52 protein-coding genes are annotated in these 56435 nt (G+C 55.4%); 22 read left to right on the forward strand and 30 right to left on the reverse strand.

From position 1 onward, the window contains the following. Positions 1-695 precede the first annotated feature (695 nt). Positions 696-1583 (reverse strand): alpha/beta hydrolase, encoded by an 888-nt coding sequence (locus PMI41_RS02595; protein WP_008121488.1) that lies wholly within the window; start codon positions 1581-1583, stop codon positions 696-698. A 109-nt stretch (positions 1584-1692) separates the two neighbouring features. Here PMI41_RS02595 and betI point away from each other — a divergent pair, with 109 nt between their 5' ends. Both betI and PMI41_RS02605 read left to right on the forward strand, forming a co-directional pair. Then, positions 1693-2286, forward strand: coding sequence for a transcriptional regulator BetI (gene betI / locus PMI41_RS02600; protein WP_008121489.1), 594 nt, complete (start codon positions 1693-1695; stop codon positions 2284-2286). 308 nt (positions 2287-2594) lie between these two features. Further along, a complete protein-coding gene (locus PMI41_RS02605; protein WP_157179287.1) occupies positions 2595-3140 on the forward strand; it encodes a TetR/AcrR family transcriptional regulator in 546 nt (181 codons plus the stop codon). 30 nt (positions 3141-3170) lie between these two features. On the opposite strand, the gene PMI41_RS02610 is transcribed toward PMI41_RS02605, so the two are convergent. Continuing rightward, positions 3171-3809: an NAD(P)H-dependent oxidoreductase gene (locus PMI41_RS02610; RefSeq protein WP_008121491.1), complete on the reverse strand. Its 639-nt coding sequence runs from the start codon at positions 3807-3809 to the stop codon at positions 3171-3173. Between the two features lie 439 nt (positions 3810-4248). On the opposite strand from PMI41_RS02610, the gene PMI41_RS02615 reads away from it, so the two are divergent. Continuing rightward, positions 4249-4734 (forward strand): HIT family protein, encoded by a 486-nt coding sequence (locus PMI41_RS02615; protein ID WP_040853570.1) that lies wholly within the window; start codon positions 4249-4251, stop codon positions 4732-4734. Positions 4735-4754: 20 nt separating this feature from the next. Here PMI41_RS02615 and PMI41_RS02620 read toward each other — a convergent pair whose 3' ends face one another. After that, positions 4755-5771 (reverse strand): LacI family DNA-binding transcriptional regulator, encoded by a 1017-nt coding sequence (locus tag PMI41_RS02620; RefSeq protein WP_040853571.1) that lies wholly within the window; start codon positions 5769-5771, stop codon positions 4755-4757. A gap of 210 nt (positions 5772-5981) precedes the next feature. Here PMI41_RS02620 and PMI41_RS02625 point away from each other — a divergent pair, with 210 nt between their 5' ends. The 8 genes from PMI41_RS02625 to PMI41_RS02655 all read left to right on the forward strand — a co-directional run bounded on the left by PMI41_RS02625 (position 5982) and on the right by PMI41_RS02655 (position 15862). Continuing rightward, positions 5982-8261 (forward strand): alpha-L-rhamnosidase, encoded by a 2280-nt coding sequence (locus tag PMI41_RS02625; protein ID WP_157179290.1) that lies wholly within the window; start codon positions 5982-5984, stop codon positions 8259-8261. Between the two features lie 29 nt (positions 8262-8290). Next, positions 8291-9568 (forward strand): extracellular solute-binding protein, encoded by a 1278-nt coding sequence (locus PMI41_RS02630; RefSeq protein ID WP_040853548.1) that lies wholly within the window; start codon positions 8291-8293, stop codon positions 9566-9568. Between the two features lie 51 nt (positions 9569-9619). After that, positions 9620-10483, forward strand: coding sequence for a sugar ABC transporter permease (locus tag PMI41_RS02635; RefSeq protein WP_008121496.1), 864 nt, complete (start codon positions 9620-9622; stop codon positions 10481-10483). Then, positions 10480-11304, forward strand: a complete 825-nt coding sequence (locus PMI41_RS02640) for a carbohydrate ABC transporter permease (protein ID WP_008121497.1) — start codon at positions 10480-10482, stop codon at positions 11302-11304. The genes PMI41_RS02635 and PMI41_RS02640 overlap by 4 nt, the downstream gene beginning before the upstream one ends. A 4-nt stretch (positions 11305-11308) precedes the next feature. Then, a complete protein-coding gene (locus PMI41_RS02645; protein WP_008121499.1) occupies positions 11309-12286 on the forward strand; it encodes an ATP-binding cassette domain-containing protein in 978 nt (325 codons plus the stop codon). Positions 12287-12587: 301 nt separating this feature from the next. Then, positions 12588-12734 (forward strand): hypothetical protein, encoded by a 147-nt coding sequence (locus PMI41_RS24925; protein WP_008121502.1) that lies wholly within the window; start codon positions 12588-12590, stop codon positions 12732-12734. A gap of 236 nt (positions 12735-12970) precedes the next feature. After that, a complete protein-coding gene (locus PMI41_RS02650; protein ID WP_040853551.1) occupies positions 12971-14392 on the forward strand; it encodes an ISNCY family transposase in 1422 nt (473 codons plus the stop codon). Positions 14393-15145: 753 nt separating this feature from the next. Then, positions 15146-15862 carry an autoinducer binding domain-containing protein gene (locus PMI41_RS02655; RefSeq protein WP_008121509.1) on the forward strand — a complete coding sequence of 239 codons (717 nt, stop codon included), beginning with the start codon at positions 15146-15148 and terminating at the stop codon, positions 15860-15862. Here the strand turns inward: PMI41_RS02655 and PMI41_RS02660 are convergent. Next, a complete protein-coding gene (locus PMI41_RS02660) occupies positions 15828-16211 on the reverse strand; it encodes a Prokaryotic Transcriptional repressor TraM (protein ID WP_008121511.1) in 384 nt (127 codons plus the stop codon). The genes PMI41_RS02655 and PMI41_RS02660 overlap by 35 nt on opposite strands. Positions 16212-16702: 491 nt before the next feature. Between PMI41_RS02660 and PMI41_RS24525 the strand changes: the two genes are divergently transcribed. Next, positions 16703-16966: an autoinducer binding domain-containing protein gene (locus PMI41_RS24525; protein ID WP_244423894.1), complete on the forward strand. Its 264-nt coding sequence runs from the start codon at positions 16703-16705 to the stop codon at positions 16964-16966. A 408-nt stretch (positions 16967-17374) separates the two neighbouring features. On the opposite strand, the gene PMI41_RS02665 is transcribed toward PMI41_RS24525, so the two are convergent. From PMI41_RS02665 to PMI41_RS02690, 6 genes are all read right to left on the reverse strand, one after another. Continuing rightward, positions 17375-17845: a DUF4189 domain-containing protein gene (locus tag PMI41_RS02665; RefSeq protein ID WP_008121515.1), complete on the reverse strand. Its 471-nt coding sequence runs from the start codon at positions 17843-17845 to the stop codon at positions 17375-17377. Further along, positions 17842-18528, reverse strand: a complete 687-nt coding sequence (locus tag PMI41_RS02670) for a hypothetical protein (RefSeq protein ID WP_008121518.1) — start codon at positions 18526-18528, stop codon at positions 17842-17844. The genes PMI41_RS02665 and PMI41_RS02670 overlap by 4 nt, the downstream gene beginning before the upstream one ends. 13 nt (positions 18529-18541) lie before the next feature. Continuing rightward, positions 18542-19114, reverse strand: a complete 573-nt coding sequence (locus PMI41_RS02675; protein ID WP_008121519.1) for an invasion associated locus B family protein — start codon at positions 19112-19114, stop codon at positions 18542-18544. 7 nt (positions 19115-19121) lie between these two features. Further along, on the reverse strand, positions 19122-23657 hold the full coding sequence (locus tag PMI41_RS02680) for a YadA-like family protein (RefSeq protein WP_008121521.1): 4536 nt from the start codon (positions 23655-23657) through the stop codon (positions 19122-19124). Further along, positions 23654-24076: a hypothetical protein gene (locus tag PMI41_RS02685; protein WP_040853578.1), complete on the reverse strand. Its 423-nt coding sequence runs from the start codon at positions 24074-24076 to the stop codon at positions 23654-23656. Before PMI41_RS02685 ends, PMI41_RS02680 begins: the two co-directional genes overlap by 4 nt. 224 nt (positions 24077-24300) lie before the next feature. Then, positions 24301-25032, reverse strand: coding sequence for an AraC family transcriptional regulator (locus PMI41_RS02690; protein ID WP_244423895.1), 732 nt, complete (start codon positions 25030-25032; stop codon positions 24301-24303). Here PMI41_RS02690 and PMI41_RS25370 point away from each other — a divergent pair. Then, positions 25031-25249, forward strand: coding sequence for a hypothetical protein (locus PMI41_RS25370; RefSeq protein ID WP_008121528.1), 219 nt, complete (start codon positions 25031-25033; stop codon positions 25247-25249). The two genes, PMI41_RS02690 and PMI41_RS25370, sit on opposite strands and share 2 nt — an antisense overlap. A gap of 538 nt (positions 25250-25787) precedes the next feature. On the opposite strand, the gene PMI41_RS02695 is transcribed toward PMI41_RS25370, so the two are convergent. Next, on the reverse strand, positions 25788-26177 hold the full coding sequence (locus tag PMI41_RS02695; protein WP_008121530.1) for a hypothetical protein: 390 nt from the start codon (positions 26175-26177) through the stop codon (positions 25788-25790). Positions 26178-26789: 612 nt separating this feature from the next. Here PMI41_RS02695 and PMI41_RS02700 point away from each other — a divergent pair. Then, complete coding sequence (locus tag PMI41_RS02700) at positions 26790-27047, forward strand: helix-turn-helix transcriptional regulator (RefSeq protein ID WP_008121532.1); 258 nt, start codon at positions 26790-26792, stop codon at positions 27045-27047. A gap of 60 nt (positions 27048-27107) precedes the next feature. On the opposite strand, the gene pepT is transcribed toward PMI41_RS02700, so the two are convergent. The 7 genes from pepT to PMI41_RS02735 all read right to left on the reverse strand — a co-directional run bounded on the left by pepT (position 27108) and on the right by PMI41_RS02735 (position 35881). Next, positions 27108-28361 carry a peptidase T gene (gene pepT / locus PMI41_RS02705; RefSeq protein ID WP_040853580.1) on the reverse strand — a complete coding sequence of 418 codons (1254 nt, stop codon included), beginning with the start codon at positions 28359-28361 and terminating at the stop codon, positions 27108-27110. A 162-nt stretch (positions 28362-28523) separates the two neighbouring features. After that, positions 28524-29759, reverse strand: a complete 1236-nt coding sequence (locus PMI41_RS02710; protein ID WP_008121536.1) for a CapA family protein — start codon at positions 29757-29759, stop codon at positions 28524-28526. Positions 29760-29860: 101 nt separating this feature from the next. Continuing rightward, positions 29861-31531, reverse strand: a complete 1671-nt coding sequence (locus PMI41_RS02715; protein ID WP_008121537.1) for an ABC transporter ATP-binding protein — start codon at positions 31529-31531, stop codon at positions 29861-29863. Then, the gene (locus PMI41_RS02720; protein ID WP_008121539.1) at positions 31528-32403 is read right to left on the reverse strand and encodes an ABC transporter permease; all 876 of its coding nucleotides are present in this window, start codon (positions 32401-32403) and stop codon (positions 31528-31530) included. Before PMI41_RS02720 ends, PMI41_RS02715 begins: the two co-directional genes overlap by 4 nt. A 12-nt stretch (positions 32404-32415) precedes the next feature. Next, positions 32416-33393 (reverse strand): ABC transporter permease, encoded by a 978-nt coding sequence (locus PMI41_RS02725; protein WP_008121540.1) that lies wholly within the window; start codon positions 33391-33393, stop codon positions 32416-32418. 6 nt (positions 33394-33399) lie between these two features. After that, positions 33400-34995 carry an ABC transporter substrate-binding protein gene (locus tag PMI41_RS02730; protein ID WP_040853556.1) on the reverse strand — a complete coding sequence of 532 codons (1596 nt, stop codon included), beginning with the start codon at positions 34993-34995 and terminating at the stop codon, positions 33400-33402. Between the two features lie 307 nt (positions 34996-35302). Next, positions 35303-35881, reverse strand: coding sequence for a hypothetical protein (locus tag PMI41_RS02735; protein ID WP_008121543.1), 579 nt, complete (start codon positions 35879-35881; stop codon positions 35303-35305). Between the two features lie 141 nt (positions 35882-36022). On the opposite strand from PMI41_RS02735, the gene PMI41_RS02740 reads away from it, so the two are divergent. Both PMI41_RS02740 and PMI41_RS24530 read left to right on the forward strand, forming a co-directional pair. Continuing rightward, entirely contained in the window at positions 36023-36295 is a 273-nt protein-coding gene (locus tag PMI41_RS02740; protein WP_008121544.1) for a helix-turn-helix domain-containing protein, read from the forward strand. A 37-nt stretch (positions 36296-36332) separates the two neighbouring features. After that, positions 36333-36551, forward strand: a complete 219-nt coding sequence (locus PMI41_RS24530) for a helix-turn-helix transcriptional regulator (protein ID WP_008121546.1) — start codon at positions 36333-36335, stop codon at positions 36549-36551. Positions 36552-36575: 24 nt separating this feature from the next. On the opposite strand, the gene hmpA is transcribed toward PMI41_RS24530, so the two are convergent. Both hmpA and PMI41_RS25375 read right to left on the reverse strand, forming a co-directional pair. After that, the gene (gene hmpA / locus PMI41_RS02750; protein WP_008121547.1) at positions 36576-37787 is read right to left on the reverse strand and encodes an NO-inducible flavohemoprotein; all 1212 of its coding nucleotides are present in this window, start codon (positions 37785-37787) and stop codon (positions 36576-36578) included. 29 nt (positions 37788-37816) lie between these two features. After that, positions 37817-38479 carry a DUF1971 domain-containing protein gene (locus tag PMI41_RS25375; RefSeq protein WP_008121549.1) on the reverse strand — a complete coding sequence of 221 codons (663 nt, stop codon included), beginning with the start codon at positions 38477-38479 and terminating at the stop codon, positions 37817-37819. A 109-nt stretch (positions 38480-38588) separates the two neighbouring features. Here PMI41_RS25375 and PMI41_RS02760 point away from each other — a divergent pair, with 109 nt between their 5' ends. After that, on the forward strand, positions 38589-39011 hold the full coding sequence (locus tag PMI41_RS02760) for an Rrf2 family transcriptional regulator (protein ID WP_008121551.1): 423 nt from the start codon (positions 38589-38591) through the stop codon (positions 39009-39011). A 679-nt stretch (positions 39012-39690) separates the two neighbouring features. After that, positions 39691-40914, forward strand: coding sequence for an ATP-binding protein (locus tag PMI41_RS02765; protein WP_008121555.1), 1224 nt, complete (start codon positions 39691-39693; stop codon positions 40912-40914). Between the two features lie 115 nt (positions 40915-41029). Here PMI41_RS02765 and PMI41_RS02770 read toward each other — a convergent pair whose 3' ends face one another. The 8 genes from PMI41_RS02770 to traA all read right to left on the reverse strand — a co-directional run bounded on the left by PMI41_RS02770 (position 41030) and on the right by traA (position 50827). Further along, entirely contained in the window at positions 41030-41536 is a 507-nt protein-coding gene (locus PMI41_RS02770) for a GNAT family N-acetyltransferase (RefSeq protein WP_008121558.1), read from the reverse strand. Between the two features lie 120 nt (positions 41537-41656). After that, positions 41657-43057: a hypothetical protein gene (locus tag PMI41_RS02775; protein WP_008121560.1), complete on the reverse strand. Its 1401-nt coding sequence runs from the start codon at positions 43055-43057 to the stop codon at positions 41657-41659. A gap of 31 nt (positions 43058-43088) precedes the next feature. Next, entirely contained in the window at positions 43089-44138 is a 1050-nt protein-coding gene (locus PMI41_RS02780) for a class I SAM-dependent methyltransferase (protein ID WP_008121562.1), read from the reverse strand. A gap of 213 nt (positions 44139-44351) precedes the next feature. Next, on the reverse strand, positions 44352-45089 hold the full coding sequence (locus PMI41_RS02785; protein ID WP_008121564.1) for a LuxR family transcriptional regulator: 738 nt from the start codon (positions 45087-45089) through the stop codon (positions 44352-44354). Between the two features lie 122 nt (positions 45090-45211). Then, on the reverse strand, positions 45212-45823 hold the full coding sequence (locus PMI41_RS02790) for a TraH family protein (protein ID WP_008121566.1): 612 nt from the start codon (positions 45821-45823) through the stop codon (positions 45212-45214). 18 nt (positions 45824-45841) lie between these two features. Then, positions 45842-47044, reverse strand: coding sequence for a conjugal transfer protein TraB (locus PMI41_RS02795; protein WP_008121567.1), 1203 nt, complete (start codon positions 47042-47044; stop codon positions 45842-45844). Beyond that, positions 46998-47528: a conjugative transfer signal peptidase TraF gene (gene traF / locus PMI41_RS02800; protein ID WP_008121568.1), complete on the reverse strand. Its 531-nt coding sequence runs from the start codon at positions 47526-47528 to the stop codon at positions 46998-47000. Before traF ends, PMI41_RS02795 begins: the two co-directional genes overlap by 47 nt. Next, positions 47525-50827 (reverse strand): Ti-type conjugative transfer relaxase TraA, encoded by a 3303-nt coding sequence (gene traA, locus PMI41_RS02805; RefSeq protein WP_040853559.1) that lies wholly within the window; start codon positions 50825-50827, stop codon positions 47525-47527. The genes traF and traA overlap by 4 nt, the downstream gene beginning before the upstream one ends. Before the next feature lie 245 nt (positions 50828-51072). Between traA and traC the strand changes: the two genes are divergently transcribed. The 4 genes from traC to PMI41_RS02830 all read left to right on the forward strand — a co-directional run bounded on the left by traC (position 51073) and on the right by PMI41_RS02830 (position 53838). After that, positions 51073-51369: a conjugal transfer protein TraC gene (gene traC / locus PMI41_RS02815; protein WP_008121570.1), complete on the forward strand. Its 297-nt coding sequence runs from the start codon at positions 51073-51075 to the stop codon at positions 51367-51369. 4 nt (positions 51370-51373) lie between these two features. Next, complete coding sequence (locus tag PMI41_RS02820) at positions 51374-51589, forward strand: type IV conjugative transfer system coupling protein TraD (RefSeq protein ID WP_008121571.1); 216 nt, start codon at positions 51374-51376, stop codon at positions 51587-51589. After that, the gene (traG, locus tag PMI41_RS02825) at positions 51576-53513 is read left to right on the forward strand and encodes a Ti-type conjugative transfer system protein TraG (protein ID WP_008121572.1); all 1938 of its coding nucleotides are present in this window, start codon (positions 51576-51578) and stop codon (positions 53511-53513) included. Before PMI41_RS02820 ends, traG begins: the two co-directional genes overlap by 14 nt. A gap of 61 nt (positions 53514-53574) precedes the next feature. Beyond that, positions 53575-53838 carry a WGR domain-containing protein gene (locus PMI41_RS02830; protein ID WP_008121574.1) on the forward strand — a complete coding sequence of 88 codons (264 nt, stop codon included), beginning with the start codon at positions 53575-53577 and terminating at the stop codon, positions 53836-53838. Positions 53839-54129: 291 nt separating this feature from the next. Here PMI41_RS02830 and PMI41_RS02835 read toward each other — a convergent pair whose 3' ends face one another. Then, entirely contained in the window at positions 54130-54438 is a 309-nt protein-coding gene (locus PMI41_RS02835; RefSeq protein ID WP_008121576.1) for a DUF736 domain-containing protein, read from the reverse strand. A gap of 938 nt (positions 54439-55376) precedes the next feature. Next, positions 55377-55964 (reverse strand): hypothetical protein, encoded by a 588-nt coding sequence (locus PMI41_RS02840; RefSeq protein WP_008121577.1) that lies wholly within the window; start codon positions 55962-55964, stop codon positions 55377-55379. Positions 55965-56435: the final 471 nt, after the last annotated feature.

A 56435-nucleotide genomic window follows, 5' to 3' on the forward strand; every position in this document is an offset into this window, starting at 1 on the left:
GGACCTTTACGGAAATGGCGATTCGTCTCTAATCCGGCGATGGAACAGATTCTCCACAAAGACGCATAGAGGATATCACTGGCAAGAAGCCGCAGCTTCGGCACCCTTGCCGGCCATCTTATTGAAGCGGTCTCCCCCAGTCGAAATCAATGATGACAAAGCGTAACCAGTGGCGTTTAGTTAGCGTTTAAGTCTGAGAAGCCGTAGTTGGGGGTGTCCAATGCTCCCTCTATCTACGATAGTAAATCGTGCTTCCTGCACAGGGCGGGTTACCTGTTTCGGATCGAGAGAAACCTCTGCGTTTCAAGAGTTCTTGCGTACAAGATTTATCATCATGGTGGCGCACAGACGTTTAAAATTATTGTGGGCGGCGGCCGAAGAATTCCCAAATATAAGGTGGGGAAAGCGAGATATAGCACTTCTTGATTGTCCATAGATGCCTGCCTCAAATCAGGAAACGTGGCCAACTCGCTACGTCTGTTTGCAGCGTTGCTTTGGCACTGAGGTGCATACAGAGAGTAATGCAGCTTGTTCTCCAAGCGACGAGTTGAAACCACTTCTGATCGTGAAGCACTCATTTAGAGCAGATATTATCCTAGTCCCCTGTCTCAAACATAAGCCGCGTAGAGCCGAGCTGCGAGCGGGATAAGTCAAAACGCTTCATCGATTGTGCAGCGTTTGACCCAAAGTATTTTTTACCTGAGAAAATCATTGATGAGTTTTGCAGCTTTTTCCGGCTGTTCCCAGAACATGTTGTGACCCGCCCCCTCGAAGATCTCATATCTTGCCGTGGGGTATGCGACCTTCAACGTCTTCTGATGGCTGGCGTCGAAGAGCTGGTCCTGGTCCCCCCATAAGATCATAATGGGAGCTTTGATTAACTGCGAAACTTTTGAGAGATCTCCCAGGGATGTTCCCCACAACACTCCCTTCCACACGTGCATAGGCACCTTCGCGCTTTCTTCACGCTCCAGCTTGATGAAGGTTCCATCGACTGGGTTGGGATTCCAATACCAATCCATCATGAATTTACCGTTTTGATCGATGGGAGGCGTGAGCGGCATGATGTTATCCCAAAGCCAAGTACCCGGCCCGCCGCCTGTATTCACTGTCGAGGAAATCAGTACGATGTTGTCAACAGTGTTTGGATGTTGGGCAGAGAGGACTTGGGTGGTGATTGACCCCAGCGAGTGACCGACGACATCAGCCTTCTCGATTTTCATTGCGTTGAGGAACAGATAAACGTCATTAGCCAGGTCCGTATAGGCGTAGCAGCACTCAGGCGCACTTGATTTGCCATGCCCGCGCAGATCGATGGCGTAGATGTGGTGCCCGACGAGATAGGGGGTTAACAGCGACCAGCTGCGGCTGTTGTCGGTGTAGCCATGGATGAGTAGGAGCGGTTTTCCATTGGTATCTCCCATCTCTGAATAAGCAATCGTTATCCCGTTTGGTAGACTGACAGACTTCTTGGCCGCCGACCACTCTGACTGGGTCGGCACTGCTATCTGGGCCGCCGACAATTGTACGGGAGAGGCCAGCAGCCCAAATGAGATTCCAGCGCTCATGAGATGATTCTTCATGTAATTTCCCCTCGCAAGTTGTTCTGTCCGTCCAGACATACTATTGACCACGTGGACAGTATTTTTACCACGGATCAAAATGTCAACGTGCATTTCAGAGGAGTACCGAATGGCACTTGCCAAAATTCGTGATATCAGAAGACAGGAATTAAGGCGTGCAGCCGTGGTGGTCATGCAGCGCGAAGGGGTTCCCGGAACGACCTTGGAGAAAGTTGCGCAAGAGGCTGGAGCATCAAAAGGAATCGTCCTGCATTATTTCCGTAATAAGAAGCATCTGTTCGAAGAAGCGATGCGCGAAGCGAATTCTGACCTTCGTGAGCATGTTGTAAAGAAGCTGAACGCAGCAAACACCCCATTTGAACGTGTCTGGGCGGTCATTGAAGCGAACTTGGGAGAGCATATCTACAAGCCACCCCAAGGGCATGCATGGCTATCTCTCTGTGCTGAAGTTCCCCGCGAACCGCAGTTGGCACGCCTTCAGAAAGTTTTCCATTCCCGAATGCATTCAAACCTGATGTCGGGACTGCTTTTGCTGTTGCCCAAGCAGGAAGCCCAGGAGGCTGCGCTTTCAATCTCGGCATTAATTGATGGGCTATGGGTGAGACTGGGTATCGGCGATCAAGCACTAAATTCGGCAATTGCTCTTAAATTGGCTCGTGACTTCTTAAAAGGGGCACTGCCTAATGAAACCTCTTTAACTTAAATACGAAGGAATAAAGCTGCTTCGATCATGTTGAACAGCTCGGAGGACATGGCGTAAGCGATGTCGGTACTGCAGCCGCCCGGAGATCTCATCGGATCCTGTTTCAATTAGTTACAATAACCGATGACTCTGCTTTGTTCATCCATGGAAGCTTAACGTAATCTTTCGCTTGTGCTAGGCCTGCTGGGTTGTAAAAGAGCGCTTCGCTGCTCAATTTGCGTGACTGATAGGGACAAAATAGCTCTCTTACGAAAGTAACTCTACTTATGAACAAGGCATCACCATTGCGAAAGCAGCAGCAACGCGGGTTGGACAGTGCGCGTAAATTGTTGGAAGCTGCCACATTCCTTTTTGTTGAAAAAGGCTTCGATGAAACCACTATTGATGAGATCGTTTTACGCGCAGGTAGCGCCAAGGGAACATTCTATCATCACTATGAATCCAAAGCCGCGCTGCTCGTGGCGCTGCGCGAGAAAGTTATCGACCATTTCCAGGAACATATAGATCAAGCCTTATCCAACTGCCCAGATGATGCTCTCGAACTTAAATTGGAAACTTGGGTGAGTGCAGCATGCGATGCCTACGCCCGCATCGGAACATTGCATGATATCGTATTCGGAAACTGTGGTTCACGCTGGACTGTAAGCGATGAAATCTTCATGAAAGGCCTTGCGGCCCTCTTGGAAGAGGGCCACCGTAAAAAGATCTGGACTGCGGAGGTTCCTGATGTGACTGCTACCTACATCTTCAGAGGAATGCTTGGCATAATCGATGATTTAATCGTAACATCCAAGACGGTTACCACAGTCGGAGAAGAAATGTCTGTATTGGCGCGTCGTACCGTTGGACTGTAGCAGTTTGACATTTTATTGTATATTTCCTGATCAGAAGTTTTGGCCAGCTTTACTGGCGTTTTCCATGCTCAACTTTTTCGCCCGGTCCAACTCATCTCCCTGCAGAACGTCCGCCCAGTCCATCAGAACTAGTTGAAAGTCAGTGATGCCAAGGAATTCAAACTGCTTTCTCACATAACGCTCAGCCATCTCAAAAGGCTCCCATTTCCCTTCAGAATAGCCTCCTCCTCTGGACGAAATCAAAACGGCTTTCTTTCCTTTGCCTCCGAGCATTCCAACAGCACCGGTAGCCGTATAATAGAATGTCAAACCTTGGACATTTGCATAATCGAGATACGCGCTAAGAATTGCCGGAACCGTCAAGTTCCACATTGGTGCCGCGATAATATATCTGTCAGCCTCCACAAACTGTTTTGTATAGTGGACAAAGTCTATCTTTTCAGGATCCTTCGAAAACATCTGGTTTAGATTATCAAGATCAAGAAATCGAATATTCTCTTCGTAGAGATTTAGAGTAGAAATCTCGTCATATGGATTAACCGACTTATAGTTTTCAATGAAATTGTGCGCCATTTGAAGTGTAATGGAATTTTCCATCGGCTTCGGCGTAGAATTTATGAATAGAACTTTTTTCATAGACTTTTTATCAACGTCACTATTCTCAGACATTTGGACTCCTGATTGCTTATTACGCGTGCGTTGTCTCGTAGTATTTGAACCATGCGATCAAGTCCGAGCCTCGATGTATCGATCCCTTACGTTGTCTTGCCTGACCCTCATGCGGCATTTTTCCGACTGTCAGTCGGTTTTGTCAAGACAGTTATAATGCTACAAAGCAAATTGCGCTTTCTCAGTTCTAATATAGGGGCGTGATAGGAGGGCCGATCGGTGCAGTATCGGATGCCATTTGGAGTTTCGAGAGCTTTTCGTCTCAGGATTTTCAATGAGCTTTTGGGGAGGTAGGCCTGACTTGCCAAACGAGTACTTCAAGCAATTTAAGGGGTGCAAGCATCGATCCCAAGAGAAGCGCGGGCTTGCGAAAGACATGATGTGATTGTTGAAAACGAGGTCACTTCAGATGCAAAGTGCGATAATGGGAGGCAGCAGTTTGAGAATTCCAGAAAAATTTCATGTCTTCGAAACAGACAACTGGTTCGTGAACCACAGAATTAACTCAGCCTTGCCAGGTTATCTTATGGTCAGCCCAAAGATCTTTACCAATGAACTTTCCAAGCTATCGGATACCGCCCTCGCAGAACTTGGTCCATTGTTGGCAAAATTGCAGAATGTGCTCGAACATTTATTGGGAGCGCAACGCGTGTATATCGGTCGATATGGCCACACCGAGGGTCATATGATCCACTTTCACGTCATACCCATTTGCGCGTGGGTCGAAGCGCTTTTTTGGCATGACGATCGATACCGTCTTCTTGAGAGTTTCGCACAGGGACCCGGAGAAACTGCAACGGACGGCGCCGAACTGACATTATTTGTTTGGCGAGAGTTTTGCGAGCGAACTATCCCACCACCTGTTGACGGTCCAACAGTTGAACAAACTATCAATGTCTTAAGGGAAGGCATGCGCGTCGCTTGACCGACGCGAATGCAGTCCGATCAATGGCTACTGCGAAGGATCAACGTGGGTTGAAGAACGATGTGTTCGGCATTTACGCGGCCAGCTATCCGGCTGAGGATGGTATGTGCAGACGCTTTGCCCTGTTCCACACCGAGTTGATCTACACTCGTCAAATCAAAGAGCGAGAGTGAGGCAAGGGAGGAGTTATCGTATCCGATCACGGCGAGGTCCTCCGGAACGGATATTTTGGCGTTTCGCACCGCGTCGATCATCGGAATAGCATCAAGATCCGACCAACAAAAGATAGCGCGCGGGCGTTCGTCGCCTGAAACGAATTTCTTAAGAGTACGCACACGATCCTGTTGTTCACTGGGCATATAAATGATGCGCGTGTATCGATTGAGGCCCAACCCTTCCATCGCGGCTTTGTAACCGATTTCTCGCATGGTTACGATGTTGGCATCATTCGTGTCAGGCTGAGGCATGCTGAGCATGGAAATGTCTCGGTATCCACGCTTGGCAAGCGCGAAGACCGCGAGTTCTGCGCCCTTGGCGTCGTCGCAGTTTACCGTGTCAAATGATCCTGCTGACGGCTGATGATGACCGATGACCACCATTGGAATTTGCTGCGCGAAATGGTCGAGAACTTCATCTGGCAATCTCGGTGCAATGAGAATGACACCGTCCAGACGGAGATCGATCATGGATTCGATCATTCCCGATTCGAGCGGCTGCTTGTAGCGACCCATTGCCATCACAACTTTATACCCGCCACTCTCGGCCACCGATGAGATGCCGCGGACGATTTCGGATACGAGGGGATTTTCGATGCCACCTAGAAGTACACCAAACGTAAAAGTCTTCCCACGCATGCCCCTTGCTGCAACCGAGGGGCGATAACCGAGCCGCGCGATCGAAGCTTCGACTTTTTGCCGCAGAGCGTCCGATACCCCATATGCATTGTTGAGGACTTTCGAAACAGCTGCTCGGGAAACACCAGCGTCGTCAGCAACGGCAGAGATTGTGGCTCGCTGTTTCAGTTTCTGTCTACTCATGTCGACCATCATTACAATTATTTGATCGTAGAAAAAAAAATGTTGCGGTGCAAATGGTTTTGTAGAATGATCTACGTAGATCGATACACACTATCGAGCTGCGACAGTGAAGACTGTCGCCCAAGGGAGGGCTCCATCGCTATGTCCATTTTAAAGGAGCGCTCTCCTTGCGCTCAAGCGCGCCCGATCGCGCGTCAGTTTTCAGCGAGCATGATTTCCCCACGCTGCGATCAGGGGCAGGGGACGCAGGCTTCTTTCGTTGCGAAGGAGTTCCATTTATATGCGGTTGGAAGATCCGCGCAGCTCTTCATATCTGCTCTGGGTCTTTACCGCGCTTTTGTGAACGGAGAACGTGTGGGGTCCGACCTCCTCACTCCAGGATGGACCTGTTATGATCATCGAATAGCGTATCAGGTGTACGACATCGGGTCGCTGCTGAAGGTTGGCCGAAATCGCGTTGAGATCTGGCTCGCGGATGGTTGGTTCAGAAGCCAGATGATGTGGGTCGAAAAGCCCATCTTCAATTGCTGGGGTGATCGGATCGGCGCGATTGCAGAGATCTCAATTGACGGTAAGACAATTGTTCAGACGGACTCTGACTGGGTCTCAGGGCTCTTGCCTGTCCTGAAGTCTGGAATCTATTGGGGCGAAGATTATGATGCTCGAGTCCATCCCGTCGATAGCGGTGGCGTCGACCTGATCGAATTTGATCGGGGATTGCTGGTCGCTCACGAGGCTGGCCCGGTCAAGGAGTTAGCACCGCTCCTGCCGATAAGGCGCTGGCACGACGATATCGCGCGGGAGATTGTTGATTTCGGCCAAAACGCGGCCGGATATGTGCGTTTCACAGTCGAGGGCGAGCAAGGTGCCTCGATTGTGGTCGAACACTCGGAGGTCTTGGGTCCGAACGATGTCTTCGACAATCGCAACTATCGCTCAGCACGGGCAAAAGTAAGCTACGTCCTGAGCGGTAAGGGGGCAGAGACGTTCGCGCCGATGTTCACTTTCATGGGTTTCCGATACGCGCGCATAAGCGTCGCCGGAAAAGCTAAGCTCAAATGCATCGAGATGGTTCCGATTTCGTCCTTGCCGGAGACCGCCGGGGGCGTCAGCACTAAGCTTGATGTCGTCAATCGTCTCGTGCTGAATACTATATGGTCTCAGCGGGCGAATTTCATCGAAATCCCGACCGACTGTCCGCAACGCGACGAGCGCATGGGGTGGACTGGAGATGCGCAGGTCTTTGCCAACACCGCATGCTGGCTCGCAGACTGCCAGGGCTTTTTTCGGAAATATCTTCGCGATGTCATGGCGGATCAACGGTCAAATGGAGCAATCGCGCATTTTTCACCTGATCCCACGAGGCTTCATCCCATACCGGGGCGGGGCGACTGGTCTGGCTCGACCGGCTGGGGTGATTGTATCACGGTAATTCCGTGGCAACTCTATCGCCATTATGGCGACGAACAGGTGCTGCGCGAAACCTTCCCCGCGATGGTCCGATGGCTCGACTATCTCTGGAGCATCTCAAACGGCCCAATCATTCGCCCGACAGCGGTTTGGGGCGGCCAGGGTTTCACGTTCGGAGATTGGCTTCAGCCGCTCGGTGACAATCGAAAGCCGCGTCCCACGATCAGTGATGACTGCGCCGCAACTCTCTATCATTTTATCTCGACGGACCTGGCTGCCAAAATCGCGGACGTGATCGGACAGCATGATGAAGCGGAACGTCTTGGAGCTCGTGCCACGACGATAAGGGGAGCCTTTCAATCTGAGTACTTCTCCGCGTCGGGCCGTATTGCTCACAACGATATGACGTCCTGGGCCCTGGCGTTCGAATACGGCCTCGTCCCTTTAGAACACATAGCCGCGGGCAAGGAATACTTCCGTAAGACCGTGGAAGACGCTGGCGGGGTGATCGGGACCGGTTTCATCGGAACGCCGGCGCTTTTGCCCGCTCTCACCAAGTTGGGGATGGGGGATCTGGCGGAGAAATTGTTCTTGAACCGCCGTGTCCCCGGTTGGCTCTATCAAGTGGAACGCGGCGCGACGTCGATCTGGGAGCGCTGGGATTCGATCGGTGCGGACGGAACGATCTACTCGCCTGAAATGAATAGCTACAACCACTACGCCTATGGCGCCGTCTGCCAGTGGTTGTTCGAGCAGGTAGGCGGTATCCAGCCGTCATCGGACCATCCGGGTTTCGAGGAGGTGATCATCGATCCTTTCGTAATGCCGGCGCTCGGTCCGTTCTCAATATGGCATGATTGCCGGTTTGGCCGGATCGAAGCCAAGTGGTCTGTCGAAGGGGGAAGGGTTCGATATGATCTTCGCCTGCCCGACGGAACACGCGGACGCTTTGTGAAAAGCCGCCAGCGAATGGACGTGGTTATCAATGGGAGGCGAACTGAACTCGAGCGGGAAGGACTGCTTCTTAACGCGGGAGATCACCGGATCGAGTTTTCGGTTCACGAAAACGCACTCGTCTGAAAGCACGATTTCAAACCACTAAGAGGAGGATGACAATGAACAGGATGATTTTCGGGGCATTCGCAGGCGTGGGTCTGCTGCTGGCTCCAACCGCAAACGCGGCCACACTCACCGTACTCGTTGATTCCAATACGGAATCCGTCAACGCCATGCAGGCCTTGACGGAAGCCTATTCTCAGGCGCATCCGGATGTCACGTTTGATTTGGAGACCCGTCCAGGAGGAAGTGAAGGCGACAACATCATCAAGACCCGCCTAGCGATCGGAGAGATGGCGGACATCTTCAACTACAATGCCGGTTCGCTCTTCCTGAATCTGAAGCCGATTCAGACCCTTGCCGATCTGAGTGACCTCCCGTCGCAGTCAACCATCAAACCCGTCTTCAAGCCCGGCGTTACCAGCGTCGACGGCAAGGTAAGAGGTGTCCCATTCGGCGCCGCTCGTGGCGGCGGCATCTTCTACAATAAGAAAATTTATGCGGATATTGGACTGCAAGTGCCTGTAACCTGGCAACAGTTCATGGAGAACAACAAGAAAATCAAAGAAGCGGGTTTCGTCCCTGTGGTGCAGACCTACGGGACGTCATGGACGTCGCAGGTGCTCTTTCTTGGTGACTTCTTCAATATTCAGGCCAAACAGCCCGATTTCGCGAAGCTCTATACCGAAAATAAGGCCAAGTACGCCACCGATCCAGTAGCCTTTAGAAGTTTTGAGAAGCTCGAGGAGATCGCAAAGGCCGATTATCTCAACAAGGACTACGGCGCGGCGACGATCGACGACGGTCTGCGGATGATCGCTGACGCCAAGGGAGCCCATTACCCGATGCTCTCGCATGGCATCCGGGCACTGTTGAAAGATGATCCGAAAGCGGCTGAATCAATCGGTTACTTCGCCGTTCCCGGAGACGACGATGAGCACAACGGTCTAACAGCTTGGCTTCCGCCCGCGCTTTATGTTCCGGCCGCCAGTCCCAACTTGGAGGCTGCGAAACAATTCGTAGATTGGGCGGCGAGCGTCAATGGCTGCGAAACAATGATCAAAGCGATCGGCGCATCGGGACCATACATGATCGATGGATGCGCTCTTCCCACAAATCTTCCGTCTCCAGTCGCGGACATGATCCCCTACTTCCAGACCGAGGGGCGGACGGCACCCGCGCTCGAATTTCTTTCGCCGGTGAAGGGGCCGGCACTTGAGCAGATCACCGTCGAGATCGGTTCGGGCATCAAGACCGCAAAGCAGGGCGCAGCACTCTACGATGCGGATGTGGGAAAACAGGCAAAACAGCTCGGCCTTCCCAACTGGTAAGCACTGATCCGAAGCCGCTCCCTGGGGGGCGGCTCCTCTATGGAGGCATATATGAGAAAACCGAAATCTGCATATCCCTACTGGTTCGTGCTGCCGGGCGCCGTGATCTTCACAGTACTATTTCTGGCTCCGACTGTGGCGTCCTTCTGGTTTGCGTTCACACGATGGGATTTGTACTCAGCGCAATTCATCGGACTCGATAACTTCGTGCAATTCTTCAAGGAGCCTTTTCTCGTACAAGGCCTCTGGAATACCCTGATCTACGCATTCTTGACGTCGGGAACGAAGAGCATATTTGGATTGCTGCTCGCAGTCTTGCTGACATCGGGAATCTGGGCCCAGGGCTTCCTCCGCACCGTGGTTTTCTTCCCGGTACTGGTCTCGACGATCGGCATCGGGATCACTTTCGCAGCCCTGATGCATCCTACAAAAGGCCTTATCAATGTCGGTCTGGATCAGATCGGAATTGCGGGACCAGGCTGGCTCACGAGTGCTTCACTTGCACTCTATTCGATCGCCTTCGTTGACCTCTGGAAAGGAGTCGGGCTGGCGACACTGATCTACATTGCTGGCCTTTCTGCAATCAGTCCGGATTACTACGAAGCGGCACGGATCGACGGAGCAACGAGACTACAGCAGTTCTGGCGCGTTACAGTGCCACTCGTGCGGCCTGCAACGGTGACCGTCCTGACGTTATCTTTGATCGGGGGACTTCGAAGCTTCGATCTGATTTGGGCGATGACCAAGGGGGGGCCCGGTTTTTCGTCCGACGTGCTCGCGAGCGTCGTCTACAAACAGTACCAATCGGGTTTCTACGGTCTGTCTACAGCCGGCAACGTCATCCTATTTGTGCTGATCGCAATCATTATTGTGCCAATGACCTACCTGTTTAGCCGCCGGGAGGTTCATCAATGACACGTCGCCAACTCATGACCGGCCTGTTAGCCACGGCTATCGCTTCGATTATCTTCCTCCTGCCATTCATATTCATCTTCGTCACCGCAACGAAGAGCAGCCAGGAGGCATCCCTCCTCAACTTCTCGTTGCCTGGCGGATGGCACCTATGGGACAACTTCATCAAAGTCCTGCAGGCACGTAATTATATGCTTCTGCTCGCTTACCTAAACTCCACGATCATCACTGTCTGCGCTGTGGCCATCATGGTCCTGTGTGGTGCGATGATCGGCTACCTGCTGCAGCGTCGTAGCTCAAGATGGAACAAGATCATCTATGCCATGGTAATGGTGGGGCTGATCGTGCCGCCAGCCGTCGTTCCAACAATCTGGGTCCTTCAGGGTATCGGTCTGTTCAAGACGATCCATGGAATGATCCTCATCCAAGTCGCCTACGGTCTACCATTCTCGGTTCTGATGTACCGAAACTTTGTAGCGGCCATACCCCAGGACCTTGATGAGGCAGCCATCATCGACGGCGCAAAACCATTGCAGGTTTTCTTCAAGGTGATCCTGCCACTTCTCAAGCCTGCGACTGTGACGCTCATCGTCGTAAAGTCGATTGCTGTCTTCAATGACTTTACCCATCCACTCTACTATTTACCGGGTCGAGAAAACGTAACGGTCCAATTGACCCTGTACAACTTTCAGAGCCAGTTCGAGACCCAGTACAATCTCCTGTTTATGAACATCTTGCTCGTCACTATCCCCCCCCTGATCGTTTTCATATTCTTCAACAGACAGATCGTAGCCGGCATGACAGCAGGTGCAGTTAAAGGATAACGCCATGTCCAGTGTGACGCTAACGCAAATCAAAAAAAGCTTCGGTTCTGTCGATGTGATGAACAATATCGATCTGAGTATAGAAAAGGGCGAATTCTGTGTCTTCGTCGGGCCATCGGGCTGCGGGAAGTCCACACTCCTTCGGCTGATCGCTGGTCTGGAACTGGTGACTTCGGGAAAGATAGTGATCGGCGACCGTGACGTTACCCACGCCGAACCTTCGGCCAGAGGTATCGCCATGGTGTTTCAGAGCTACGCGCTCTATCCCCATCTGACTGTTCGCGAGAATATCGGATTCGGCTTGAGCCTTGCCAAACGGCCAAAGGCTGAAATCAAGGCGAAGGTAGAAGCGGCGGCCGAGGCACTCCAGCTTGGCCATTTGCTCGATCGCAAACCAAAGGCCCTTTCGGGTGGACAGCGCCAACGGGTTGCCATCGGTCGCGCCATTGTACGCAATCCTGCCGTGTTTCTTTTCGACGAGCCCCTTTCGAATTTGGACGCGGCTCTGAGAACCCAGATGCGTATGGAGTTGACGGATCTTCACCGTAAACTCGGCGCGACCATGATCTACGTCACCCACGACCAGGTGGAGGCTATGACAATGGCTGACAAGATCGTCGTTTTGAACGGAGGGCGAATAGAGCAGGTGGGTACGCCTATGGAGCTGTACAACAAGCCTGCCTCCCCATTCGTTGCCGGCTTTATCGGCAGCCCGAAAATGAACCTTATCGAAGGCTCCGCCGCCGAAGCGCTTGGCTGCAAGGTCTACGGGATAAGGCCCGAGCACCTTTGCCTTTCAACTACAGAAGGTCAGTGGGAAGCAAATGTAAGACATATCGAGCGGCTTGGTGCTGAGACCATTTTACATCTCGATACTGTCGTCATCGGACCTTTGATCGCCCGCGTAGCGGGGGAGGAAGTTCCGCCGGTCGGAACAAAGATTTTCGCCTCCGCGATAGAAGGACGGGAATTCAGGTTTTAATTCTCGCCTATCATCTGTCGCCAGTAGCAATCCCTGGCAGGCCACCATCACCTTCAAGGACACTGAAATACCTTAGGGTTGATCAGCGAACGGAGGTCTTCGCCGAACAAAGGAGAAGTTCAATGTCAGGTGAATACAACGGTCCTAGCACAGCCGAACCGCATTTCGTACGACACAAGCCACACATCGTCTCAGTTCGGGCAACCGGACGCTACAGAGGGCGTCCGCGAGCTCACACGAGACAGTCTTCGAGCGCATCAGCGCAGGCTTCGGCATCCAACCTGTCTAGGCAGCCACGGCCATGTCGGCACTCGACCGCGGCGTAGAGCCGTTCCAGAGCGACAAGATGCTTTCGCCTAGGCTCGATGCTCGTCTTGAGGACGTCGGATCAGATCGCGTGGGAACCCGCGATGAACGACGAACGCGAACTTTCCACACTCAGCGTTAAAAGCAACGGTTACAAAACCGCCTATCTGTTCCATAATTCTCATTTGCCCCGATAGGATTGGAACCGAAATACTGGTTCCATAATTTCCATTATGCTGCAAAATCGTGTAGCAGCAATTTAGTAATGAGACATATGGGCAAATTAGAGGTGCGACAGCGCCTCTGCCCTCCGATCCACACAAACTTCAGGAAAGGAAGGTTTGGCGTTTCATCCATCTGATTGATTGTGGAGCTGCCCTGCCTTGTCTTGTTACGATGTCCCAGAAAGAGTTTCACCGCCTGGAGGCGGTTCTAAAAGTCAGAGACGATCGGTTGAGCGTCAGCAATGCAGCCAGGTTGCTGTCGATCAGCCGCAGCCATATGCACCGCCTGCTTGCTGCTTACGATCGTGATGGTGAGGATGGGCTTGTGTCGAAGAAGCGCGGCCGGCCGAGCAACCGGCGTTATCCGGAAGCTTTTCGCAATGCGGTTCTGGATATCGTACGTGAGCACTATCATGATTTTGGCCCGACGCTTGCCTGCGAGAAGCTGGCCGAGCGTCACCGGATCGGGCTCAGCAAGGAGACCTTGCGGCAATGGATGACGCAGGCTGGTCTGTGGACGTCACGCCGGGAACGCAAGAAGCGCTTGCATCAGCCGCGCAATCGCCGTGAGTGCTTTGGCGAGCTGGTGCAGATTGATGGCTCGCACCATTGGTGGTTTGAAGATCGCGGTCCCAAATGCGCGCTTTTGGTTTTCATTGATGATGCGACGGGCAAACTGCTGCACTTACGCTTTGCCCGGTCGGAGAACACATTTGACTATTTCCATGCGACCAAGGCCTATCTCAAGGAATGGCGCAAGCCGCTGGCCTTTTACAGTGACAAGCATGGCATCTTCCGCACGACCCATGCTTCTGACCTGGACCGGACGAGCGGCTTCACCCAGTTTGGGCGAGCGCTTGCCGAGCTCAACATCGACATTATCTGCGCCAACAGTCCGCAGGCCAAGGGCCGGGTCGAGCGTGCCAATCTGACGCTGCAGGATCGCCTGGTCAAGGAATTGCGCCTGCACGATATCAGCACGATCGAGGCGGCGAACGCCTTTGTGCCTGGGTTTATGGCCGATTTCAATCAACGGTTTGGCAAGGGGCCGCGCAATCCGAAGGACCTGCATCGCCTCCTCGCCGCGCACGAGAACCTCGACGGCGCCATGTGCCGCAAGGAAATGCGCAAGCTGTCGCAGACCCTGACACTGCGCTACGACAAGGTGCTGTTCATCCTTGAGCCAACGGATGTTGCCAGGCGCCTGGCGGGTGAGAAGGTTATCGTGTGCGACTACCCGGATGGCCGGCTCGAGGTCATGCACGACGGGATCACCCTGCCCTACAGGACCTTCGACAAACTGCGCTCGGTGCAGCGGTCGGACGTTGTCGAGAACAAGCGTCTGGACGAGGTGCTGGCTTTCGTTTCCGAGATGCAATCCGGCCGTGCGCTCCAGCGCAGCCAGCACGGGCCACGCCGCCCGGGCCAGACGAACCACATGTTCGCCCTTCCTGACGGCAGCCAGAGCAATGGCTATCAGAAGCGCGGGCGCAAACCACGGACGGATTATATGAATGATCCTGCTGTCATTGCCCGGCGCGCGCAAGCCAAAGCGCGCATGAAGGCGACGGAATGACGGATGGGATCCGGCTGTCAAGCTGACGGATTGCTCGCAGCGATCCTATCCGCCGCCGTCCGGGCTGCGCAACACGAACCGGCTGCGCCCGGTCGGCTGCTGGCGGGGCTGTATTGCGAGAAGACGTGCTAGAAGCATTACTGGTAATAGAATATACGCTTGTTGCATTTCTACATTTCTAACAATGTCTCTTCTTTAAATTGCTTTGACAAATCGTATAGCCGGGTCGGCTCTTTATCAAGCAACACCATTGCAATAGCGCAAACTACGGCGCTTGGAATTCATATACTGTATACATATCCCTTTCCAATTCGCGGTACAGGCGTTAGACAGGAAGCAAATGAGGTAGGTGGCATGGAAAATACAGATGGACGAGGAGTCAAATGTACCTTTGACATAATTCCCAAAAGTGGCGGCCCTAGGATAGCCGCCCTACGCAGCTGTGTCATATATATTCTGTTCGCGATTTCGGATCGCAGAATTTTGAAGAACTCCACCTGCCCCTATCGACTTAGAAAGTATATACTGTATACAGATACCCCTTTTCCAATTCGCGGCATAGGCGTTACACTTGCCCGACCGTATTTCAGATGAAGGCTGCTTAATTGACCCGCAAAGCAACTGAGGTCGGCGGTATGGACAATACGGATGCGGTTCTACCCACAAAAAAGGACGAGGAGTCAAATGTACCTTTGACATAATTCCCCAAAACGCTGGCGCTGGTGGCCCGCAACACCAAAGGAGGTTTCGAAGTTGGACGGACAGTTTCAGTCTCTCATTGACGCACTTGATGTTACAAATGACGAGCGCACGGTCAGAAGCGCATTAAAAAGCTTCACGATTGGGTGTGGGTTCGAGCGCTTTGCCTATCTCCAGACTGCCGGAGGCGAAATCAAGACATTTAACTCCTATTTGCCTGAGTGGCAGGATATCTACTTCGCAAACCGATATTCGCGGGTCGATCCAGTCGTAACGACTGCAAAACGGCGAAAAACGCTGTTTGTCTGGTCAGCCGATCAGTGGCTTGCCCGGAATCAAGCGAAGGAACAGAAGCTGTTTCAATCTCAGGCCATCGACTTCGGTGTCCGTTCAGGCATCACTGTTCCAGTTGAGGGTAGCTTCGGATCGATTCTCATGCTTACCGTCGCATCGTCGCGATCACAGGTCGATGCTTTCGCGCTCGGGGACCATGCTGTGGCGGCACGGGCTGTCTTATATGTCCATCATCGGCTGCGGATGCTGGCAGCTCGCTCCTTCAGCACCCCAAAGATCCTTCTCTCTCCAAGAGAGCTTGTTTGCCTCAAATGGTCGGCCAAGGGCAAATATATGCCGGAAATTGCCGAGCTGACTAATACGCGACATCGGACGGTTCAATACTATCTCGACAATGCGCGCGCAAAACTCGAAGCGACAAACCTTACCCACGCCGTTGCGATTATGAAAGATCGCGGTCTTCTTGAGCCCGATTGACTTCTTCGGAGCGATCCTCCAGCACCTTCGGAATGTATCCCAATAAATCGAGAAGATCAGACAAGGCATCCTGTTGAGCTGCCGTCTTCTCCTGCCGGGAAAGACATTCTGCCTCAAGTCTTTCGATCTGATCCAACGGGATGTCCGGATCCACGCTGGCGCTCTCCCATTCTTCATAGACGACCTGATCCGATTCCAGCAGGCGTCGATGTTCCCGGATAGCTTCGATAACATAGGGTTCCAGTTCGACCTTGCTCATTGAAGCAAAGCGCATACGGTCGATCTTATCGTTTGATTCATCCGGAATTTCGAATTCACACATATTCCACCCAGCTTTATTTCGTTTCAAGGTCCACTCCCGCAAACAACGTTGTATTGGCGGAGGACCTGTAGTCTCTGAAGCACGTTACCAAATTGACATGACGTTTTCTTGAGGCGCATAGCATTCCCCTACGGTTGGCATCAGCATGAATCTAAATCTTTTCAAAGAGTTGAGCATACCAATGTTGCATAGAAAATGATCTGCGTAGCTTACAACTCCGCCCTTTCTAACCCTGTCGAATTGATAGAAGCTGTGCCGCATTCCCCCTATGTTTTCAGGTTTTTAGCCATTCCTCACCGCCTGATGGTCCGCCGCCAGTTAAGTTGTTAACGTTTCCGTCCCCGTTAGGAACAAGTTTGCAATTTGCGGAAAGCTGATACTTAGACAGCGGGCGGACCACAACTATTGTAGAGTATGCTATGTAGATGAATACACTGCAACACGCCTAACTCCGAATTATAAACATTCAAGAGATCTTCGCGTGGAATCTCAGAACACTGCGAAACGCCGGGGCTTTCGTGAGAGGAACTCGCGCACCGCCCGAGTGGCACGATAGCTACTTCGCAAACCGATATTCGCGGGTCGATCCAGTCGTAACTGCAAAACGGCGAAGGGCGCTGTTTGTCCGTTCAGGCGTCACTGTTCCAGTGGAGGGAAGCTTCGGCTCAATTCTCATACTTACCCTCGCATCGATCACACGTCGATGCTTTCGCACTCGTGGACCAATGGCGGAGAACGGGCGGTCTCTTATAAGTCCATCATCGACTACGGCCGCTGGCTGAGCGCTCCTTCAGCACTCCAGAGATCCTTCTCTCACCAAGAGCTTGTTGGCCTCAAATGAGCTGCCAATGGCAATTACATGCCGGAAATTGCCGAGTTGACGAATACGCAACATTGGACAGTCCAACACTATCTCGATAATGCGCGTACAAAACTCACCCACGCTGTTGCGATTGTGAAGCACCGCCGCCTTCTCGAACCTGATTGGCCTCATCGGCGCTATCCTCAGGAACAAGACATCTGTTAAGGTGCGTTGACGGAGGCCAACATGGCAAAGGGCTTTTGGTTGTTCTTTGCCAAAGCGTTATAGTCGTCGCGAGAGAGAAGCCGTTCGGCAAAGCAGCGCGTCGCAGCCGAAACGCGAATGACAGCACGGCACTAGACCAACACAGATGTGCATCAAGGTTGTTTCACGTACAAACCCATTCGCGAATATTGCATTTGGTACCGCCAACCTCACAAGCACTGATCGCAGCATCCTCGGCTTCACCACGATTTAAAGCAGATTTCGCGCTCCAGTTCGAAATCTTGGAGGTTTTTTCCTTTGCGACCGCCAGTGCCCCACAGTGAAGATATGGAAAGCCGGTATTGTCATCGTCGTCCCAATGGCGATGATTACGGAAGACTTCGACGACGACACAATCTTTACCGCCATCATTCTCGCAGTGCTTTATGGCGAGATCAGTAGCTTCTTGTCGCTTGTCCGCGCCCCAGAAGAAGCCATGGACACCGTCGGCCTCGGAATAGGCGATCGCCGCCCAGATGCCGCGCTCCTCGACGTCCGGAACCGGCACGTCGGGCACGATCAGGTCCGCAGCGGCCAGATAGGCCGTCGACAGCAGCAGCGATCCAATGACGCCCATGGCAAAACGAAATCTCATTCCTTGCCTCCATTTGTTCCGGCCGCAGAGGCGACGGAAATTACAACGCAGCTGGTTCCGCTGGGCAGCAGCATGGCATTGCCGCCATTGTTCGGCAGCTCATAGACACTGACCTGAGCGAGATTGTTGGTGAGCTTGCTGCCCTTCGGCAGCCGGGTGGGCATGTCTGCGCATGGCACGGGGAAAGGCGCTACCCGCACAATCGAGCCTTCGCAAGCGGAACCGGTCGGCGCCGCGACGACGACACCCGCCGCTATGCCAGTATATCCTTCGGTGGCGTAATTCATGCCGACAAGAGCCTGGACCGCATGCTGGTCCGGCGTCTCACTGTTCCAGATCGACTGGACCCCATATTGCGACCCGCCCGTCAGCAGCGCTCCAAGACCGGGGAAGACATTCGAACAGGCGAGCAGACCCGCCTGTTTCGCATGTTGCCGGAACGGCGAATCCGCAGCATCGGCGCCGGCCTCCGGCGTGTCGGCGACTGCAGGTTGCGATAGAAGGCCACTGATGACCCCATAGCTCGTCGCGCCGTAACCGGTGGCACCGACTATCCCGATTCCGAGCAGCGACAGCGCTATCGTTTTCCACCAGTTGCGTGGCGACCCCACATTAACCTCGCTTGGCGTATCGTTATTGTGTTCCCGAGACATTATTCTGTCATGGATCGATTGCTGGCTCATTCTGGATACCTCTTCAATTGATCGCTTCTACAGCCGCGGACAGACCGCTCAAGGGAGCGACGATACTGATCGTTTTTCCAGTTTTGGTCGTATAGGAAATGGTTGGAGAAGAGCTTTTGGAAATTTGTTCACGCATAATTGGACCAACCGGCAACATGCCGATGCAGACGGCTTGATTGCAACCGTCCAACCGAATCTTGACTGGTTCTTTTCGGCCTTGGAAAGCAACCGCTATTGGACTGTCCGAGTCTGCGATTGGTGCAGTCCGTACGATCATATACGGACTGCCTTCTTTCGTTGCAGCAAGTGACCAACTGAATGCAATCTGTCCCAATTGATTCTCAATGGTTTGCGTGACGTTACAGACCCTTTGGCGCGCCTTGACTTTCTCATCACAAACTAACGTCCAGTTCTCAAAAGGGCGTACGGTTCGTTGATAGTCGCCGAGTTTTACATCCGATGGTGGCACCACCTCCGACCGCTTGACTCGAAACCCGGTATTCACCTCCTGTCCCTCCGCCAATGGGCAAGACAGGATCGAAAGGGCAACCGAATATAGGAGCCAAAATGACGTATGCCGCGACATCATGTTCTCAGTTCAGCGTGAAGCTGAGACCGGCTCCCACACCCCAATGGCCGCCAGCGGTTGTGCCTGAGAGATTTGCACGTATACGGCCGTTTTCGCTTGTGTAACCCGTACCAAAGGCAAGTGCACCAGCGTCCCGCCAGTAGCCACCACCAACGGCTACACTGACCTTCCCAGGTCGATCATCATAGCGCAATGAGGCAGCGGCCAGACCGATGGCGGCGGCCTGACGAGCCTCGTCACGGATCGAGTCGAACTCCTGATTGAGTTGTCCGAACTTTTGATCCGTGTAGTTATTGGCTTCATTCAGCGTAGTTGTTGCGACGCTGTCGGTGTAGTCGTTCGATGTCTTGACAGCGTGAGTTACACTCTCGTTCAACTGGGACACATTGACAGCATCATTATCAGCCACGCCTTTTCCGACGTTGGAAATTACAACCGGTGCATTAACGTCACCACCTTGCAGGGTAATGTTGTTTGTCTTGCTTCCATCAGTATTGCGATCGTAGAAGACAGCATTGTCATTGATATTTCCAATTCCGCCCTCCAGATCCTCAATCGCTGAGTTCGTTGCATGCAACTGCGATCCATTGATGGCGTCAGTACTATCAGCCGAAATGCGTCCAGCGGCTACGTTTGTAATCGTCCGTTCGGCACCGTCGGCACCGACACTGACCGTTCCGACAGGAGCTGTTCCAGCGAAATCATACTGCTCGCCACGGATGGTGGTTCCCGATGTCCCGACTGCGGCCTCGGTCACCGATCCGGATCCAAGAGCGACATCATTGGCATTGTTCGCCTGAGCCCCGTTGCCGAGGGCGACAGCGCCTTGGCCAACAGCCGATGATCCATGCCCGGCTGCCAAACTATCGGTGCCGCTTGCAACGCTCTCGGGTCCGATAGCGACGCTGTCCGTTCCCGTTGCCGATGAATCGGCCAATGTTGAGTTCGCGTGGAAATATTTGATACCCCCACCGTTGTTGATCTGGTTGTTGAGGGTTGTCAGGCTGGCATCTACAGCCGTGAAACCATCATAAACGGTGGTGTAGTTGCCGCCCTGGATATTGTAGGTCGGTCCAGTAATCGTGCCGTCGGGATTGACAACAGAGCCGCCTCCCAGATGGTTGGTGATCTGCGTTCCCAAACCTCTCAACTGGCTCACATTCACAGCATCCGTTTCGGCAGAACCAGCCGCAAGATTGGTCAGTTTGCGTTCCGTGCCCACCCCGCCGATGGAGACTTCACCGAACGACGTCTGCGGAGCCGCAAGCGCGAATGCCGTATAGCCGGTCTGTGCCCCGACCGTCGTCACCGACTGCGCGCCGAGAGCGACGCTGTTGATGTGGTTGCTCTCGGCACCGGCGCCAAGGGCCACCGACTGGATACCGGCCGCCGTGGCCTGGGTGCCGAGCGCAATGCCGTCAGCCAGGAGCACATGCGCGCCCTGACCGATCGCCGTGCCGCCGGGCGCTGTCTGATCGACAATCGCGCCATTGCCGATGCCGACGCCATTATCGCCATTGACGACGGTGGTCGGGCCGACGGCAATCGATTCCGCACCGACAGCTAAAGAATCCCCGGCCGTGGAATTGGCATGGAAATACATGGACGGCGTAGCGGCAACTGAAGCAATGGCACCCTGGAGCTGGCGTATCGTAACGGCATCCTGGGAATCGGTACCATCTGCAACATTGGTGATCTGCCGGTAGGATGTAGCGGTACCGACCGACACCGCGCCCAGCAGCGTCTTGTCCGTGGTGTTGTATTCAATGAAGTTGGTTGGACCCGCTGCAATCTGACCTGTTGCGGGCGCCAGCGCACGATCTGAGATCGATCCGGATCCGAGTGCTATACCGCCCAAAATTGTGGACTGGCTTTCTCTTCCAAGTGCCAGCGAACTGTCGGCAATGGCAGTGGCATTATATCCAACAGCAGTAGATCCCACACCTTGAGCAGACGAGTCGCTTACCGCCAGGGTTCGATCATTCGTGCGCACATAACGAATGCCGTCGCCATTCGCATCCGTATAGGCGGTGGAGGTATCGCCCGCGATATTGTTGATCGTATCGCCGATATCGCCGATGGAATCGCCGAGATTGGCGATGTCGGTCGTATTGGTCGTCACCTGCTGGTTGGTCGCGAAGAGCTGCGAACCATTGACCGCATCCGTGGACGCGCCGGAGAGCTGGCCCGCTGCAACGTTCTGCACCTGGCGCTCTGCCCCTGCGGATCCGACGGAGAGTGCACCGGCCGGAGCGTCGCCGGCAAAGGCGTAGTTCACGCCGCCGATGGTGGTACCGCCGACTGCGGTCGTCACGCCGCTTGCCGAATTCAGGCCTATCGCCACATCGCCGGCATTGTTGGCGACCGCGTTTGGACCGATCGCGACGGAATCCGTGCCGATGGCCTGCGAGTCAGGCAGCGTCGAATTGGCATGGAAATATTTGATGCCGCCGCCATTGTTGATGTTGGTGATGGTCGTTGCGATGCTGTCCACCGCCTGGTTCGTCGCGAAGAGCTGCGAACCGTTGATGCCATCGGTCGAGGCGGCACTGATGCGGCCGGCGGCCACATTGGTGATTGTCCGCTCCGCGCCGGCAGCGCCGATGCTGACGGTGGAGGTAGGCGTCGCGGTTCCGGCGAAATTATAGGTCGTGCCGGCGATCACCGTGCTGGCGGTGCCGACTGCGACGTCCGTGACCGAACCCGAACCCAATGCGACGTCGTCGGCATTGTTGGCAACGGCCGTATCGCCAAGGGCGACCGCACCCGCTGCGCCTGCGCGGCTCGTATTGCCAAGCGCAACCGAACCCTGGCCGATCGCGACATTGCTGTTGCCGATCGCCACGGCGCCATTGGCCATGTTGGCCGCCGTTGCGCTGGCCGTGCCATCCGCATTGGCGATGTTGTTCGCACCGCCGGTGAAGGCGCCTGTGCCGCTCGCATAGCTCGGATCACCGATCGAAACTGCGCCGTCGCCATAAGCGACATTGTCCGCGCCGATGGCCACAGCCTTGCCGCCGCCTGCATTGGCCCTGGTGCCGATCGCTACGGCATCGGCCGCATCAGCCACCGCGGCATTGCCCATTGCGATCGCGTTGTCGGCGCTCGCAGCGGTCGTTGCGCCGATGGCGATGGACCCGGTTGCGCTCGCAGTGCTGGTCGCGCCAATCACAATGGAGTAGTCGCCAGACGCGGCGGATCCTGCGCTACCTAACGCGGTAGCACCGGCGCCAGTGGCGTTGACGGAGACGCCGAGTGCGACGGCCTGCGTTGCCGTCGCGTTAGTCGATGAGCCCATGGCGATGGCGCCATCCGCCGTGGCATTGGCCAGCGTACCGAACGCCATCGCATTGTTCTTATCCGCAAGCGCATTGGTGCCGATCGCGATGCTGTTAGGTATGGCCGTGTCGGCCTGAACGCCTGCAATCGCGCCGAGGCCGAATGCGATCGACTGGTTGCCCCAGGCCTTGGCTGTGTTACCCATTGCCGTCGCGCTGGTGCCCGTTGCACTGGCCAGGACGCCGACGGCAATGGACCTTTCCTGAGATGCCAGCACATCGGTGCCAAGGGCGATGGCGCCCTGTGCCAGCGCACCCGTTCCCACGACAGTGCGCCCGCCAATATTGATGGAGTTGATCGCGGACGCGGTCGCCTGGAAGCCGATGGCGACGGCATTTTGCTGACTTGCGCTGGCGCTGTTGCCCTGGGCAAAGGCATCGATTCCCGACGCGGTTGCCTGAAATCCGAGCGCGGTGGCGCGCAGCCCGCTCGCATTGGCGTCCTGGCCGATGGCGACCGTAACGTCGCCGCTCGCCAGGGCCCTCACGCCGAACGCCATCGCTGCGGCACCGGTCGCATCGGCGGAGTTGCCGAGTGCGACGGAATTGACCCCCGACGCCACGGTGGCGGTGCCTAGAGCGTAAGCGCCATCGGCAGATGCGTTGGCATTGATACCTATCGACGCGGCATTGGTCCCGGTCGCCCGGCTTTGGGTACCTATCGCAACGGCGTTGGCCTGAGCCGTCACATCCGTGCCGATTCCGATGGCGCCGCCAGCCAATGCGCCTGTCCCGGCGCCGGTGCGAGCGCCCAGATAGATCGAGTTGATGCTTGAGGAATAAGCCCCGAAACCTATGGCGATGGCATTCAGTGCTTCGCTACGAGAGACAAGCCCTACTGCGATCCCCCCGCCGACAGTGGCGGCCGCACTAGCGCCCAGCGCGGTTGCCCCATGCCCCGTGGCCGTGGCCGACAAGCCCATGCATGAGGCAGTGGAGGAATATGCGTTGTAAGGCGCTGCAGCACAATTTACTGTCTGAGCTTGAGCTGACCCCGAGAAGCCACCGATCGCCACTGCGACGCCGCCTACACCTAACATCCCGAGCCCCAGACCCTTGCGCTGAACGCCAAGAACGCGATGTGCCAGGCGCAGGATCGCCATCAGCCGGCGCCGGTGTGAGGCGCTGTCTTTGCGGGTCTGGTCGCTGCACAGTCCAAGGCGGAACATACGCTGGACAGAACGTTGCATGTATTCAATCATTGCGTTTCCTCGCTTTTGACCAGGCGTTCCAGGGCACTGGAATTCGCATCTTCGCCTGCAGGTTCTTCGGTGACGTTTGCGCGTTGCGACAACGCGCTTCCTACTCTCTCGCCCTTACTCTCGATGAGCGTCCGGGCACTTTCGATCCATGGCTGCGACGCCGGCGGCACGCTGCGCAAAGCAGCCTCCGTCCGCTCCGGCGTCAGCTTGGCCGACACCAGCGCATGGCAGATTTCATAATGGGAACCCGGGTTTTCCTTGGCGAACTGCGGTGTCGTCAGCCCCAACACAAAACACGCGAAGAGATGATCGAGCTCCGCTGACGTCATGCGGCCCGCATATTGCTTGTCAATAACCGACCAGACCGCTTCGACTTTGAGAGCAAAAACTTCAATGTCAGGAGACTGCATCTGGCTCATATTTGGCGAACCCAATTCGAGCCATACAAAATGCAGAAATCTGTCATACGACCCCCATCGCAAAGCGAAATCTACGCGGTCCACTGGCCGCCCTGAACGCTATTGACAGGTCAATTTTTCAACAAAGTCATTACACAAAAAAACCGCATTTGTAGATTCGTGCTCAATAACGCAATCAAATGCGCCTTTTTCTAATTAATTCGATGTATGTCGTGGTAAAAACGTCACTCAGAGAAGCCAGAGTTGCAGGCGCTTCGAACTTGGCCTGGGGTAAGATTTTTGAGCCGCTTCATCGTATTTGTCAGATGGCTTTGGCTTGAAAAACCAGACCGATGTGCAATCTCAAATATTGGAAGGCTGGTTTGAGTTAGGAGCGTCTCCGCTTCCTCCAGTCGAACTTTGGTTAAATACTGATGTGGCGGCATCCCGAACGTGAGCGTAAAGGCTCGAATGAAATGGCTTGGCGAAGACTGGGCAATGCTCGCCATTGAAAGTATCGTCAGGTTCTCAGCCAAATTCTGGTGGATATACTCGCGGATACGTTTCTCATTATGCCCAGCCAAGCGCGTTTGTATCCGTTTTGTAAGTGTATGTGCCGAGTAATTTCTGATGATATGGACACCCAATACGGTAATCAAAGCGTCGAGATATATTGGATTGATTGCAGCGCTGGATAATTCTTTGGCCATCGCTGTCCCAATGCGTAATGCTCTAAGGTCAACGTGACCGAATTTTGCGGGGCGGAGGTTCCACGTATTCCCATCAAGTTCTGTGGCTGCCAGTGCTGCGTAAATATTCCGTCCGAACGCAACGGCAATATTTCTTTTCGTACCTGACCAGCGCAGAGTTCGATCAATATCGGCAGGGTTGACCACCAAAGCACCTACCGGTGCATTAAATTGGTGCATCCTGTCGCTCGCGAATGCAGCCTCCATTCCAGTCGATGGAGAAAGCATGATACTGGCAACGTCCACACTCGTGTGGAAACTCATCGAACCTGCAGGTCTGGTGGCCTTGATCACTGCACCGATGGCCGTCTCAAATCGCGGTCCAACGCTTTCGGGAATCGCGTTCAACAATCCCGAAGAATTCGAAAGATCAAGATGTACAAGCGAATGGGTTATCGGCGTATTCATATTTTATAACGCTGTGCCCCCGGGTTATATTCAATGATAGCCGTGACCCTTGCCGGAAAATAGGCAAGAGATACGCTACTCGTCATTGAGTAACGTTGATTTGCAATGTATTGGTTAAACACTCTGATAAGTTTCGCCACTCGTCAGCGTCGGGACGCCTGAAGTCGGTGACACTCTTCACGCCGAAAAAATCATATAAATCAAAAGTTGTAAATATTGGAAATTGTCATCTCCGGCTAGTGCGAAACAGAAGAAACAGCGGTGCCGGTTTCACGCACGGGGATAAATGCTTATAAAACATATGACTATCAACGGGTGATCTGCGAAGGCTGCGATCTATTCGTGGGCATCGTTTACGGCTTTTATAGCAATAATGTGTAACAGAAGAAATTTTATGCAAAGGCTGCGGCAAGGATTTAGACTACGCAGTCTAATTTCTTGAAACCTCTTTCTTCAATTTCTCTGTACTAATCTTGCTTTCCCGCTGACGATAATGAGAAGAATACATTGGGGCGACTCGCAGCATCGCAAGCGCCTTTGAGATCGTGTCCGTATTCAACGCCATGCTCGGGATCTTAGGACACCTCGTCCACAGCACGCCTTATAATTGCTGTAATCCTCTCAGGCTCGAAAGGTTTCGATAAAATTCTTGCGCTTGGTGGCAACGCTGCAAGGCAGAGAGTTTTATCAGTTGTTATGAACAGGGCCACGTGGGGAAATTGCTTAGCTATCATTTTTGCAAGAGTTGTATTGGTCGTTGCTCCTCCCTGAGCATACTCAACAATAACAGCATTTATATCGGTGCGAGTTTGTAGTGCTGCGTAGGCCTCTTCGGTAGTCGTCACATCGATGACCTTGAAACCGGCACCCTCGAGAGATTCGCTAATGAAGAAATTCAAGAATAGATCTTTCACTACAAGGAGCACAACAACGGAAGATATTGATTCTGGTTCGAGTTCGTTCATCTAATGCCCCACATAAATTCGACTATAAGCGTAAACGCTGAGATGAAACCACGAGCGCATACGGCAAAATCCAGCAGAAATTCGAATTAATTTCATAGTATCGTCTGCTGATGCTAAAAAACAGCCCTGTCATTTGAACCAGATTCAACTCGCAGCCCCTCGCCTCCATTATTTATACACGATTGCAAGTGACGGCCGACATTAGCCGTCGGTTAGGGCTTTCTACATTCCGTATAATGCCGCAAACGCTCTTTTAAAGGCGACCGGCGCGCACTACAGGACAAAAAGACGCAGAAAGTTGAAGGCTTTGTAGCCACGACGGAGAGAATTGCCTGATAGGCACGACATTCGGCTTGATCGCGAGCTCGTCAGATGGACTGTGATCGTGACTTACCTCGGCCAAGCTGCGACTACTAGTAAGTGCGATACGACAGCATCGTCAGGATAGCGTCATTATCCATTGATAAAAGTGGCGAAGCTCCCACTCAGCTACGAATCTTCAAATCGAACGAGAGGAATGCCTTTCTACAGCCTGTGTACGAAGCCGATATGCGTATGATTGTATCAAATACTCTGTAGATGAATGCACTGCAACGCGCATGACTCCGATTGATGGATATTCGAGAGATCTTTGCGTTGAATCTCAGGACATTGCGAAACGCCAGAGGGCTTTCGCAAGAGGAGCTCGCGCATCGCGCAAACATCCATCGGACCTATATCAGTTCTCTGGAAAGGTGCCTCTACAGCCCGACTATCGATATGGTCGACGGCATTGCTCAGATACTGGGTGTGGAAGCGTTCGAATTACTCATTTCAAAGTACGGCCCCAAAACGACCAAATCCGGTTCCGACGTCTCGTCAGATATTTAACTTCGACACAAAGGGCCTCCCCTTTTCCCATCTTGCAGTATTTGGAAGTGACCTGGCTCATCATTTGACGCCCATGCCCTCTTTGGCGTTTTTTGCTGCAAGGGTGCACAACATAAGAACGGTCTCGTAGGATTTTTCGAAAGCAGGAACGGGCAGAAATTCAAAGCGCGAATGGAAATTATAAGCGCCGGTGAAAAAATTCGGGGTGGGCAAACCCCGTGCCGACAGCACTGCTCCGTCAGTTCCTCCACGCATTGGAATGAGTTGTTTTTCGATCCCGAGCCGGTCCAAAGCGCTGAACAGCAGTTTGGTCGCGCGGTTGTCACGTTCCAGACAGTCGCCAATGTTATGATAGGTATCGACGATCTGGTATTGCACCGACCCGGCGGGGTGTTGCGATCTCACCAGGTCAGCGACATCGCCGATACACTGTTTTCGTTGCTCGAATTCCAGCCTGTCAAAATCACGGATCATGACCTTAAGCCGGGCTTCGTTCTCATTTGCAACAAGGTCCTTGAACCAGAAGTAGCCTTCGCGTTTGTGCGTGCATTCAGGTGTTTCGTTGCGGTCAAAATGAGAAATGAAGTCGAGCGCCATCAGGAGTGGGTTGACCAGCACACCCTTTGCCGACATCGGATGCGCACTGACGCCGGTAAAGACGATCTCGCCGGATGCGGCATTGAAATTCTCTATGGCCACTTCTCCGAGCGCGCAGCAATCGATGGTGTAGGCGAAATCGCACGGGAAGCGACCCAGATCGAGCGCCTTGGCGCCCCGTAGACCGATTTCCTCATCTGGAACAAAGGCGACGAAAATATCGCCATGGGGCCGCCCCGATGGCTCGAGCCGCGCCAACAACGTCATAATGACCGCGATGGCAGCCTTGTTATCTGCACCAAGGACGCTTGTGCCATCACTTAAAATAATGTCTTCACCCCTCCAAGCGAGAATTTCCGGATGTTCCGCTACGCGCAACCAGATGTCTTGTCCCGGATTGAGACACAGGTCCAATCCTTCGAAGCGTTTGATTTGCGGCCGGATGAGCGGGGAGAGGCCGACATCGACTGTATCGAGATGGGCGATGAAGCCAATACGCGGTGCGGTGGGGCAGTTGCCGCGTTTGACGCCGGTGACGATGGCGTGCGCATCGACGATGACGTTATCAACGCCGAGATCGCGTAATTCCTGTGCGAGCAACCTGGCGAGTTCAAGCTGTCCCGGCGACGAAGGCAGATGTGTTGATGCCGCATTGCTCTGGCTATCTATCGCAGCGTAGCGGAAGAACCGGCTGATAAGTTCGTCGCGAATGCCCAGGCCCTGTTCAATCGAAGACATTTAATTCTTTCTATAATTGTGAACGTGATAATGTTTTTAAGCACGCGTCCCGTGCGCATCCGGGACTCTGCTTCCTCCCTCACCTTGCCACTCCACGGAAATCTCCAGGTCTCCACAGGCAACCCACGATCGCGCCGGCTATCAGACACGGAGAATGCCTATTCCATCTTCCAGGCCGATGTGCGCGCCCAGATTTGCGGATTGGTCTCTGAACCGTTGCAGGATTCTTGTCGCGTTCCCGCCCGTTGCCAGGTGAGGAACCAACCGGCGTTCGAGCGAATGATTGTTCAAACCATCCTCGCCGCCGATCACAACCGGATAGAACCGGATGTCGATCAGCGTGTTGTCTTGTCCGTAGGAACACAGGCCGACAACACTCTCCCAGACCTCAGGGGCATGCCACGCCGACGTTTCCGACCGGACATGAAAGATGAAATTGCCTAGGCTGTAGAAAATCGGCCGGCGCCGATAGATTTCTACGGGTTGAAGCACGGGGGCGCCATGACTAACGAACATGGCAGCCCCGGCGTCAATAAATTGTCTTGCAACACCACTGACCCATTCCGGTACCTGGTACCAATTGGAAGACCAGTGATGATGATGCAGATAGGCAATGACGAGGCAACCATCCTTGGCAGCAGCAGCTATTGCTCCAAGGTTGCGGGCAATATCTTCTTCATCGATTTTGACGCTCCTGCCAAACCTTTTGGATCGTTTGAAGATTGCCCGGGCAATACCGATCTCCTGATGTGGATCGACAGAAGGTGGATCATCCGGCTGACTGTCATTGGTGAGGTCGATCGCCGTATAACCAACTTTTTCCCGGACAGATCGAATCTGATCGAATGCTGCCTCATCCAGCTCGATGACCTGTGACAGTCCAAGCCTGTTCACGCCGGGTCGTTCGGGCCTGCTGCTGGTTGCATTTGCGGCATACATGAAATCCGGACCGGGACCGCCATCCATGGCGACGATGGCTACACGCCGCCCACCCATCGTTGCAATACTCGCCTGCGACGCCTCGCTCTGGTTGCGGCCGAGCCCCGCATGGAGAAAACCTCGCTTCTCGACCTCCTCCAAGGTTGAGAGCACACCGGACGGGCCGAGGTCGAAAGCATGATTGTTCGAAAGCGAAAGTCCGCCAAACCCGATCGCCTGCAGTGCATCGAGGACGACGGGCTCGCTGCAGCCGAAGAATGATCCCTTGAGGGGCCACCCGCCATGGCTTCCAAGGATCGTCCCCTCGAAATTGGTAAACGAAAGATCGGCTTGATGGACCAGTGCCTGAAGCGCCTCAAATGCCGGCGTGCGGATATTGCGAATATCGTGTTTGATGAGCGATTGGCCGGTGACGGCCAGTGTGAAGCTGTCATTCATGTGTCACCTTTTGCGGGAATATGAGCCACCCGTTTGGATAGGCAGGTGTTGAAGATGATGCGGACGATGGTGCCGCAGACGAATCTGCGCCGCCTTCACCTTCAACACGTGAACCGGCTGGGCCGGGCGTCGATGAGCGCGCGTGTGTAGGGGTTCTTGGATTGCGAAAAGACGAAGTCGGAAGACCCGAAATCCTCTACCTGGCCGTCCTTGAAGATGTAGAGCGAACTGCACAGCTGTTGCACGACGGCAAGATCATGGGAGATAAAGACCATCGTCATGTGCTGCGTGGTGATGCTGTCTTTGAGAAGCTGGATGATTTCGGCCTGTACGGACACGTCAAGGGCTGAGGTCGGCTCGTCTGCAATGATGATCTGCGGCTTCGCCAGTAGCGCTCGGGCGATACAAATGCGCTGTTTCTGGCCGCCCGATAGCTGATGGGGATGACGGTCAATCAAGCTGCGCGCCAGACCGAGCCGGTCCATCATCGTTGCAGCATCCGCCGGTCCTTCCTTGGGATGCAGGCTTGCGCCAAAGCGAATGCTCTCGCGCAGTGTTTCTCCGACGCTCATCCTGGGATTGAGCGACACCGCAGGATCCTGAAAGATCATCTGCACCCGGCTGAGGAGACCGCTTCGGCGGCCATTCTTCGACACATCAAATTGGGTTCCGTCGATCGTGACTGATCCCGCGGGCGCCCTGTCGAGGCCAGCGATGATCCGGCCGAGCGTTGTCTTTCCGCTGCCGCTCTCGCCAACAATGCCGGTGATCGTGCCACGCGGCAGCTTTATGCTGACATCGCGCAAGGCGAAGATTGCCTTGTTGCGGGATGAGTTCCAGACGAACCCTTGGCGGACGAAGGTTTTGGAAACACTTTTTGCAACGAGAAGCATGGTGTTGCCCTCGCCCACGTTCGTGGAAATGCTCGCATTGCCATTCGCTTGGCCCTTGCCGGCAGTTGCCGAGAGCCGCAGTCGCGGGACTGCGGCTAGCAGGCTGCGTGTGTAGTTGTTTGCGGGTGCATCGAGAATGACCGCGGTGCGATCCTGTTCCACCACCCTGCCCTTTCTCATGACGAGAACCCGGTCGGTTATCTCAGAAACCACGCCCATGTCGTGAGTGACCAGGACGATGGAGATACCGGTGTCATCGACGAGGGTTCGAAGGAGCTTGAGTATCTGCTTCTGAACGGTGGCATCGAGTGCCGAGGTCGGCTCGTCGGCGATGATAATGTCGGGGGATCCGGCGAGCGCAATAGCGATGACCGCCCGTTGTCTTTGCCCTCCGGAGAACTGATGCGGATAATTCCCGTATCTGCGCTCGGGTTGCGGAATTCCGACGCGGGCCAGGAGCGCGACAGCCCGTGCGCGCGCCTCCTGTCTCGGGACAGAGGCGTCGATCGCCAGGATCGTTTCCTGCACCTGTGCGCCGACGCTCATCAGAGGATCGAGGGAGGCAGTATGATCCTGGAAGATGGCCGATATTCTTCGTCCCCAGATGGCATCTCCATCTCCTCCCATGGGATCGATCGGCCTGCCATCTAGTTCGATCGATCCTGACGTCCGCTGAAACTCGGGAGCAAGCAAGCCGAGAACGGCATTGCCCAAAGTCGACTTTCCGGCACCCGACTCGCCAATGATGCCGACAATCTCACCGCGGCCGAGTTCGAAACTTACATTTTGCAGGATCGTTATCGGTCCGGAGGCAGAGAGATGACGCAGGCTGAGGTTTCTCACCTGAAGCAGTGGTGGTGTTGCAGTCTCACATGTCATACTGGGCGGCTCCTTGGATCGAGATGACGGCGAACGTCTTCTCCGACGAAGTTGATACTTGCGATGAGACCGAAGAGCGCGAGACCAGGGAAAAGGCTCGTCCAATATTGCCCGGTCAGTAGGTACTGGAAGCCGTTTGCGACCGCAGAGCCAAGCGAAGGCTTGTCGATAGGAACGCCGAGCCCGAGAAAGGACAAGGTTGCTTCGAGCGCGACCGCGTGACCGATTTCGATCGGGATCAACGTCACAGCCGGCGCGATGCTGTTGGGCAAAAGGTGGCGGAAGATAATCCGGGACGTAGGCAGTCGCATGAGGCGGGCTGCATCCATGTAGGACTTGTTTGTCTCGCTCAATGCGACGCTGCGCACCAATCTTGCGTAGGTCGCCCATTGAGCGATGATCAACGCCAGAATGATCCGGTCGATTCCGGGGCCGAGCGTGACGATGGCAATCAACGCGACGAGAATGGTCGGAAGGCTAAGCTGAAGATCGACCAGTCGCATAATCGCGCTATCGACCCAGCTGCCGAAATAAGCCGCACTGACCCCGGCTGTCAGCCCGATCAGTGCGGCGATGGCAGCGCTTGTGATTGACACCACCAGGCTGATACGCAAGCCATAAAGTATGGTGCTGAGGATATCTCTTCCAAGCCCGTCTGTTCCCAGCAGATAGAGATAGCCGCCGCTGCCCGGTGTGCCCGGCGAAGAGGACGCTTCCCATCCATAGATCTGCAGCGGATCATAGGGGTTTTGCGGGGCGATGACGGGGGCTGCAAGTGCAAGCAGGATATAGGTTGCAAGCACGATCATGGGTACGGTCAACACCTGCCCATAGGGACGCTTTTTCAGCGCCCGGAGGATTTCAGTTTTCATGGCATTTCACCTTCAGGAGGACAGGCGCACGCGCGGGTCGAGCACGGCATGGAAGAGATCGACAAAGGCATTCAGCGCAACAAACGTCACCGAGATGAAGGTCAGTGTCGCCATCACCACCGGCCGGTCGAGGAGCTGGATAGAGTCGATCAGGAGCTTGCCAACGCCCGGCCAGGCGAAAATCGATTCCACGACCACCGCAAAAGCAAGCATGCCGCCAAATTGCAGGCCAATGATCGTCACGATAGGCATGCTGATGTTCGGAAGGGTGTGGCGGAGCAGTATCCTTCGGGGGGAAAGTCCTTTCGCCCGGCAAAATCGCGTAAAATCGAGGTTTTCTACTTCTATCGTGCCCGAGCGCGAAAGACGCGCGATCAGTGCGATGTTGGGTATGGCCAGCGCAAGGGCTGGAAGGAAAAGGTGCCAAAAACCGTTTCGGGTCAGGACACTCCACTCCTGTCCAAGGAAACTCGCCGTCGCACCTCTTCCGCCCGATGGAAACCAGCCGGTCAGAATGGCACCGGCGAGGATCAGCATCATGCTCAGCCAGAATGAGGGAATGCTCAGCGCAAATACACTTGATCTGAGGACAATCCGGTCGAAAACTGTCCCGCTTTGCCTCCCGGCGAGAAGCCCGAGGCCAACACCGACCGGAGCCGCGATAAGCATCGCGACGCATGCGAGTTCCAGCGTTGCAGGCAACTTGCTTATGACCAGCGCGAAGGCCGGCATATGATAGATATACGAGGTGCCGAAGTTTCCGCGAACCACGTTGCTGATGAATACGCCGTATTGATGCCAGATCGGTTGATCCAGCCCAAGCGCGATCGTCGCATTGCGGATATCCTCGGGCGTGGCAGTTTCGATATTGACGATATTGAACACTGGGTTGCCGACACTGTGAATGCCGAGGAAGCCGACCAACGACATGGCGAGAAGGAGAAGGAAGGCTTGAGCCAACCGTCCCAATGCGACTGAAATCAGGGCCATGATCGCTTACTCCGTCACGGGAAGTGTTTGCATGGCGGTCGTCCAGCCGCGGGGATGCATAGCATAGGCGGCAACCCGGGCGCCGTAACCGACGATGTGATGGAAGTGATAAAGGGGGATGATCGGCTGGTCGGCCATGACGAAATCCGTCGCCTCGGCAAGTGCATTGTTGCGCTCCAGCCCCTCCTCAATGCTTTGCGCCTTTGCCAGCATCTGGTCAAAAGCCTGGTTGCGATAGTGGCCGAAGTTCAAGGCACCGCTCCCACCCTCGGGATCTGGCGATGCGAGGAGAGCGTGAAGGATGACATCCACCGTCTCGCCGGAGGTGCCACCGTACCAAAGAGCATAATCACCGGCGGCACGCCTGGTGTTGAAAACAGAAAATGGCGAGGTGGCAGGCTGGACGGCCACCCCGATACGGGCCCAGCTTTGCGCGATCGCCTGCAGGCTTTCGCCATCACCCGGATAACGACCAGCAGGTCCGGCCAGCACGACATGGAAGCCCTCTGGGAACCCAGCTTCTGCGAGAAGTGCTTTCGCTTCCTCATAATTGGGAGCTTCAGGCGTCAAATTGGCTGAAGTGCCCGGCAGACCGTTCGGGAAAACCTGCGCTGCAGCGGTACCGTAACCTGCGAGAATCTTGTCAACCAGGACGCCGCGATCCGTTGCCATGGCAAGCGCGCGCCGGACCAGGGGATTCTTGAACGGATTGGCGATCTCAACTCCCGATTTGTCTGTTACGCCGGGAAGTGTCTCTCTTTCCACGTCGAACTGGATAAAGTTGATCCGCGCTGCGCCGACGCTGGCAATCTTTGCGCCGCGCTGTTTCAGGGACGCCACATCGCGGGCCGGTATTGCATCGGCGATATCAACATCACCGGTGGTCAGTGCAGCAACACGTGCAGCAGGGCTTTCGATAACCCGGAATGTTACCTCCGGCCAGTCAGGTTTATCGCCCCAATAGTCATTGTTTCTCTTAAGCTTGAGCATCTCGCCGGAGCTCCAGCTTTCGAACCTATAGGGACCCGTGCCGACGGGAGCGTGACCTGCGTTGAGTTCCTGCGTCGTCTGGAACCCCTGCCCCGGCCGGTGCATGACGAAAATCGAGGAGAATGACAGTGGCAGGTTGGGAACGGGGCCACTTGTCTCGATGACGACAGTGAGCGGATCGGGCGCCGAGACCGACTTGATCCCGCTCACATAGGAGCGAAAGCCGCCGTTTGGTGATTTCACGAAATCGCGGATGCGTTCAATCGTGTAGACGACATCATCCGCTGTGAACGGCGAGCCGTCATGAAAGCGGACATTTTCCCTCAGTTTGAACTGCCATTGCGTCTCGGAGGTCGCGCGCCAGGAAACAGCAAGACCGGGCTTCAGATCCAGCTTTTCATCCTGATAGACAAGGCGCTCGTATATATGGGAGAGCAGCGAGGTATTTTCATTGAGATTTGCGTAATGCGGATCGAGTGTCATCAACTTATACGATGTCGCGATCCGAAGTTCGTCCTGTGCCCGTGCCGCCCCCGGAAAGATGTTCCAAGACATGACCACAATCAATAACATGGACAAAAGACATGAACGAAATGGCTTTGTTGATCTCATTATAAAAGTTCCCTCTTTTTTTGTTTTTTGGGTACAGTTGCCCCACTGTGGCGGAAGGGATTCCATCACATATCCTGCATGAGACTACGTCCTCAAAGACACTGACTTTGATCGATTTGAAGAGTATTCTCTGTAGATGAATACTCTTCGTTGCGGGATCACTCCTTATCTGAAGGCCTGACAATCCGCCGGGTGAAATCTGAAGAAGGCAAAGGCAACAACTTGCTTGAAACTGCTATGACACACGAACAATCAAAGACCTTTGCCAGACAAGGTGCAGTGTCCGTTGCGGACTGCAAACGACATACTACCCACATCGAGGTGTCCTTTGGCTTGCCGACGTCGATACGGGATCACGCCCGTTTTTGCGAAAGGACATTTGTGCATCGATCTTCAAAAGGTCGGCAATGACGACACGGATTTGTGGCCAGGGATACGCATCGCTGTCAGCGCAGGGCTGCCACTTGTCGACGATGGCATGGAGCTTGGCTGTTGCTCCGATAATCGATTGGGCCGGTGTGTACCACAAGATTTCTGCCACTCTGTTCTCGGCGATAGAAGCGCGGCTCTCTTCTTTAAGAGCCTTGCTGTACCCAACCTGTTCGTCGGCAGCCTTCCAGGCTTTGGATGAGGTCGGCGGCGAGCCGACTATTGAAATGAGTTTCGCTTCGAGCTTTTGCTGGCGCAGGCACGATTCAGTTACGTCTTGCCGGGCAGCGCACCACTCCCGCCATGTCACGAATGCCGGATCGTCATCGCAAATGTCCGGCGATGTGATAATTGAGGCGGCAAGCTCTGGATATGTGGGTAAAGAAGCCGCCAAGACCGAATGGAAATCTCTCCGCGTGACCGGAGGCAAAGTTCTGCTATTGTCGGAATCAGCCATGATCCGAGCTCCTTACAGCTTGGTAGTGGTTAGGCTGCATTCGGTGTTCGAGCACCAGATGCAGCCGCAGTTTATCTTGACGCCGCTATTCGAGAGTGAACTGCAGCATCAAGAAACGTCTAGATATCACACGAGTTCCAATTGATCAATTCGAAATCACATGATGATAACAAAATCACTGGCGCGCAGGTGCGCGCAGCGCGTGCGCTGATCCGTTGGAGCGCAAAAGATCTCGCAAAAGCAGCCGGAATTGGTGTTGCAACAGTGAGCCGTGCCGAAGTTGAGGATGGAGTACCGTCAATCACGAGTGCAAACTTAAGGGCAATCCGCCAAGCTTTGGAGGCTGTCGGCATTGAATTCACCGCACGCAATGGCGGTGGTGTCGGCGTGCGTTTTAAGAATGACGAGCAGTAGTCTGTTTAAATAGAGCAATGCTCTGGAGCACGGGGCCATGTTAGGCTGGAGCCAAGCAGAGCTTGCAAAGGCAGGCAACGTTTCACGACAGACAATCGCTGATTTTGAACGCGGGGCACATATGCCCATCGGCAACAATCTCGCGAGTATGATTAAAGCTTTTCCCTCCCACTTTGCAAGTGTCATGCTACTGCGAACAGTCGATAAGAAGATTACACAGCAACAGGCAACACAACCGGGCAACTGCAATCAGTAGCCCGGCGCGAATCCATCGCTGCCATCATGCAGCGATTAAAGTCGCCGTGGGGCCAAAAAACTCGTAATGAATTCGGTCAGGTGCAATGCCTGCACGCGATAAGCCGCCTACGAAAACCTCCAGAAATGGCTTAGGGCCACACAGATAGAAATCTGCTTGATCAAATGGAGTATTCTCCTTCAGCCATGGAATGGTCACGAAACCTGTGAAATCGTGGGTTTTGCCGAGTACATCGCCTTCGCACGGGTCGCTATAGAATGTCGTAACGGAAATGCGACCATGCTGTCGAGCCAAAGCATGAACATGGTCGTTCATTGCATGCGTGGTACTGTTCATCGTGCCATGCACGTAATGGATTTCAAGCTCACTGTGATGATCTGCAATGGTTTCCATCATGCTCACCATCGGTGTCAGTCCGACACCGCCAGACAGGAGGATAATCGGACGCTTTGGTGCGTCAGACAGGAAGAAGTCTCCAGATGGCGGTGTTGTCTCCAGAACTGTCCCGATTTCGGCATAGTCATGAAGGAAACGCGAACCACCCTGCCCATTGGGCTCGCGCTTGACTGAAATACGATAATATTCGCCATTGGGCGCGCACGAGATCGAGTAATTGCGTTTCAAGTCAACCTGGTCGGGCGCATCAAATCGGAATGTGAGATACTGGCCAGGCCTGTGGCGCAGAACTGCTTGACCGTCGACGGGACGCAAAATCAGAGATGTGATAACTTCGCTTTCCCGTATCTTTTCAGAGACAACGAACGGACGCCATCCGCTCCATCCACCGTCAGTATGGGCGATCTCCTCGCGGATCACCTTCTCTCGTCCCTTCAATATGTCAGCCAGAAACCAGTAGGCTTCACCCCAAGCGGAGAGAATTTCTTCCGTCGCTGCATCACCAAGAACTTCGGCAATCGCTCCGATAAGGGCGGTAGCGACGTAGGGATAATGCTCGGGTAGGATATTATATCCTATATGTTTTTGAGCAATGCGTTCAACTACCGGTACCAACGCTTCAAGATTATCGATGTTCTGTGCATAGCCCAAAATAGCGCCTGCAAGCGCTTGTACTTGCGAACCGCTCTTCTGATTGGCCTGATTGAAGAGGGCGCGGATATGCGGATCTTGAAGCAGACGGCTATACATGTTGCTCGTTATCGCCGGGCCGTGCGCCACAAGTGCCGGCACGCTCGCTTTGACAAGCGCGATTGTCTCCGCACGCAGAGTTTTTTGCATCGGGAAGTCTCCTTTTGGACGTTGGGGGATCAGTCGGCGAGCACGGGCTTATGATTGTAGAATTCTATCCGCATTTTCATCATGCCAATCGGTTCGACACGATGCGGTTGTTCAGGATGGATAATGCCCGGATTTCTGGAGGTCAGGATCAGGGATAGCTTCGCTTCATCCAAAACGTGGTAACGAACGGTCCCCTCAAGAACACGGATGACGCCCCAAACACCTGACTTGGTTCTATGCTCACGGAGCAGGGCATCCGGCAGGGTATCAGCGTCGAAAAGGGGCGTTGACCGGTATGGCGCCGAAAAGCGCTCGTGATGAAGCGTTGCGCGCCCGATGGCTACTTTCAATGTTTCAGCGATGCGCCGTGCCTTGTCCTGAATTGCATGGGCCGACTTTTGTGGAAGCATTTCGTCCGTTGTCAGTGTCCACAATGCCAGCCAGCGGTCGAACATTTCTGGCGAAATCTGTTTGGCATGCACCGCGTGCTTCATGGCGGGATTGCCTTTATAACGTCCTGTTGTGAGCATTACCGATGACCAGAAATCCGCCAATTGAGAAAGGTGCCCGGGCCAATCTTCGATGGCAGCGTTGAACACGGGCCCAAGTAGGGCGTCCTTCCGCACGCGATCGTAAAACACCTCGAGCAGATTCGGCAGTGCAGCCTCATCCATAATCGGCAATTGGGTCATGATGCCCTCTAAATCATTCATTTGATATGCATCTATTATAGCGAATAATAATATGCAATAGAAATACATCTTATTTTTGCGGACGTAATGACGCGACTCCGGGGGCTCTATGAAACTGACGCGATATACCGACTATGCAGTTCGGGTGATGATACACCTCGGCTCGCGAGATGGCGGGCTATCTTCCATAGCGGAAATCGCTCGCGTTTATGGCATCTCGCAGAATCACTTGATGAAGGTTGTGCAAAATCTGGTTCGTGACGGGTATGTTGAGTCCGTCCGCGGGCGCAATGGTGGAATACGTCTGAGTCGGCCGGCAAGGGAAATCTCTTTGGGCAAACTTGTCCGCCATACAGAGGGTGGCTTCAATCTCGTTGACTGTTCCAGTTGTATGATTGCCCCCGCCTGTGGCTTGCCTGGTATTCTCTCGGAGGCAACAGCGGCTTTTATAAATGTGCTCGACAAATATACAGTCGAGGATTTGCTCGGTCGGAGAAACGACCTGCGTCAACTGTTCTCTTTGGCATCTTGAAATACAGCAACGTCAAATCCCGGTGTCCGACTTGCCTCGGGTCAGGAAGTGACCATAGCATAACCCGAGGAGCTGTTTTGCCAACCACTCTGCATAAGCCCTCACATCTATCATCGGCACGATAGCGCTAGACTAAAGTCTGACGATGAGTTCGAGGAGAAACGCTATCCACTACTACTGACCCGCCGCCTTCCACGGTAATCGCAGATCGGTTCGACCTTTGGGAACCGTGAAGGCCGTTTGGGGGGGTGGGGATGTCGGTAACAAATCCTAGTCGCCAAGATCTGCTCAAATGCCGCTTGGGCCACGAGGGGTGACAGATTATGCTCTGTGATGAGACCATCTTCGTCTATTTTACCGCAGACCACATGTTCAGTCTCACCGGCACAAACCGAATACCGTAGAAAAAGCCTCTCGCCATGATGGTGTATGCCAATCACTTGGCGCTGCGCGGCACCGGCAAGGGTACTTGGCACGGTATCGGACAGAGGCGCTGGGTTATGCTGAACGAGCGAAACCCGCATCATGCACCGACTCTGCGGGTGGCATTTTAACGGTTCGAGATGGAGCGCTTCCTTCACGAAATTTTCAATTGGTCACCCGCATACTTTCAGATAGCCATCTCTTGACTTTCAATTAGTCGCGGCCATAATTTCAAACGGTCACCAAGGAGCAAGCTATGGCGATTTACCCGAGGTTTGTTGAGCAACGGATCAACGACGCGACGCTGGACACTCGCGTGGTACTGGTCACCGGTCCCCGGCAAGCTGGCAAAACAACGCTTGTCAGGAAGATGGCCCATGCCGAGATGGATTATTACACGCTCGACAACGCAACGACCTTGGAGGCAGCCCGGCGCGATCCGGTAGGATTTATCCGGGGTATGGATCGGGCTATCATCGACGAGATTCAACGCGCTCCCGAATTGTTATTAGCGATCAAGGAAAGCGTTGACATCGACCAGCGGGCTGGACGCTTCCTCCTGACGGGATCAGCCAATCTCATGATGCTTCCGCGTGTGGCGGATTCGCTCGCCGGGCGAATGGAGATCGTTCAGTTGCTTCCCCTTGCTCAAAGCGAAATCAAGGGGTCAAGCGGCAGTTTCCTGCGTGACGCTTTCCGAAACGAAGTTAAAACCGGCGATCCAGTCATCGGAGATGACTTGATAACCGCTCTTCTCGCAGGCGGATATCCCGAGGCACTGGGACGCAAAACTCCGTCGCGTCGGCAGGATTGGTATGTCGATTACCTCCAGGCGATCGTGCAGAGAGATGTTCGCGATGTCGCTCAAATCGAGCAGATTGCCCAGATGCCCAGATTATTACGCATTCTTGCCGAGCACTCCGGGCAGCTTGTAAATTATTCCGGAATCGGTGCAGCAATTGGAATGAACCACATCACGACACAGAAATATGTTGGCGTATTCGAGAACCTGTTCCTCGTTCGAACTTTGCAACCCTGGTTCTCCAACAAACTGAAACGTCTCACAAAAACACCGAAAGTGCATTTTCTTGATTCCGGCCTTTTGGCATCACTTCAGGGCTTCTCGTTTGATCGATTAAAGTCCATGCGGGGACAATTTGGGCCGTTACTCGAGACATTCGTTTTTGCTGAAGTCCTTAAACTTGCAGGTGCCGGGGAGGAACGCTTTGAGTTTTCGCATTTTCGCGACAAAGAGCAAAATGAGGTCGACATCGTCATTGAGGACAGACGGGGACGGATCGTCGGCATCGAAGTCAAGGCAGCAGCCACTGTCTCGAACTCGGATTTTTCAGGATTGCGGAAGTTGGCAGACGCATCCGTTGATCGGTTTGTTTCGGGTTTTGTCTTGTATGATCATCATACAGCCATTCCATTTGGAGACAATTTGCACGCAATGCCTATTTCGGCACTTTGGCGCTAGTCCAGTTATAGGTGTGATCCAATGACCTGAGAACGATGACGGCATCCATTTAGGTCCAAGACCAAATGTCATGATGTGCCCAAAAACCGTTTTAGCGTGGCGCCGCTGTAGGTCCTTATCCCCTCAATCGCCGCACCATGATGACGTCGTCAATTTCCCTGTCATGATCCAGTAGTCCGCTGGGGATCCGGCCGACCTCGATAAAGCCGTGCCGATGATAGAAGTGCGACGCCGCTAAGTTCTCGACGTTGACCGCAAGTTCAAGCTGCCAAATCCCCTCTCCTCTTGCAAAATCGACGACCGCGTCCAGAAGATTTCCGGCAAGAGTTGTCCCACGAAAGCTCGCCCGCACATAAACCATGACGAGCGTGGCGCGATGGGCCATCTTTGCCGGGTGCTGGCGCAACAACCCCATGACACCGACAGGTCGGTCTTCGTCAAAAGCGACAAAGACCGGATCGTGCAGTCGCTGACGCCAGTCCCTATCAGAAAGAACTACCCAATCTTCAAATCGGCTAGCAAACGAAGCAGGTTCACAATGAAGCGCTTCCAGGCGAATGCGCCGGAAAATTTCAATCTCATCAAGGGAAATGCGCCTGATCAATATTTGCTCGGCACCCACGATCGATTCCTAAAAAGGTGAAGGGTATCTCCTAAGGAAAATTCCAGCTTAACCAGATACTTCTGACATATAGGGACATTCTCTTCACGGGCGTTCCAATCAGCTTTGAAACGACGAGTGTCAGGCCCATTGCCACTCCGGGGAAGCAGGGTGAATCGCTTGGGCTGTGATATAGGTCGACAATTCGGCCCAAATTGAATCGCTGGTAAAACTGGCGAGGTTCCCGGACGCCTCTTCCAACGATCTGCTGGCGTATTGTGCAGCCACTTCGAATGTCGCCCCATCTTCGATCTCCAGAAATGGACAGCCGTCTTTTGGCCGCAGGACGCGGTGTCCCCACATTCCAGGGTGCTCATCAGCACGCATCGCGTCAATCAGATCGCAATCGTTTGAAGCAGCGAGAGTGGTGGCAACAAGATACCGCATGAGGGGATAATATACGACCTGCCGGCATCCACCGAGAACACGAACGCCCGGCAAGATCGACGTCACCAGAAATGTCATAAGCAAATTTGGCACCAGTTTGCGTTGGCGTAGTGAGGTTGCAATGCATACAGGATCGAACTTCACTTTTAAAATCGAGTTGGATCCGCCTGATAGAACGCCTTCCTGCAAACGCAGGGGAAATATCCTGCCGTCCTCCAAGCCCCAGAAAAAATCCGTTGTTTGGCGTACCCACCCTTTCCATGGCCCGACGTTTAACTGGTCTATCGCGCGCAGTATGCTTTCCGCGAAGAGGCCATCGCCGGAAAAACGAGCCGACAGCCACGATGTGGTATCCTCGAAATGTTCCGCCACAAGGTCGGCAACATCGATATCATCAAATTGCAGCAATCCGAGAGACGCAGGAAACGATCTGCGCCACAGAATCTGATTGGCAGCTTTGATCGCCTCGGCTGCTGACGGAAATTCCACGTTCGGCAAAATAGCCTTAAGCCGAGCGACAGCGGCGTTGGTGGGCGTACCATTTTGCCCGGACAGGGTGAATCGATACGGCCCGTTGAATCCACAAACACTGTGAGGGTCCATCCGGCTTCGCGACAGGCCGAAAACGTTCACCGCCTCGCCGCCGAGCGAAAGCCATCCGGGACCTTTTTTTGATTTTTCGATGAACTTCACCGTCGAAGAGCTGTAGCAGATGTGCCACGGGCGGCAGTGGGCGGTCAGGCCGAGTGCGCTGAACAGGTGCGTATAGAATGCATCCGGTTCTATCAGCAAATGACAGTGCGGGCCGCTTTGTACAACCGGCGAAACCGCAATTTGCCGGCTTGCGTGCTCGGCATCATCCTCGCTGGCTCCTGACCTTAGCACAATGCGCGCGATAAACTTCTGAAACCGGATCATCGCGTCGTCGCGGACGGAACACCGACCGCGTGCGCCTTTATCATAAACTGCATAGGCATAGTCCTTGAGCGGACGCGTCCAGAAACGACCAAGGGCGGGCAGGAGAAACGACAACGCCTGCCTGACCTCCTTTGCAGCCTTAGGATCGTAAGTGGCACTCGACAGCTTTCTGCTCATTTCTGGTTACTTTCGCATGGAGAATTACCGTTCACATTTCACCGCCGATCGGCTGTGGTGCGCGCCATGTCCAGGTTGATGGCAGCGGATCCTTGTCGTCGTTTACGAGGATGCGCGGCAGTTGTTCATAGCAAAACTCTGACGGCAGGGCCGGCTGGACCATCGAAGTGACAAAATCGCGTACCGATCTTAGGGAATTGGATGAGACGATGGTGTAGAAATTTCCACTGTTCCACGTGACGACAGCATAGCGGAAGTGCGATTGAAGTGCCGCTCGCGTCGTCTCAAGATCGACCTGGAGGTCTTTCATCGTATCGAGAACATCGCGCTTCTTTTCGACAATTTGCGCCGCGGAGAAAAACCTGGATTTGAATACCCCGTCCTTCTGGCGCTCACGCTCAAAATAGACCTGAGGGTTTCGGTGGGTAATTTTCTGCACCTGCACCAGCACGCCATTTGGCCTCACCCGAGGCCCTATGAAGGCTGTTTGACTGTCCCGATCCGGGCCGTACATCTGGAAAGTCGTATCTTCCAACAGCACATCATACCCGTCCCTGAAAGGCTCAAGAGTTTTATCTGTCGCATACCGTTCATCGTCCAGTTCGAAGAATGGCCCATGGTAAAAGTGAGCATCGCTGCTGCCTCTTCGCGCAAAAAAACAGTCCCGATTGCCCTCTGTAGGGCTGCAGTTGAGAGTTTTCAGACGCCCGTCCCCGAGCTTCGCCAATGCTCTTGCAAGGGTGCCGGCACCTGCCCCCAGGGTATAGATTGCGGCAGCACGTCCATTGCGCGCCCACACTTTCTGCCCAAACAAGAGGATCGCCGCAGCAAGACGGCACTCCTCTTCGAGCCGAAAGGGAATGCTTGCAAAATAATGACTGTCGAAATGCCCCCACAAACGCCGATGCGTGTCCCAGAACATCATGCAGTCGAGATCGAACGAGAGTAAATCCATAGCAGGCTCCGGTCTGCCCAGATCCGGGGCTCCTTCCAATCCACTTGCCGTTCTTTCGAAAAAGGTGGCGAACGAATTAATCCGCGGAGCCCTCCGCCAGTTCTCAATGGTCTTTCTGTCCACCATGGCGCTGTCCTCGCTATCATGCCAAACGACAGGTGCCGCCCGATCCAGTCTTGGAAACAGCCCATTGCAGGGGCTCTTGCGGCTATCCGTGATTGCGTAGAACTGATTGATGAAGGGCGTCCGTGCAATCTATCGATTTCGACAGATTGACTTGCGATCTGGAGTTGTAAAAAACACGCCAGAAGAATTCGGAAAGAACATATGCATAGGTGGTCAGGTCTGGATTATCTCAAGAAAACTTGCCCTTGCGATAGCCTGATAGATCGTCGCGGCATTAAGTTTGCGTTTGGCTGATCTGAGGTAAAGACGCACCGCACTTTCCGAAATCTGCAATCTCGGAGCAATGCGCTTTGGGACGAGACCGCGCGCCAGGAGTTGAAGACATTCCTGTTCCCGTCTGGATAGTTTCTGGTAGTCGCTGGTTTCCCGCAGCTCCGTCACGGAAAGCACTTTCTCGTGCAGATATTGGGAAAGAACCTGAATATCTTGGTTGCTCCACATGCGTAATTTTCGCCACTCGGGCCTCGACAGGTTCGACGTTGCGGAAAAGAGACTGCGTTCGCCGCCCGGACCTCTGATCGGAACCGTCACGCCATGCCTGCCGATATCGAATGAATTCGCCTCTTTGAAAAAGTCCCGAACCCTTGAAGATCGTCGATCAAGATTTGACCAATCGACCGGGAGGAAGCCGGTGCGGCTAAGTTCGATAATCGGGTCGATCTCGAAATAGTTGTTGCGAAGATAAAGAGAGGTCCATTCGTCTGGATATGTTGTGCAGCAGAAGGGGTAGCTGTCTGCCCGGTTTGCGGGGCGGACCACCAAAAAGACCAGGTGAGTAAATCGGTAACGGTCTCGCATATTAGCAATGGCGACATTCAAATCCGTTTTGCTGCTTACCCTTTGCAACATCGCCAACGACCATGACAGTGGCGACTGTTGTTTATTTTCCATTGAATTCCTTTCGAAAAGTGTGCCGAAATTACAGGTTTTCTTATGTTCGAGGATCTGCTGTACTCGCTTGGTATTCACTGTTGAACGATCGCGGTTTCACCGTGACCCCGTGGGGATGCAGTCTATTTCGTACCGCCGATTCCGGAGAGATCGACGCGCATCGCTGCCTTGTTAGGGTCGTTCCCGGCGTCGACGTCTGTGCGTGCACTATCCCGCCGCTGACCGCTTGTATCCTCCCCAGGCACGCTCGCAGTCTCCTCTTCTTTCGGCATGGCCAGCTTGACCTCGCCCGGATCTGCCGCACGGAAGACGGCCGTCCCCTCGAAATAACCGGTCTGCCATGCGATGATCGCGTCCTCGAACGCCTCTTCGACGGGATTGCCGTACCATTTGGTGACGATGCGGTAGACCTTGGCGAATAGCGTCGTTCCCATGCGGATATTCGCGCAGCTATCGACCAGATCGGGCTTGATTTCGGCGGCCCCCTTCACTCCAAGACCTGCTGGAAATTGTGTGATGCCGACCCGGACGACGGCGGCGTTCCCCACATAATGCCGGATCAGTTCCATCGCCTCGTCCGGTGTGGCCGGTTTTGGAACGAGAATGACGCGGTCGCCAGATCGGACCGTGACCGCAAGCGGATCGGAAGATCCGGCCCGCGCGATAAAGCGTTCCATGATCGCGGGTTTTAGCGACGGATCGCCACACTGCTGAATAAGGGCTGCGTCGACCATCGCGATATTCTCCTCTTTCTACATGTTGAATGCGGTGACGATGCGAATACCGAACAGCCGCGCCCAGGCGCTCGTGCTAGCCCGCTGGATGGCGACGATCGAAGTGCCGGCGGTCCACCAGCCATTTCCAGTTGCCATGATGAAGTCGGGCGCGTGCAGCATCGACTGGATGATGGGCCAGACAATGAGCTGCTCATAACAGATCAGCGGCGCGATCTTCTTGTCCTCCAGCTCCACCATCGGATTGGCGAAAAAATGCGCGCGTGCACCTCCGCCCTGCCCTGTCCAAGCGATCCAGGGCTGCCACATGGAGACAGGCACCGGCATCCGTTCCCGGTAGAGGACGCGAGCCTCTGCACCGGACATCGCGACCATCACATTGTCATAGCCTTCCTGATTCACGATCGCCGCACCGGCGATCACGGTGACGTCGATGCAATTCAACCCGTCCCGCCAGAGCCGATCGACGGTCGGCGTCCAGAAGCCAAGCGTACTCTCTGGCAGAACCACAGCGCGAGCGCCGTCATCCGCTGCGGAGCGAACCGTTGCGATCATTTTACGATGCTGGTGGAGCGTGACGTCGCGGCCGAGCGTTCGGCCGTGTCGGAGGTCAATGCCGTTCCATCCCTCCGGTAGAATCGGCGGCGTCCACGTTGCGGCGGACCAAAGCCAAAAGGCGATCATGGCAATGGTGGCAGCCAGCCACCATCGCGTCGTCATGACGGTAAGGCCGGTGGTGGTGACCGCGAGCCCCAACCATCCCCAACCGGGAAACAGCGCGCCCGCAGCCGTTACCGGATGCGCCCAGCCGACGACACCGAACGGGGGGACTGCCATCAGCACGGCCGCCACTAAATACCGCAGTGCCCTCCCTCTTCCCGGACGCTTTGTCCAGAGTGCAGCATGCACGATAACGAAAGAGTATGAAGCTACGATCCAGAGCAGAAATCCCGGCCAGAGATCGGCGGCGTAGAAATTCGCGACGCCCTGCGGCAGGCCGCGTGACGCTGACAGAAAATATCCCGCCGACACAAGGCCGGCGATCAAGCGTGATCGCGCATGCGCCCAGAATGCGGGAAACAGGAGCGCAGCCGGAAGGGCAAGAACATAGCCGCTCCAGCCGCCCGCTCCGATGACGATCGACGCGGCAACGAGGATCGCGTCATGAAGACGATCAGGGATCGAGGACAAGGACCGGGCGGGCAAAACCAAGCAGGCCATCGACCGGCACCGGCCCGAAATATCGTGAGTCATAGGAGCTCGCAAAGGATGAGTGGAGAAAGACAAATCCGGACGGAACGACACCGCCCGGAAACGGTGTGACCGCCCGACCCTCGCCATCGTTCTTTCGGACGGTCGAGTTAACCAGAGGAGTGCCATCGATAGTAACGTCGGCGCCAACCTCGACATGCTGACCGGAGTGAGCGACGACCCTCTTGATCAGCGGCGCGAAGCCCCCTGGGCACAGGCCGCGCCTGAGATAGCCGCGCTCGAGCGCGTTCTGGAAGAATGCATTCACGGGCGGGCAGGCGAATACCAGATCGCCGTTCTCAACCGGCCGGTTCATTGTGACTATGCGCCACAGTCCGAGCGGTTCGCTCGGGGTTATGTTGACCCGAAATCCACCAAACCAGGCTGCACCAGCGGCCACCGAGAGGCCGAGGGCGGCGATACCGATGAAGGTGATGGTGCACTGTCGTCTCATTGCTTCGCTACCTGGCTCTGCCGTTGCGACAAGTGCAGTTTCTCGGTCTGCTTCAACGTCTGGGCGGTGCGCTCATGGGCGGCGAGTTGCTGCACAGTGCGCATCACCGGCCATGCCTTCACAAGTTTCTCGCGTTCCGTGGCAGCAAGCCCCGCCGCCGCCTTGTCGAAGATGCTGCCGGAGGGATTGCGCGCTGCGTTCACCAGGAGGGTACGCTCCCCGAACCGTTCCGCCACGGCCTTGCTGACGACGTCGATTTCGGCCTTGATCTCACCGTTGCTGATCGCATAGCCGACGGCTGCCGACAGATCGTTGCGGTCTATGGCGTCGCGGACCCGTTCCAGCACTGTTAGAGCCGCCGGCGAGAGTGCCGGAATGTCGATAGAGAAGCGATGGCGCAGCGTCTGTTCTTCTTTCCTTAACCGCTCTTCCGCCGCCTGGCGCAGATCCACGTAACGTTCGATGCCGCGCTTCAGCGCCGGCACATTGACCTCAGCGATGCGGCGCGCTTGCCTGTCGGACCTTGAGGCGAGCATGCCCGTCTTGCCGCTGAGCGGTCCGAGGGATGCGGGTGCGGCGACCAGACGGTCAAGCGTCTCCCTTGCAGCCTGCCGATCGGTGAGGACCGCGTTGAAATCCATTGCCCGGAAAGCGGTTTCGGGATCGGCGAAGACATAGCGGAAGCGGATCGAAACCTCCTCCCATTGTTTCTTGACGGCGGGATCGGCCAGAAGTTTCTGCTCCACCGTCTCGTCGAGTGCAGTTGGGTTGAGAGGGATGCCGGCAACCATGGGCTCGATCTCCTTTCTGGTCTGGGTTTTGCGAATTTCAACAAGGCCAAGCCGTTCACCAACACTGCGCAGGCGCTGGACGAAATCGGTCAGTTTCTGCTTCTGACGTACGGTCCATTCGAGGCGGTCATGAAGCAGCGTGCGGGCAACACGAGCGATCTGCAGACCGCGGTTGTCTGCGAAACGGAGCGCCTGTCGGTAGAGTTCGTTGCGTTCGTAATCGAGCGTCGTCTCCTTGACTGTACGACGCGACAGGATGGGCACCAGACCGCCGGCTTTCGCGAATGAACGGGTACCGTAATAAAGTGCCATATCCTCGCGGTGGCGGGTCATCGCTACATAGATCAGGTGACGGTCGAGGGAGAGCGACGCGAGCACTTTCACGCGGTCGACGGTCGACCCTTGAGACTTGTGGATCGTCGTCGCGTAACCGTGGTCGATAGTGTTGTAGAGACGCTGTTCAATCGTGACCCGTCGGCGCTGATCGCCTTCCCCAACCTCGGCAACGAGGCAACTGGGTGCAGCCTCGACGACACGGGCGATCATGCCGTTCTTCACGCCGAGCGCGCTGTCGTTTTTCAGGAAGACAATCTGGTCGCCGGCATCGAAATTGCGGATACCCTCTTCCGTCCTGAAAGCGTATCCTTCTCCGACGATGCCACGTTCGACCAGCTTAGTGCGTGCCAGCTCGTTCAGCTCGCGCACGTCGCGGCGAAGGTGCGCCAGGATCAACGTGGTCTTCGCCCGATCGTATTCGTCATTCCAGTCGGCAATCAGCCGCGCCACGGCGCCTGCTTTGAGCTTCTCGCCGATGATGCGACCGTTGCCTTCATATGCCTTGATCGCCTCGGCAACGCGCCCCCGGGCGAGGGCGAGCGAGGCGGTCCGCATCCATTCCTCACGCTGGCGATAGATGGTCTCGAGCTCGGCGTAACCGATGTGGTTGACGATTGCCCGAAAGGATGCGCCCGCCTCGATCGGCTGAAGCTGATCGGGATCGCCGACCAGCACGAGTTTGGCCCCAGCCCTGACCACCGCTTCGAGGAAGGCCGTCATCTGCTTCGAGGCCACCATGCCGGCTTCATCGAGGACGAAAACACTCTTCGCGTCGAGCGTGTTGCGGCCCTCGCGCCAGCGCAGTTCCCACGACGCAAGTGTGCGACTTTCGATCCCGGCTTCCTTTTCGAGACCCTCGGCCGCCTTGCCGGCAAGCGCACCGCCTAAGACGCGATAACCGGCGGTTTCCCAGGCCTCGCGAGCCGCCTTCATCATTGTGGTCTTGCCGGCACCAGCGCGACCGACCACAGCGGCGATCCGGGCATTGCCCGTCACATGTTCGATCGCCGTTCTCTGCTCCGGCGAGAGGCCTTCATGGCGTGCGAATGTCGCTTCGAGAACCTGTTCCTTCAGGCCATGGCTGTCTCGTTCACATAGCCAGATCGAGCGCTTCGCCATCTCGGCTTCGAGCCGAATCAGCTCCCGCGTCGTATAGCGGGCATGGATACGCTCGCCGGTCGCAAGGTCGATGGCATCGCGATCGATGCGGAGCAATTCCCGGCTCTGGAGAATAGCCGCCATGACTCGGCGGAACGTGCCTATATCGTCGATATAGCGGTGCAGGACTTTGGCGATGTCCCGCTCGTCAAAAACGCTCTTTTCATTCGAAAGGAGGTCGAGAATGATCCCCGGCCGCTTCATGATCCGGGCAGCGTTTTCTTTTCTTTGGGCGTTATGAAGGTCGATCCTTTCGAGCGATGGCTCCCATCCTTGTGTTTGCGCCTTGCGCTGGATCGCCTTGGCGCCAACGCCGATATGGGCGGTCGGAATGAGGTCAATCCCCCGTTCCGCATAGGAACGCCCGTCGACACGCATGTCGAAACCGCGTAGCGCCAGATGCTCGTTCTGCAGGTCGAGCCAGCGGTTTCGCTGCTCCAGGAACTCCTTTTTCTCCCCGGCCCAGAGGCGATACTGGATTTTGCCGCGCTTGGTGCGCACCGGCTGGCCGTCCTCGCCGATCACGGCAATCTTCTTCGCTCCGAAACCCTTCTCGGTTAAAGGCCTCAGCGTCGTCATAAGATGGACGTGGGGATTGCCCGGCTCGTCATGATAGACCCAATCGGCAACCTGTCCGCGGGACAATACCTGCTCGAACACAAACTGACGCATCAGCACAACGTTCTCGTCTCTCAACAACTCCACCGGAAGCGCGATGATGAACTCCTTGGCGAACTGGGCATCCTCACGCTTCTCGAAAGCTTCGACGCGGTTCCAGAAGGATTCCGCCGCTCCAGCAACCGATCGGTCAGCGATCAGTGCCCTCGCCCATTCAGGCGCGTCCGGCGGAAGCAGGAACTCCTCATGGGCGAGATTGCCCTTGTTGGAATAGTCGACGGTCTGGCCTTCAATATCGTAAGTCATCTTCGCGCAGTGCCGGTAGGCAGCTGACAGCACGGCGCTACGACCGTTGCTGCGTCCGATGAGCTGGGGCGTGAAATGCGTGATGGCCAAGGCGAAATGGTCTCCAGACGAAAAAACAATCACCATGTTCGGCTGGAGTCCGGTTGGGCCGGCGCAAGGCGTCGCGACAGCGACGTATTACTGCGCCCTTGGAACCGCTCCTTCGGAACGGCCGGGATGATCTCTCAAAGCGTCGGCTTTGCCGACTGTAGAATAAACGGGGATGCGCTTTGCGCCTCCGTGGTGAATCCTTGGGCTCCAAGCATCGCTTTGTCACCCAAGGAGATCCATCCGGAATGAAAAAACCATCCTCGAAGATCAGAGAAGAAATCGCTCGCCTGCAGGACCAGTTGAAGCAGGCGGAGACGCGCGAGGCGGAACGCATCGGCCGGATCGCGCTAAAGGCGGGCCTCGGTGAGATCGAGATTGATGAACCGGAGCTGCAGGCAGCCTTTGAGGAGGTCGCCACACGATTTCGCGGAGGCAAGGCCGGTTCGACCGGAGGGAAGAAACCGGCAGGCCGAAGCCCCGCAAGCACCTTACCGCCGACGATCCCGTCTGGCACGGTTCAAGGCAGCGCTGGCGAGGCTTGAGCGGATGAAGCGTTCTACTACATCCGCGGCTCGAAAAAAGGATACCCGCGAGAAAATCGAGCTCGGCGGTCTGATCGTGAAGGCCGGAATGCGCTACGAGAAACGCGCGCTCTTGCTCGGTCTGCTGATCGACGCCAGCCAACGTCTTCGCTTCAATGAACGAGAGCGCGTCCGCCTGACGGAGATCGGCACGGAGGCGTTCGGCTATGACGGTGAATAGGCTTCTGCTCGCAGCAATTCCCGCAGCGCTGATGTTCACGGCGATATTCGTAGTGGCAGGAATCGAGCATTGGCTGGCCGCATTCGGAAAATCCGATCAGGCGCGCATGATGCTCGGCCGTACCGGCCTTGCCTTACCCTATGCAACGGCTGGCGCGATCGGGACCATCTTTCTGTTTGCAGCCAATGGCGCAGCGAACATCAAGGCGGCCGGATGGAGTGTTGCAGGTGGAAGCTTTACGACGGTTCTCGTCGCCGCGCTCCGCGAAAGCTTCCGTCTTGTCGATCTGTCCAATAGTGTGCCACCGGGTCAATCGGTCCTCGCCTATGCGGATCCGTCGATCATCCTCGGGGCGTGCGCTGCGCTGTTTGCCGGTATCTTCGCATTACGGGTCTCGATGAAGGGTAATGCCGCTTTCGCCAAACCCGCGCCGCGCCGCATCAGGGGGAAGCGCGCCATCCATGGCGAGACCGAATGGATGAGTATGACGGGGGCGGCAAAGCTGTTTCCAGAGGCGGGCGGCATCGTCATCGGCGAGCGTTACCGCGTCGACCGCGACAGCGTGGCAGGCGTCGCGTTTCGGGCGGATACGCGCGAAACATGGGGTGCTGGTGGCAAGGCACCGCTGCTTTGCTTCGATGCAACATTCGGTTCGACGCATGGCGTCGTATTCGCGGGATCGGGCGGTTTCAAGACGACATCCGTCACCATTCCGACAGCGCTTAAATGGGGTGGTGGCCTCGTCGTGCTTGATCCGTCAAGCGAGGTCGCGCCGATGGTGATCGAGCACCGGCGCAAGGCCGGTCGAAACGTCATCGTGCTTGATCCGGGCAATCCTGAAACCGGCTTCAATGGGCTCGATTGGATCGGTCGGTTCGGCAGTTCGAAAGAAGAGGACATCGTCGCCGTAGCAACCTGGGTGATGACGGACAATCCGAGGCAAGCACCTGCCCGTGATGATTTTTTTCGCGCATCCGCCATGCAACTCCTTATCGCCCTCATCGCCGACGTTTGCCTGTCCGGTCACACGGAAAAGAAGGACCAAACGCTGCGGCGGGTTCGCGCCAATCTGTCCGAACCCGAACCGAAGTTACGCGAGAGACTGACGCGTATCTATGACCAGTCGGCCTCAGATTTTGTCAAGGAAAACGTATCCCCCTTCATCGCCATGACGCCCGAGACATTTTCGGGTGTTTACGCCAATGCGGTGAAGGAGACCCACTGGCTGAGCTATCCGAATTATGCCGCTCTCGTATCGGGAAGCGCATTCTCAACGGACGACCTCGCCGCTGGCGAGACGGACATTTTCATCGCGCTCGATCTCAAGGTGCTCGAGGCGCATCCCGGACTTGCCCGCGTGGTGATCGGCTCATTTCTGAACGCGATCTATAACCGCAAAGGCAACATGAGCGGGAGAACCCTGTTTCTCCTCGATGAGGTGGCCCGCCTCGGTTATCTGCGTGTCCTTGAAACCGCGCGCGATGCTGGACGCAAATACGGCATCACACTCACCTTGCTATTCCAGTCCATCGGACAGATGCGCGAAGCCTATGGCGGCCGTGACGCGACATCGAAATGGTTCGAGTCGGCATCGTGGATCAGCTTCAGCGCCATCAATGACCCGGACACCGCCGACTACATATCGAAGCGATGCGGCGACACGACGGTCGAGGTCGACCAGTTGAGCCGATCGACGCAGATGTCCGGCTCCTCGCGCACACGCTCCAAGCAGCTTGCGAGTCGCCGGCTGATCCTGCCGCAGGAGGTCATGCGTATGCGCGCCGACGAACAGATCGTGTTCACTGCCGGCAACGCACCGCTCAGGTGCGGCCGCGCCGTCTGGTTCCGGCGTGAGGATATGAAATCGGTTGTCGGCCGAGAGAGGCTTTTCACAGGGCGAGATATCAGCGCGGTGAATCGATAGCGCCTGATCGATTCATAAAAGTCGTTGGACGCGGCTTCCGAAGGAAGCGAGACTCGTCCTCATGTCTGACGAAACTGTCCGTCCTGTCCACCTTCGCCGCATCGATCCCACACACAACATGCGGCGCTTCTACACCTTGTCGATCCAGCCAACACTATTTGGCGGCGCCTCGCTCGTTCGCAACTGGGGACGCATCGGCGCGAAAGGGCAATCGATGATGGTGACCTTCGACGAATCCGCTGACGCGGGTCACGCGCTGATCCAGCTTGAGCGAGCTAAAAGGAAACGCGGGTACTGCGATGCTGGTGTTCGGCGACGGAAGTAACGTTGGGCGGCTGCCAACGCCCTTATATGTCGACGCCGAATTAGTTCACACGAGCCACATCCTCGAGCGGCACCACCTCGTAGTCGTCGAACATGACGCCGTAGTCATCCTCCAGACGTCATCAAGGATAAGTCCAGTTCCGTCCGGCCAGATGACGATATCGTCATGATGCAGGTGATTTGCGCTTGGGCAGCCGATGTTCGTTATCCCGGTCTCCACTTGATCGTGGCCGTTCTCTGATAAAGTCGCTGCGGGCCCCACCTTCGCTGGCGGGGCCCTCGGAGCGATGGCTCAGTCCCGGTTTGGCCGGGACCAGATGAGCTGCAGGCCTTCCTCGCCTTCCACCTCGATCAGAGTGGCGTAGATTGGAGCGGGAAAGCTAGGGTCGTCCAGCTTGACCGAGAGGTAGTCGCGGCCCTCGTTAGAGACTTTCTGCCAGGCGGCCCCCAGTTCGACACTACCCGAGTAGATGCGGAAATGGGGACCCTTGTCGGAGGGGTTCTCGACGCGGGCCAGCTTGGCCTTGACGTTGAGGTTCAGAGTCTTGATGGCGCCGGAAAAGCCGTTGCCCATAGAGGTGAAGGTGCCGATGGTAGCCATGTGTTTCATTCCCTTTTGTTTTCTCGGGCCGCGCCCATCGCGACCTCGATGACGGTCGGCCGACCGAAGGCGATCGGCCTGCACCCTGCAGGGGCTGGAACGAAGTGGAAGGCGGCCGGAGGGACTTTCTTGGGCCGCGAGGAATGGCGGCGCAGCCGGCAGGGGAAGAAAGTTATGAAGGCCGTTGCTGGGACAAGATCGAGGGACCGCTAGAGCGGGATCGACCTTCGGTCAGACCAGTCACATCGAGGACGCAGATGGACGTCGCCTCTTGTGGAAACGGGAATGAAGACCGGCTTTCCGTCGTCATCGCCTCATCGCCATAAAACCGTGATCTGCTCGACCGACCGATCGTTGCAACGATAGGCGGCCTCCACGACGACAAAGACCCAGCAGGCAGAGTCGCTCTCACGCCCAGACCTATGGCAGAACGAAACCGCCTCGGCAGGATGGCAAAGTGGGCGCTCGACGTCACTCATCCGGCTGACCCGGACATTGGACCAAAGCCACCACTATGGCGTCGATTCAGCAGAACGCGGGTGCTCACGGCGTATCCGGTTCCACTTCAACCGGAATCGGCTTCACCGTGTAGGCGATTGCACCGCGGGGTACTCGCTGGACGAAAAGTCCACGGGCTACATCTGTGTGCCATAGAGCACACGCGAGATCTGGATCATATCAGAGGTCAGGACATAGGCTGCGATATATAGTGTTCAGTAGACGACTAGCCCCGCCGGTGCCGGGCAATCGGAACGAAGAGAACCGTCGTTTGCGGCCGCAACGCCAGTGGATGACGGCGGTGATGGACATGGCCTCGACGACGACTTACATTTCTTGGCTTTGGAGGCCCTTGTGCACGCGAAGAGGCTGGCGCCCAAAAAAGACGCCAGCCTCAATGGTGACAGATCGGGCGAAGCCAAAGCTTCGCCCGTTTGCCGTTAGCCGAGGGCTGCCATCTGGAGATCGGCCGCTTGCCGGCTGATGGCTTGGCCGGGGTTTTCGGGCTGGCGCTCGTAAGGCTTCCAGCTCTCGCCGACGATGTGCTCGTAGGCGGTAACGGCGCCCTCGGCCGCCATGCGCAACCCATGTGCCTGGAGACCCATGTCGGCGGCGAATTCGCGCTTGCGCTGGGCGTTGCTGTCGAAGCCGACGGGGCCATCGAGATCCTCATTGCGGATATCGTTGGCGAGTTTGGCCGTGGCATCCTTCGCCTCAGTGACGGCCTTCGAGTAGAACTGGCCTGCCCCGTAGGCGGAGCCGACATAGGATCCGACGATCCTTTGCAGATGGATCTGCATGGCCTTGTCGGAAAGCCCTTCGGAGAGGGTATCGGCGCCTTCGATCAGGCTGCGCTCATGGAAGTCACGGATGCCGTCACTGTCAAGGACAGGAAGGCCGAAGCTCTCGGAAATAAGGGCGGCCTGGTTGCCATCCGGGCAGCAGAGCCGGACCATTTCTAGGGTCGTGCCCTTGCGAAGCTGGAGGACGCGGGCCTTGGTCTTGGTGGAGCGGGTTGAACTGGACATTGAGCTTACCTTTCTAGGAATGCCCTTCAGGTGATCCGGCCCTTGCCGGTCTTCCCTGCGGGTGCGGTCAAACAGAACCGGCGGAAGCTGGACGCTTCAGGGTCCGGGACCTGCCAGGCGAGCGAGGTCGGCTTGCGAATAAGCGGGGGCCAGTCCTTCACTGGCTCGTGCGAAGGGCGCGGGTCCGGCCTTGCCGAGATCGGCGGGTTCCGGCCGCTCTGCGGCGCGTCAGCGGCCTTGAAGCGGCCAGCCGCAGGTTCAGACCGCAGCAAACCCACCGGGAAGACCGGCAAGGGATGATCACGAACATTGGCACCCGGAAGGATAGGCGCCTATTCCGCCTCACGTCGCCATAAAGCCCCATGGTTGCCGCACTAGCGTGTGGCGCCTGCGACCTGATGACGGTAGGCCGCTCGGCGCGGATGTCGCCACCTCCGCATCCATACTCGATCTTTGGCACTGGCGGCCGCC

It is taken from the genome of Phyllobacterium sp. YR531 (genome assembly GCF_000282595.1).
Taxonomy (GTDB): Bacteria; Pseudomonadota; Alphaproteobacteria; order Rhizobiales; family Rhizobiaceae; genus Phyllobacterium.

Coding starts and splice junctions, on each gene's coding strand:
- PMI41_RS02595 (WP_008121488.1), bottom strand. CDS start 1,583: ATGAAGAATCATCTCATGAGCGCTGGAATCTCATTTGGGCTGCTGGCC.
- betI (WP_008121489.1), top strand. CDS start 1,693: ATGGCACTTGCCAAAATTCGTGATATCAGAAGACAGGAATTAAGGCGT.
- PMI41_RS02610 (WP_008121491.1), bottom strand. CDS start 3,809: ATGTCTGAGAATAGTGACGTTGATAAAAAGTCTATGAAAAAAGTTCTA.
- PMI41_RS02620 (WP_040853571.1), bottom strand. CDS start 5,771: ATGAGTAGACAGAAACTGAAACAGCGAGCCACAATCTCTGCCGTTGCT.
- PMI41_RS02625 (WP_157179290.1), top strand. CDS start 5,982: ATGATTTCCCCACGCTGCGATCAGGGGCAGGGGACGCAGGCTTCTTTC.
- PMI41_RS02630 (WP_040853548.1), top strand. CDS start 8,291: ATGACAATGAACAGGATGATTTTCGGGGCATTCGCAGGCGTGGGTCTG.
- PMI41_RS02635 (WP_008121496.1), top strand. CDS start 9,620: ATGAGAAAACCGAAATCTGCATATCCCTACTGGTTCGTGCTGCCGGGC.
- PMI41_RS02640 (WP_008121497.1), top strand. CDS start 10,480: ATGACACGTCGCCAACTCATGACCGGCCTGTTAGCCACGGCTATCGCT.
- PMI41_RS02645 (WP_008121499.1), top strand. CDS start 11,309: ATGTCCAGTGTGACGCTAACGCAAATCAAAAAAAGCTTCGGTTCTGTC.
- PMI41_RS24925 (WP_008121502.1), top strand. CDS start 12,588: ATGTCGGCACTCGACCGCGGCGTAGAGCCGTTCCAGAGCGACAAGATG.
- PMI41_RS02665 (WP_008121515.1), bottom strand. CDS start 17,845: ATGAGATTTCGTTTTGCCATGGGCGTCATTGGATCGCTGCTGCTGTCG.
- PMI41_RS02670 (WP_008121518.1), bottom strand. CDS start 18,528: ATGAGCCAGCAATCGATCCATGACAGAATAATGTCTCGGGAACACAAT.
- PMI41_RS02675 (WP_008121519.1), bottom strand. CDS start 19,114: ATGTCGCGGCATACGTCATTTTGGCTCCTATATTCGGTTGCCCTTTCG.
- PMI41_RS02680 (WP_008121521.1), bottom strand. CDS start 23,657: ATGATTGAATACATGCAACGTTCTGTCCAGCGTATGTTCCGCCTTGGA.
- PMI41_RS02685 (WP_040853578.1), bottom strand. CDS start 24,076: ATGAGCCAGATGCAGTCTCCTGACATTGAAGTTTTTGCTCTCAAAGTC.
- PMI41_RS25370 (WP_008121528.1), top strand. CDS start 25,031: ATGATACTGGCAACGTCCACACTCGTGTGGAAACTCATCGAACCTGCA.
- PMI41_RS02690 (WP_244423895.1), bottom strand. CDS start 25,032: ATGCTTTCTCCATCGACTGGAATGGAGGCTGCATTCGCGAGCGACAGG.
- PMI41_RS02695 (WP_008121530.1), bottom strand. CDS start 26,177: ATGAACGAACTCGAACCAGAATCAATATCTTCCGTTGTTGTGCTCCTT.
- PMI41_RS02700 (WP_008121532.1), top strand. CDS start 26,790: ATGGATATTCGAGAGATCTTTGCGTTGAATCTCAGGACATTGCGAAAC.
- PMI41_RS02710 (WP_008121536.1), bottom strand. CDS start 29,759: ATGAATGACAGCTTCACACTGGCCGTCACCGGCCAATCGCTCATCAAA.
- PMI41_RS02715 (WP_008121537.1), bottom strand. CDS start 31,531: ATGACATGTGAGACTGCAACACCACCACTGCTTCAGGTGAGAAACCTC.
- PMI41_RS02720 (WP_008121539.1), bottom strand. CDS start 32,403: ATGAAAACTGAAATCCTCCGGGCGCTGAAAAAGCGTCCCTATGGGCAG.
- PMI41_RS02725 (WP_008121540.1), bottom strand. CDS start 33,393: ATGGCCCTGATTTCAGTCGCATTGGGACGGTTGGCTCAAGCCTTCCTT.
- PMI41_RS02730 (WP_040853556.1), bottom strand. CDS start 34,995: ATGAGATCAACAAAGCCATTTCGTTCATGTCTTTTGTCCATGTTATTG.
- PMI41_RS02735 (WP_008121543.1), bottom strand. CDS start 35,881: ATGGCTGATTCCGACAATAGCAGAACTTTGCCTCCGGTCACGCGGAGA.
- PMI41_RS24530 (WP_008121546.1), top strand. CDS start 36,333: ATGTTAGGCTGGAGCCAAGCAGAGCTTGCAAAGGCAGGCAACGTTTCA.
- hmpA (WP_008121547.1), bottom strand. CDS start 37,787: ATGCAAAAAACTCTGCGTGCGGAGACAATCGCGCTTGTCAAAGCGAGC.
- PMI41_RS25375 (WP_008121549.1), bottom strand. CDS start 38,479: ATGACCCAATTGCCGATTATGGATGAGGCTGCACTGCCGAATCTGCTC.
- PMI41_RS02760 (WP_008121551.1), top strand. CDS start 38,589: ATGAAACTGACGCGATATACCGACTATGCAGTTCGGGTGATGATACAC.
- PMI41_RS02765 (WP_008121555.1), top strand. CDS start 39,691: ATGGCGATTTACCCGAGGTTTGTTGAGCAACGGATCAACGACGCGACG.
- PMI41_RS02775 (WP_008121560.1), bottom strand. CDS start 43,057: ATGAGCAGAAAGCTGTCGAGTGCCACTTACGATCCTAAGGCTGCAAAG.
- PMI41_RS02780 (WP_008121562.1), bottom strand. CDS start 44,138: ATGGTGGACAGAAAGACCATTGAGAACTGGCGGAGGGCTCCGCGGATT.
- PMI41_RS02785 (WP_008121564.1), bottom strand. CDS start 45,089: ATGGAAAATAAACAACAGTCGCCACTGTCATGGTCGTTGGCGATGTTG.
- PMI41_RS02790 (WP_008121566.1), bottom strand. CDS start 45,823: ATGGTCGACGCAGCCCTTATTCAGCAGTGTGGCGATCCGTCGCTAAAA.
- PMI41_RS02795 (WP_008121567.1), bottom strand. CDS start 47,044: ATGGCCTGCTTGGTTTTGCCCGCCCGGTCCTTGTCCTCGATCCCTGAT.
- traF (WP_008121568.1), bottom strand. CDS start 47,528: ATGAGACGACAGTGCACCATCACCTTCATCGGTATCGCCGCCCTCGGC.
- traC (WP_008121570.1), top strand. CDS start 51,073: ATGAAAAAACCATCCTCGAAGATCAGAGAAGAAATCGCTCGCCTGCAG.
- PMI41_RS02820 (WP_008121571.1), top strand. CDS start 51,374: ATGAAGCGTTCTACTACATCCGCGGCTCGAAAAAAGGATACCCGCGAG.
- traG (WP_008121572.1), top strand. CDS start 51,576: ATGACGGTGAATAGGCTTCTGCTCGCAGCAATTCCCGCAGCGCTGATG.
- PMI41_RS02830 (WP_008121574.1), top strand. CDS start 53,575: ATGTCTGACGAAACTGTCCGTCCTGTCCACCTTCGCCGCATCGATCCC.
- PMI41_RS02835 (WP_008121576.1), bottom strand. CDS start 54,438: ATGGCTACCATCGGCACCTTCACCTCTATGGGCAACGGCTTTTCCGGC.
- PMI41_RS02840 (WP_008121577.1), bottom strand. CDS start 55,964: ATGTCCAGTTCAACCCGCTCCACCAAGACCAAGGCCCGCGTCCTCCAG.